A 45,978-nucleotide genomic window follows, 5' to 3' on the forward strand; every position below is an offset into this window, starting at 1 on the left:
TCGTGATTGGCGCAGTCATTGCGCTGATAGTGCTCAGCGGTGCCCGGCGCATCCTGAACCTCCGATAGCCAATCTAGCGGCATCCCACACCGATGCCTAGCCAAGGTGGGATGGCCGGCCGCTTACGCCCAACAGCCGTATCGGTGAGCTGCTGCCGCATCGCTGGAATCCCTCAACCGATTGATCGAATCTAGTGCCCCTCCATGGCTGCGATCAGCGGACAGCGCACATTCCCCTTGCCAGAGCCGCAAAGCAGAATCAGGCCAGAGAGTGCAGCCTCCATGCGTTGGAGGTCGGCCAGCTTGAGCCTGACTTCTGCCAGCTTAGACTCCGCTTGCCGCCGAGCTTGGGTACAACTCCCCCCGTCCTCCAGTTGAAGCAGTTGCGCGGTCTCGTCGAGGCTGAATCCCAGCCGCTTCGCTGACTTGATGAAGCTGAGCCGCGACTGGTCGGTTCGGCCATAGCGCCGGATGCTGCCCACAGGACGGTCCGGCTCTGGCATCAGCCCTTTGCGCTGATAGAACCTGATGGTCTCGACGTTCACACCGGCCGCTTTCGCGAGATCTCCGATCGTCATGCTGCCGTCGGACTGTGAAGGGGTATGGGTCATGGCGCTTGACTCTGTACTTTGGTACGGAAGTAAGCTTATCGCATGTCTACAACATCTACCGACCACCCGGGCCAGACCACTGGCGGCGGCAAGGCCCTGATTGCTGGTGGTATTTCGGCGCTGCTCGCCTCCGCCTGCTGCCTGGGCCCCCTGGTGCTGATCATGCTGGGCATCTCCGGGGCCTGGATCGGCTCTCTGACGCTGCTGGAGCCTTATCAACCGTGGTTCATGGGGGCGGCGGCGATTGCCTTGGTGGTTGCAGGACGCCGGATATGGCGCCCTGCGGTAGCGTGCGATGTGGGCCAGGTCTGTGAGCGCCCCATGGTCAACCGGTCCTACAAGGTGCTGTTCCTGCTGGTAGTCCTACTACTGGGAATTTCATTGGCGTTCCCCTGGATCGCCCACTGGTTCTACTGAATGAAGGGTTCTGCAATGAAACGATGGATCATCCCTGCGGCGGCAATGCTACTCATCGGGCCGAGCTGGGCGGCCCAGCAGAGTGCGGTCCTCTCGGTGCCAGGGATGAACTGCCCGACCTGCCCAATCACCGTCAAATTGGCGTTGACCCGGATCGATGGGGTCATCGACGTCAAGTCCAACCTGCCCAAGCGGGAAACCACAGTGGTGTTTGACAGTGCCAAGGTGAAGGTTGAGGCCCTGACCAGTGCGACCAAGAACGCCGGATTCCCGTCCACTGTTGTGTCTGTAAACCCATGAGCGATGTCATCCTGACCTCTGTCTTCACCTGCCCCGAGTGCGGTCATATGAAGACCGAAGAGATGCCCACCGATGCCTGCCAATGGTTCTATGAGTGCGAAGGGTGCCACGCCGTCTTGCGCCCGAAGGCCGGTGACTGCTGTGTGTTCTGCTCGTACGGATCCGTTCCCTGCCCACCAATCCAGATCGGTGGTGAAGCTGGTTGCTGTAAACCCGCGGCTTGATCTCTTGCTAAGCTATCTGTGAGCGGCCCATGTCAAGATGGGATAACCGGACGCATACGCTTTTCGGATGAAAGCGTGCCGTGAAAACTCGGTCGCAACCAGCAGCTATCGCTGCGAAGCTGAAGCCTGGGAGCTCAAGGTCGGCTCAAGACTGAATGCGGAAGTGTGTGCTTTGTGGTCCCGCCGGTCGCTTCCTGCCCACAGCGGCTTGTCACTCTTTCAGAACGACTTGCCCGAAACTGGACACTCGAAGAATAGGGAATCGGCGCACCCATTGTGATAACTCCTCGCGCACCGCAGGCTAGCGGGTGTATGACCTCTTGGCGCTACGACCTCGCGCTCATCGCGCCGTACTGGGTTGATCGGGCGCTTCCCTCAAATCCCCATATCCATTGGAGCAGTCGAATCACATGAACAAGCGGTAGTCATAGGACCGATCTGCATATCTGTCTAACAGCGCGCCAATACGCGCGACACGTCGCGAGGTTTCGATAGTAGCTGGCAGCTGTCCGTACATGTCGAAGCTGTTGAAGTTCATCTTCGAGAGCCCCAGGATTTCTTCGGCCAGCACCATGAGGTCACTCGTTCCGGCGTGGCGAGTGAGGACCAGCGGCGCGGGAATGCGCCGCTTCCCCTGGTAGTACGTGCGCGACGGGTTCAAGGCGGTAGAGGCACCGTGCACCCACAACAAAGCCGTTGAGTCATCGACCACCACCGTCGTGCCGCGATGTATTGGATAGCCATCGACCTCATCCCTGAGCTCATGGAAGCTCCAGCACCGAGGAAGACCAGCAATGGCTGGTCTCGTGACATTCCGATCGAGCGCACCATGGCGTCGATTGACAGCGTATGTATCAACTCGAGCCCCCTGCAAGCAAGTCATTGATGTGTCTTATTGGATCGGCTGCATGCCGGTCAAACAATGCAAGCCTAACCTGAACTTTTCCTCACCAACCGAACAGGCGGAGAGACACGGCGAAACCTACTCCGAACTAGCTGCATCGCCGGTAAAAAGCCATCCGTCAACGGCCGTTCTTGGCTGAGAGCGGTAGCCAAGGCCAAGGCGCTGAACGTCCGAGATCGCTGCAAAGTGGACCAACGCATCAGCGTTGCTGTCCAACCCGCAGGGCGCAGGATTCGGAGGATCTTCCTGGCACGGGACCGAGGGTCGCAACTGGACCTTGCGTGTGTTAGGCATGGCACAGCCAAGGCACAGCCAGGGCACAGGAAGACCTGCGGCATTCCTTCAGACCATTGGTCCAAAGTCCTGCTGTGCCCTAGAACGCTTGCTCAAGAAGTCGACGTCGAAGCCAATCAACTGCCCTTGTGATTGGCTACTCACCGAGGAGGTGAGGTATGGCGCGGCTGGCGGGGATCGAACCCACGACCCTCGGCTTCGGAGGCCGATACTCTATCCACTGAGCTACAGCCGCGTGGCTGGAAAAGACCAATACTCGTTCTACTGCGCGCTTCCCGAATGACGACAGCCTTCGGAGGCCGATACTCTATCCACTGAGCTACAGCCGCGCGGTGGCGCCCATTCTAGCGGCTTGCTCGGGATCGCCCGGCCCGCCAGAGGCGCTAGATATAATCGCGGGCTGTCCGCCGGTGCCCCGGCGCACATTGCCAGAAGGCCTTGAAGGCCCGCCTGCCACCCCTGAGGACCCCATGAGCGACCACGATTCCCATACCGGCCCCATCAAGACGCCCGCCCAGTTGCTGTGGACGTCCTTCTTCGCGTTCGTGGTTCCTGTGTTCGTCATCATCGGCCTGGTCTACTTCGTGACCTCGGCCAACAAGCCCGGCGCCGGCGCGGTCGACACCGACATCGCGGTCGCCCAGCGCATCGAAAAAATCGGCTCCGTGGAAATCCGCGACGCCAACCGCCCGCTGGAGTCGGGCGCCAACGTCTACAAGGCCCAGTGCGCCGCCTGCCACGCGGCTGGCCTCGCGGGCGCTCCCAAGTTCGGCGACGCTGCCGCCTGGGCTCCGCGCATCGCCACCGGTTACGAGGCGCTGCTGAACTCCGCCCTCAAGGGCAAGGGCGCCATGGGCGCCCAGGGTGGCGGCGCCTTCCGCGACCCCGAAATCGGCCGCGCCGTGGTGCACATGGCCAACGCCGCCGGCGCCAAGTTTGCCGAGCCGCAGCTGGCGGCCCCCGCCCCGGCGGCCGAAGCCGCCGCGCCGGCACCCGCACCGGCCGCACCCGCGCCTGCGGCCCCCGTGGCCGCCGCTCCTGCCACCGCCCCGGCACCGGCGGCCCCCGCCGCCGCTGTCGCCGCCAACGGCGAAGCCCTGTACAAGCAGGCCTGCACCGTGTGCCACGCCGCGGGCGTGGCCGGCGCGCCCAAGACGGGCGACAAAGCCGCCTGGGCCCCGCGCATCGCGCAGGGCGTGGACGCGCTCACCGCCAGCGCCATCAAGGGCAAGGGCGCCATGCCGCCCAAGGGTGGCGCCATGGCCGCCTCGGACGCCGAAATCAAGGCCGCCGTGCAATACCTGGTCGACCGCGCCAAGTAAGCCCACGCGGCGCCACCGAGCACAAGCCGGTCAATGACCGGCTTTTTTCATGGCCTCGGGGCTGCGCACGAAGCCATAGCGCGCGGGCAGTTCGTCCACACGCACGGCCTCGGGTTGCCAGCGGCCCGCCTCCACCGCTTCGGCCGCGAGCGCCATGTCGGCCGTGTGCACGAGGCCGATGCCACGATCGGTGTCGAGGTAGAGCCTGCCCTCCTCGTCGAGCAGGCTGGCGCGCACCGCCACGGGCTCGCCGTCGTGGGCCTGTACGCCGCCGTCGGGCTGCAACCGCCAGACCCAGGGCGTGTTCTCCAGCTCCACGTAGACGCGCTGCGGGCCGTTCTGGAAGAACCATTGGCCGAGCTCATCGGCCGCGTAATTGCGGTGGATGAAGGCAATGAGCTTGTCGTGCCTCAGCGGCGAACCCTTGCTGCGGGCGAAAGGGCCGGCGGCCTGCACGCGGTCGTCGCGCATGTACCACTGGCCGCGCGCGTCCAGCCCCAGCCAGCCGTGGCAGTGCGGCACGTTGGGCCATTTGGCGAGCGCGGCCTTGACGATGTCGTCCATGACAGTGGCCTCAGGTGTGGGCGAGCAACCAGTGTCCCACCGCCTCGGGCATGGCGCGCACATGGCCCGGCAATCCCCAGGCGCCCAGCGGGGCGGCGAAGCCCACGTGGCCGCCGTGCGCCGGCTGCCACAGCGTCACGCGCGCCCCGGCCTCGCGCGCGGTCGGCAGCGAGTGCGCGGGCACGAAGGGGTCGTTGCGCGCGTTGACGGCCAGCGCCGGCACGCGGATGCGTGCCAGGTGCGGCTTGGCGGAGGCGCGCGCCCAGTAGTCCTCGGCGTCGCGGAAACCGTGCAGCGGCGCGGTGAAGATGTCGTCGAAGGCGTGCAGGTCGGCCGCCGCGCGCAAGGCCTCGGCGTTGAACAGGCCCGGGTGCTGGGCCAGCTTGTCCAGGGCCTTGGGCTTCATGCTGCGCAGAAACATGCGCGTGTAGATCTGCCGGTTCAGGCCCCGCCCGATGGCGTGGCCGCCCGCCGCGAGGTCCAGCGGCGAGCACACCGCCGCCACCGCCTTCACCACGCCGCTGGCCGCGTCGCCGGATTCACCGGCCCAGCGCAGCAGCGCGTTGCCGCCGAGCGAGACGCCCACCGCGACCAATGGGCGCAGCGGCTCGGCCTGGGCGAAGCGGCGCAGGATCCAGTCGATCTCCTCGAAGTCCCCCGAGTGGTAGGCGCGCGGCGCGCGGTTGATCTCGCCCGAGCAGCCGCGAAAGTGCGGCACCGCGTAGGCCAGGCCGCGCTCGGCCGCGAAATCGGCGAAGGCCACGGCGTACTGGCTGGCCGAAGAGCCTTCGAGCCCGTGGAACAGCACCAGGCGCGGCGACTGCGCGTGCGCCACATGCGAGGCGTGGTCGACGTCGATGAAGTCCCCATCGGGCGTGGTCCAGCGCTCGCGCCGCCAGAGGGGCGCCGGGCCGAAACGCTGGCGCGCCAGCAGCGCGGGCCAGATGGTCTGCGCGTGCCCGCCGGGCAGCCACCAGGGCGCTCGGTAGGCGGACAGATCGACCAAGGGTTCGGGTTTCAATTCAATGCAGCAGGGGCTTCTGGGCGGACGCCTCGGCCGGCTCGGTGCGCGTGCCCGGGCTGGCGTGGTGCGCGATCAGGCGCCAGCCCTGCGCCGTTTTGATGTAGACATTGGTGGCAAGCACGAAGGCGTGGCGCGGCCCGTCGTCGCCGAGCACGGCCACACGCTCAACCACGCTGTGCACGGCGCAGTGGCCGTCGTCGTGGCGGTGCAGCTTCTCGGGCGTGGCCATCACGCTGCCGTTGGCGAACATGGCCTCGAAAGTGGCGCGGATGGCCTCGTGCCCCAACAGGCGCGGGCCGCCGGGATGCACGCAGACGATGTCGTCCTCGTCCGCCCAGCAGGCCATGAGGCGGTCGATGTCGGCGTGTTGCAGGGCGTCGTAGAACGCGGCTTCGATGTCGTCCGGCGTACCCGGTGGCAGCTTGGGTTTGCGCATGCGCGCATTGTGCCGCCGCGCCACGGGTGCGGGGTATAGTGCCCGCGAACCCGGAACCCCAAGGAGATCCCATGCGTCGCCTGCTCTCGCTGCTGCTGCTCTGCGCCACCGCCGTGCTGGGCGGCTGCGGCTACAACGATTTCCAGCGCCTGGACGAAGAAAGCCGCTCGGCCTGGGCCGAGGTGCTCAACCAGTACCAGCGCCGCGCCGACCTCATTCCCAACATCGTCGCCACCGTGCAGGGCGAGGCCAATTTCGAGCGCGGCACGCTGGAGGCGGTGATCAACGCGCGCGCCAAGGCCACCTCGATCCAGGCCACGCCCGAGCTGCTCAACGACCCGGCGGCGCTGCAAAAATTCCAGGCCGCGCAGGGCGAACTGGGCAGCGCGCTCAGCCGCCTGATGGTGGTGGTGGAGCAGTACCCCAACCTCAAGGCCAACCAGGGCTTCTCCGACCTGCGCGTGCAACTCGAGGGCACCGAGAACCGCATCGCCGTGGCGCGCAACCGCTACATCCAGGCCGTGCAGGCCTACAACGTGCTGGCGCGCAGTTTCCCCAGCAACCTCACGGCCATGGTGTTCGGCTACCAGCCCAAGGCCAACTTCACCGTGGCCGACGAGGCGCAGATCAGCCAGCCGCCCAAGGTGGACTTCGGCACGCAGAAACCGTGATGCCGCGCCTGGCCGTGCCCTGAACCCCGCGCGGCCGCGCCCTCCTCCGATGAGCACCCTCCTGTCGCGCGCGCTGATGGCCCTGGTCCTGGGCCTGGCCACCGCCTTCGCCTGGGCGCAGGGCCTGCAGCCCGTGCCCGAGCTGCGCGCGCGGGCAATGGACCTCACGGGCACGCTGGACGCCGCCGCGCTGCAGCGCATCGAGGAGCGCCTGGCCGGCTTCGAGCGCGAGCGCGGCACGCAGATCGTGGTGCTGATGGTGGCGAGCACCGCCCCCGAGGACATCGCCGACTACACCCAGCGACTGGGCGACGCCTGGAAGATCGGGCGCCGCGACGTCGGCGACGGCCTGCTGTTCGTGATCGCCAAGGACGACCGGCGCATGCGCATCGCGCCGGCCAAGACCCTCGAAGGGGCCATCCCCGACCTGCTGGCGCGCCGCATCCTCGACCAGGCGGTGGCGCCCGCCCTGCGGCAGGGCGATTTCGCGGGCGGCATCGACGCCGGGCTCACGCAGATCATGGCCGCCGTGCGCGGCGAGGCGCTGCCGCCGCCCGCCCAGGCGCCGAGCACCCGCCGCGGCGCCGGTGAATGGACCGATGCCCTGGTGTTCCTGCTGTTCGCCGTGCCCATGGTCGCCGGTTTCATGCGCCGGGCCTTCGGGCGTGGACTGGGCATCCCGCTCACCGGCGCGGCCACGGGCGTGATCGCCTGGCTGCTCACCTCGGTGCTGTGGGTTGCGGCCGGGGCCGCGGTGCTGGGCATGCTGGTGGCGGTGCTCGCTCGCTTCATGCCCGCGTCGATGCCGTCGTCGCGCGGCCGTGGCGGCCCTTGGGGCGGCAGCGGGGGCTGGGGGGGTGGCGGCTTCGGCGGCGGCCGCGGCGGCGGGGGCTTCAGTTCCGGCGGCGGTGGCAACTTCGGGGGCGGCGGCGCCTCCGGCGGCTGGTGAGGACCTGGCCATGAAACGCTGGTGGCGCTTGTTCAGACACCGCTGGATGGACCGGCACGACAGCGCGCGCGCCGTGCCCGACGACATGGCCGAGCGCCTCACGCGGCGTGTCACGGCCAGCGAGGCGCGCCACACCGGCGAGGTGCGCCTGGTGGTCGAGGCCGCCTTGCCCACCAGCTACCTGCTACGCATCGGCCCCGACGAGCCCCTGGCCGCCGTGGTGCGCGACCGCGCCCTCGCCTGGTTCGGCCGCCTGCGGCTGTGGGACACCGAACACAACAACGGCGTGCTGATCTACCTGCTGCTCGCCGAACACGCCATCGAGTTCGTGGCCGACCGCGCGCTGGCGCGCCGGGTGGCGCCCGAGACCTGGCAGGCGATCGTCGACCGGCTCGGCGCGCAGTTGCGCGCGGGTGGGTTCGAGGACGGCCTCACGCAGGCGTTGGAGGAGGTGTCGGCGCTGCTGGTGCAGCACTTCCCGTCCGACGCCACGGCGCCCGGCGAGAACGAGCTGCCCGATACGGTGCTGCGCGCCTGAGCGCCGCACAGCTCGCCGCCAGCGCTCGCGCCGCCATGCGCCGCGCGGAGGTGCCCCCGATTCGCGCCGCCGATCAGCCGCGCCCGCGCGTCAGGTTGGTGCGGTTGTTCATCACCACCTGCAACTCTTGCTGCAGGGCCTTGTTCATCTGAGCGAAGGTCTTGAGCTTGCGCGTGGTGTCGCGCAGCCGGTCGGCCAGGCGCTTGGAGATGGCCAGCAGCAGGCGCGAGCCCAGGCGCGGGTCGTCCTTGAGCAGGCGCATCAGCGCGGTGCGCGACAGCACGGCGGCGGCGATGTCGGTGTTGGCCGTGCAGGTGGCCGAGCGCGGCGCACCGTCGAGCACGCCCATCTCGCCCAGCAGGTGGCCCGGACCCATCACGTTGACCACCATGCTCTCGTGCAGGCCGGGCAGGTCGCTCTCGACGGCGATGTCGCCCTCAAGCACCAGCAGCATGTAGTCGTTGCCGCGCACCTCGCCCTCGTGAATGATCACCGTGCCGGCCTTGATGAGCTTGGGCTTCATGTAGCCCACCACCTTCATCGCGTCCGCGATCGTGAGATCGGCGAGCGCCGTCGGCGTGACTAGCAGCCGGGCGGCGACTTCTTCAGGAGCGAGTTCCGGACTGTCGAAGAGCGAGGACATGCAGCGGGTGGCGCGCGGGGGACGCGGCCATCATAGTGAAGCGCCCGAACGCTGAACAGCGGCGCGGGCAAAAAAAGACCGGCGCAGGGCCGGTCTCTCGCGAAGGGAAGACGTCCTTCACTTCTTCTGACGGTACTTGCGCAGCGCCGCGATCTGCGCGGCCATGACCGCGAGTTCGGACGTGGCCTTGGCCAGGTCGACGTCGGTCTTCGCATTCTTCACCGCTTCTTCGGCCTGCTGGCGGGCCGACGAGGCCTTGGCCTCGTCGAGGTCCTTGCCGCGGATGGCGGTGTCGGACAGCACGGTGATGGCGTTGGGCTGCACCTCGAGGATGCCGCCGGCCACGAAGACGAACTCTTCGCCGCCGTCGGCCTTTTCGATGCGCACGGCACCGGGCTTGATGCGGGTGATCAGCGGAATGTGGCCGGGCAGAATGCCGAGCTCACCCGCCTCGCCCGGCAGGGCGACGAATTTGGCCTCGCCCGAGAAGATGGACTCCTCGGCGCTGACCACGTCGACGTGGATGGTGCTCACTGAATAGCCTCCGTACTGCGTACTGCGGTGCGAGCGCCTTCGGGCGGCCGGGCGGCGCTCATGGTGTTTCCTCAGGCAAGGACCGATCAGCCCGCCGCCAGCTTCTTGGCCTTCTCGAAGGCCTCGTCGATGGTGCCGACCATGTAGAAGGCCTGCTCGGGCAGGTGGTCGCATTCACCGGCGGTGATCATCTTGAAGCCGCGGATGGTCTCGGCCAGCGGCACGTACTTGCCGGGCGAGCCGGTGAACACCTCGGCCACGTGGAAGGGCTGCGACAGGAAGCGCTGGATCTTGCGGGCGCGGGCCACGGCCAGCTTGTCTTCGGGAGACAGTTCGTCCATGCCCAGGATGGCGATGATGTCGCGCAGTTCCTTGTAGCGCTGCAGCGTGCCCTGCACGGCGCGGGCCGTGCTGTAGTGCTCTTCGCCGACGACCAGCGGGTCGAGCTGGCGGCTGGTGGAGTCCAGCGGGTCCACGGCGGGGTAGATGCCCAGCGCGGCGATGTCGCGGCTCAGCACCACGGTGGAGTCCAGGTGGGCGAAGGTGGTGGCGGGCGAGGGGTCGGTCAGGTCGTCCGCGGGCACGTACACGGCCTGGATCGAGGTGATGGAGCCCACCTTGGTGGAGGTGATGCGCTCCTGCAGGCGGCCCATCTCTTCGGCCAGCGTCGGCTGGTAGCCCACGGCGGACGGCATGCGGCCCAGCAGGGCGGACACTTCGGTGCCGGCCAGCGTGTAGCGGTAGATGTTGTCCACGAAGAACAGCACGTCGCGGCCTTCGTCACGGAAGGACTCGGCGATGGTCAGGCCGGTCAGGGCCACGCGCAGGCGGTTGCCCGGGGGCTCGTTCATCTGGCCGTAGACCATGGCCACTTTCGACTCGGCCAGGTCGTCCAGCTTCACGACGCCGGAGTCGGCCATCTCGTGATAGAAGTCGTTGCCCTCGCGGGTGCGTTCACCCACGCCGGCGAACACGGACAGGCCCGAGTGCGCCTTGGCGATGTTGTTGATGAGCTCCATCATGTTCACGGTCTTGCCCACGCCGGCGCCACCGAACAGGCCCACCTTGCCGCCCTTGGCGAAGGGGCAGACCAGGTCGATCACCTTGATGCCGGTTTCCAGCAGTTCCTGCGACGGCGACAGCTCGTCGTAGGCGGGGGCCTTGCGGTGGATGGAGGCGGTGAGGGTCTGGTCGACCGGGCCGCGCTCGTCGATGGGGTTGCCCAGCACGTCCATGATGCGGCCCAGCGTGGCCTTGCCCACGGGCACGGTGATGGGGGCGTTGGTGTTGGTCACCAGCATGCCGCGGCGCAGGCCGTCGGACGAGCCCAGGGCGATGGTGCGCACCACGCCGTCACCGAGCTGCTGCTGGACTTCCAGCGTGAGGGCCGTGCCCTCCATCTTCAGCGCGTCGTACACGCGCGGCATTTGGTCGCGCGGGAATTCCACGTCCACAACGGCGCCGATGCACTGGACGATCTTGCCTTGCACTTGAGACATGATGTTTACCTTCTGTTTTCTCTGGATTCGGAGGGGCGCGGACCTTAGACGGCGGCGGCGCCGGCGACGATCTCGGACAGCTCTTTGGTGATGGCGGCCTGGCGGGTCTTGTTGTAGACGAGCTTGAGCTCGCCGATCACGTTGCCGGCGTTGTCGGTCGCGGCCTTCATGGCCACCATGCGCGCCGCCTGCTCGGACGCCATGTTCTCGGCCACGGCCTGATAGACCTGGGCCTCGACGTAGCGCAGCAGCAGCTCGTCGATGACGGTGGCCGCGTCGGGTTCGTAGATGTAGTCCCAGTCGCGGCCGCCCGCGCCTTCCTGCAGGTCCTCGGCGGTCAGGGGCAGCAGCTGCTGCACCACGACCTCTTGCCTCATCGTGTTGATGAAGCGGGTGTAGGCCAGGTGCACGCTCTTGATGCGGCCCTCGGTGTAGGCGTCGAGCAGCACCTTGACGGGGCCGATCAGCTTGTCCAGGTGGGGCCGGTCGCCCAGGTTCGTGACGCTGGACACCACCTTGGCGCCGATGCGGTTCATGAAGCCCAGGCCCTTGTTGCCGATGGCCACGATCTCGGCCGACTCACCCGCGGCCTGCAGGGCCTTGAGCTCGTTCGTGAAGGCGCGCAACACGTTGGTGTTGAGGCCGCCACAGAGGCCCTTGTCCGTGGTCACGACGACGAAGCCCGCGGTCTTGGCCTCGTTGGTTTCCATGAACGGGTGCGTGTACTCGGGGTTCGCCTTGCTCAGGTTGCCCGCAATCTGCCGCACCTTCTCGGCGTAAGGCCGGGCCGCACGCATGCGGTCCTGCGCCTTGCGCATCTTGGACACGGAAATCATCTCCATGGCCTTGGTGATCTTCTTCGTCGATTCGAAGTTTTTGATCTTGCCGCGGATTTCCTTGCCTGTAGCCATCGCTGCTCCTGGTTGGCCCTGGGGCGCTCAGTACGTGCCGGTTTTCTTGAACTCGGCGATGGCCGCCGACAGCTGGGCTTCGGCGTCCTTGTCCATGGCCTTGTCGTTCTGCAGCTTGCTCAGCAGCGCGGCGTGCTTGTCCTTCAGGAAGGCGTGCAAGCCCGACTCGAAGGCCAGCACCTTCTTCACGTCGACGTCGTCCAGGAAGCCCTTGTTCACCGCGAACAGCGACGCGGCCATCAGGCTGATGGACTGCGGGCTGTACTGGGCCTGCTTGAGCAGTTCGGTCACGCGGGCACCGCGGTCGAGCTGTTTGCGGGTGGCTTCGTCGAGGTCGGAGGCGAACTGCGCGAAGGCCGCGAGTTCACGGTACTGCGCGAGGTCGGTACGGATACCGCCGGACAGGCCCTTGATCAGCTTGGTCTGGGCGGCACCACCCACGCGCGACACCGAGATACCCGCGTTGATGGCGGGACGGATGCCGGCGTTGAAGAGGTTGGTCTCCAGGAAGATCTGGCCGTCGGTGATCGAGATCACGTTGGTCGGCACGAAGGCGGACACGTCGCCGGCCTGCGTCTCGATGATGGGCAGCGCGGTCAGCGAGCCGGTCTTGCCCTTGACTTCACCCTTGGTGAAGGCTTCGACGTAGTCGGCGTTGACGCGGGCGGCGCGCTCGAGCAGGCGGCTGTGCAGGTAGAACACGTCGCCGGGGTAGGCTTCGCGGCCCGGCGGGCGGCGCAGCAGCAGCGAGACCTGGCGGTAGGCCACGGCCTGCTTGGACAGGTCGTCGTACACGATGAGGGCGTCCTGGCCACGGTCGCGGAAGTACTCGCCCATGGTGCAGCCCGAGTAGGCCGACAGGTACTGCATGGCGGCCGATTCGGAGGCCGAGGCGGCGACGACGATGGTGTAGTCCATCGCACCGGCCTGCTCCAGGGCGCGCACCACGTTCTTGATCGACGACGCCTTCTGGCCGATGGCGACGTAGATGCAGGTCATGTTCTGACCCTTCTGGTTGATGATCGCGTCGATCGCCACGGCGGTCTTGCCGGTCTGGCGGTCGCCGATGATCAGCTCGCGCTGGCCACGGCCGACAGGCACCATGGAGTCGATGGACTTCAGGCCGGTCTGCACCGGCTGGTCGACCGACTGGCGCGCGATCACGCCCGGGGCGACCTTCTCGATCACGTCGGTCAGCTTGGCGTTGATCGGGCCCTTGCCGTCGATGGGCTGACCCAGGGCGTTCACCACGCGGCCCACGAGCTCGGGGCCCACGGGCACTTCCAGAATGCGGCCCGTGCACTTGACGGTGTCGCCTTCGGAGATGTGCTCGTACTCGCCCAGCACCACGGCGCCGACGGAGTCGCGCTCGAGGTTGAGCGCCAGGCCGAAGGAAGGCACGCCGTCCTTGTTGGCCGGGAATTCGAGCATCTCGCCCTGCATCACGTCGGACAGGCCGTGCACGCGCACGATGCCGTCGGTGACGGACACCACGGTGCCCTGGTTGCGCACGTCGCTGCTGGCCGCCAGGCCCTCGATGCGGGACTTGATCAGTTCGGAAATTTCGGCGGGATTGAGTTGCATGACTCTTTCCTTCTTTCGTTGATTGGTATGCGGCGCGCCCGACGTCCGGCCATCAGGCCGTGAGGGCAACTTTCATCTGTTCCAGGCGGGCCTTGACGGAGGTGTCCAGCACCTCGTCACCGACCACCACGCGAATGCCGCCGATGAGCTCGGGCTGCACTTGCACCTGCAGGTTGAGCGGGCGGGCGAAGCGCTTCTCGAGCACGGCCGACAGGTCGGCCAGGGCCGAGGGCTCGATCGGGAAGGCGCTGTACACCGTGGCGTCGGCCGATCCCTGCTGGGCGTTCTTGAGCGCGCGGAACTGGGCGGCGATCTCGGGCAGCGCGGCCAGGCGGTCATTGTCGATCACCGTGCGCAGGAAGTTCTGGCCGGCGGTCGGCAGCGGGCTCTTGAGCACGCCACCGATGAGATCGAACACCTGCTGGGGCGAGACCTTGGGGTTGTCGGCGAACTGGCGCAGCCCCGCATCGGCGGCCACGGTGGCCAGGGCGTCAAGCCAGGCCGCCGTGCCGGCGGCATCCTGGCCGCAGGCCTTGAACAGCGCTTCCGCGTACGGGCGGGCAATGGTGGCGATTTCGGCCATGGTCGTCTCGTGTTGGACCGATCAGAGCTCGGTCTTCAGGCGGTTGAGCAGGTCGGCGTGCACGCCGGCGTTGACTTCCTTGCGCAGGATCTGCTCGGCGCCCTTGACGGCCAGCGCGGCCACCTGCTCGCGCAGCGTCTCGCGGGCCTTGACGACCTGCTGCTCGGCTTCCTGGCGCGCGGCGGCCACGATCTTGGCGGCCTCGTCGTTGGCGCGGGCCTTGGCCTCTTCGATGATGGTCTGCGCGCGGCGCTCAGCGTCGGCCAGGCGGGTGGCGGACTCGTTGCGCGACTTGCCCAGCTCCTCTTCGACGCGCTTGTTGGTCGCGGCGAGTTCGGTCTTGGCCTTCTCGGCGGCGGCCAGGCCTTCGGAAATCTTCAGCGCGCGCTCATCGAGAGCCTTTGCGATCGGTGGCCAGATGAACTTCATCGTGAACCAGATCAGGATCGCGAAGACGATGGCCTGCGCAAAGAGGGTTGCATTGATGTTCATCGCAACGCCTTTCTGTGTGGACTAAGGGAAAAACACACCGGCGACCCGGCGGACGGACCGAGGCGGCGGCGGGCGCTGCGCCCGCTCACCGCGATGGCCACGCCCGCGCGGGGCCGACCAACCGATTTACAGCGTGAAGGGGTTGGCGAAGGCGAACAGCAGGGCGATGGCCACGCCGATCAGGAAAGCTGCGTCGATCAGGCCGGCCAGGATGAACATCTTGGTCTGCAGGTCGTTCATGAGTTCGGGCTGACGGGCCGACGACTCGAGGAACTTGCCGCCCATCAGCGCGATGCCGATGGAAGCGCCGATGGCGCCCAGACCGACGATGAGGCCGCAAGCCAGAGCGACGAGACCCAGAACGTTTTCCATGATGACTCCTATTGAGATGGAAGTTTGCTGATTGAGAAAAGGAACGAAATTACCCGAGCGCGTCCTGGACGGTCGCGTCAGTGAGCGTCATGCGCCTGCCCCAGGTAGATAAGGGCCAGCATCATGAAGATGAACGCCTGCAAGGTGATGACCAGGATGTGGAACAAGGTCCACACCGTGCCGGCGATCAGGTGTCCGACGAAGAAGAGTCCACCGCCGAGCGAGAGGGTGGCATAGGCCCCCAGCAGCGCGATCAGCATGAACACCAGCTCACCCGCGAACATGTTGCCAAACAACCGCATGCCGTGCGAAACCGTCTTCGCCACGAACTCGATCATTTGCATCAGGAAGTTGACCACGCCCAACAGCACCGCCCAGAGCGGGTTCTTGCTGGTGCCGAAGGGAGCGGACACCAATTCATGCGCCCAGCCACCCAGGCCCTTGATCTTGATGTTGTAGAACAGGCAGAGCAGCAGGACGGAGACGGACAGACCCAGGGTCGTGGACAGGTCGGCCGTGGGCACGACGCGCAGGTAGTCCTTGAAGCCCATGGCGGGGCCGGCGCTGTGCCAGATCTGGGGAATCAGGTCGACCGGGATCATGTCCATGAAGTTCATCAGGAAGATCCAGACGAACACGGCCAGGGCGAGAGGGGCGATGAGCTTGCGGCTGGTGGCGTTGTGGATGACGGCCTTGGCCTGGTTGTCCACCATTTCGACCAGGATCTCGACGGCGGCCTGGAAGCGGCCCGGCACGCCGGCGGTGGCCTTGCGCGCGGCCAGCCACAGCACGACGCACATGAGCAGGCCCAGCAGGCTGCTGACGACCACCGAGTCCACGTTGATCACGGAGAAGTCGACGATGCTCGACTGCTTGTGGTTCGTCAGGTGAACGAGGTGGTGGCGAATGTATTCGCCCGGGGTCAGAGTGCCTTCAGCAGCCATTTGTGTGCACCAAAACGCGGAGTCAACCGTTTGCGACCGGCCTACGGGTCTGGAGCAGCACCCCGAACCAGTAGACCTTGAGAACCAACACCAGCCCGATCAGCAGCCCGATCCAGTTCGGCTCGGGCAGGATCCAGACCGCCGCGGCCAGCAGAGCCACCGACAGCAGGACTTTCACGCCCTCCCAGAACAGGAAACCGACCAGCGCGGCCTGCGCAAAGCCCGACGCGAGCCGGGACAAGGCGCTGGAGGTCAATCCGTAGGCCATGAGGGCCGAAGGGATCGCCACCGTTGCCGCGCCGTACAGGACCGACACCGCGACAGAGGCCCGTTGCGTGAGCAACGCGGCAACCGCGGCGGCGAGCAGCCCCACCAGCCACTGCACCCCCACCAGCCGCCAGAGCGATAGCCCCGGCTGGCTGGCGCGCCATTGCCGCGCTTCCTCGCGCGTCAACGGCTTGAATTCGGGTTCTTGCGCCCCATCTCCGGGGTCATCGGTCAGGGGCGGCGTCGGCTTGGCAGTCAGCATGGGTCGACAACGCGGTTGACGGAAAGATGACGGACCGGTCAGGTTCGCAAAGCCATTGATTATACGTAGAAACCCGATGGGCCAGTCAAGGCTCGGGAGCGGTCACGCGCGGGCGAAAACACCCGGCCGGATAATCCCCTCATGAACCCTCCCCTGCCCGATTCGCTCTGCTTTCTCAACGGCGACTACACCGCCCTGCGCGACGCGCGCATCAGCGTGCTCGATCGCGGCTTCATCTTCGGTGATGGCGTCTACGAGGTGCTGCCGGCCTATGGCGGACGGATCTTCCGCTTCACCGAGCACATGGACCGGCTGGACCGCTCGCTGCGCGAGCTGCGCATCGCCAACCCCCACACGCGCGACGAATGGCTGGCGATCGCGCGCCGGCTGATCGCCGACCGCCAGGCCGCGGGCGTGGCCAACCAATTGATCTACCTGCAGGTCACGCGCGGCGTGGCGCCGCGCGACCACGTGATGGTGCCGGGCCTGACGCCCACGGTGTTCGTGATGGCCGGCGAGATGAAGCTGCCCAGCGCCGAGCAGCGCGCCAACGGCGTGGCCTGCGTGACAGCCGACGACTTCCGCTGGCAGAAGGCCCATATCAAAAGCACCAGCCTGCTGGGCGCGGTGTTCGCGCGCCAGATCAGCGCCGACGCCGGCGCGCTGGAGACCGTGATGTTCCGCGACGGCTTCCTCAGCGAGGCCGCGGCCAGCAACGTCTGGGTGGTGAAGAACGGCACCGTGATGGGGCCGCCCAAGGACCACCTGGTGCTGGAAGGCATCCGCTATGGCCTGATCGAGTCGATCTGCCGCGACAACGGCATCCCCTTCGAGCTGCGCCGCGTGTCGCGCGACGAGGTGCTCGCCGCCGACGAGCTGCTGCTGTCCTCGGCCACCAAGGAGGTGCTGCCCATCACCACGCTCGACGGCCGCCCGGTGGGCAATGGCCAGCCCGGCCCGGTGGGCGCGCGCCTGCTGGCCGCCTACCAGCGCGCCGTGGCCGAGCAATCCCTCTGAGGCCACGCCATGGACACGCCACCCGACATCCCGCCCGAGCAGTCGCTCATCACCTACCCCACCCATTTCCCGATCAAGGTGATGGGCGACAACGTCGAGGGCTTCGCCGAGGCCATCGTCGAGGTGGTGCGTAACTTCGACCCGTCCTTCGACGCCGCCACGCTGGAGCGCCGGCCCAGCAAGGCAGGCAACTACATGGGCCTGACGGTGGCCGTGTTCGTCACCAGCCGCGACCAGCTCGACGAGGTCTACCGCACCCTGACCACGCACCCCATGGTCAAGGTCGTGCTCTGATTCCATGGACGTGCGCTGGCTCGGCCGGGCCGCCTACCGGCCCACCTACGAAGCCATGCAGGCCTTCACCGCCGCGCGCACGCCCGACACGCCCGATCAGCTCTGGGTCTGCGAGCACCCGCCGGTGTTCACGCAGGGCCTGGCCGGCCACGAAGACCACCTGCTCGCGCCCGGCGACATCGAGGTGGTGGCCACCAACCGCGGCGGCCAGGTCACGTACCACGGCCCGGGCCAGGTGGTGGCCTACCCGCTGATCGACCTGCAGCGCGCGGGCTACTTCGTCAAGGAATACGTCTACCGCATCGAAGAAGCGGTGATCCGCACGCTGGACCATTTCGGCGTTACCGGCCACCGCGTGGCCGGCGCGCCTGGCATCTATGTGCGGCTGGACGATCCGCGCGGCCACGCGCGGCTGCCGCAGGCGCCCGCGCGGCGCGAGCCCGGCAGCCCGCCGCCCGCGCCCGACTTCGCCGGCCTGGGCAAGATCGCGGCACTGGGCATCAAGGTGAGCCGGCACTGCACCTACCACGGCGTGGCCCTGAACGTGGCCATGGACCTGCAACCCTTCCACCGTATCAACCCGTGCGGCTACGCCGGGCTGCAAACGGTGGACCTTTCTACAATCGGCGTCCCCGTCACCTGGGACGACGCGGCCATTGTCCTGAGCCAGAAGCTCGGCGCACTGCTGGCCCCTTGAGCCCATCGCCACCCCCTTCGCCATGAGCACGACCTACGATCCCACCGCCAAGCAGAAAAGCCAGGCCAAGACCGCGCGCATCCCCATCAAGATCGTGCCGGCCGAGACGCTCAAGAAGCCGGAGTGGATCCGCGTCAAGGCGGGCAGCCCGAGCACCCGCTTCTACGAGATCAAGGACATCCTGCGCAGCAACAAGCTGGTGACAGTGTGCGAGGAGGCCAGCTGCCCCAACATCGGCGAGTGCTTCGGCAAGGGCACGGCCACCTTCATGATCATGGGCGACAAGTGCACGCGCCGCTGCCCGTTCTGCGACGTCGGCCACGGCCGCCCCGATCCGCTGGACGCGGACGAGCCGGTCAACCTGGCCAAGACCATCGCCCAGCTCCAGCTGAAATACGTGGTGATCACCAGCGTGGACCGCGACGATCTGCGCGACGGCGGAGCGGGCCATTTCGTCGAGTGCATCCGCAAGACGCGCGAGCTCTCCCCCCAGACCACCATCGAGGTGCTGGTGCCCGACTTCCGCGGTCGCGACGACCGAGCGCTGGACATCCTGAAGGCCGCGCCGCCCGACGTGATGAACCACAACCTGGAGACCGTGCCGCGCCTGTACAAGGAAGCGCGCCCGGGTTCGGACTACGCCTTCAGCCTGAACCTGCTCAAGAAGTTCAAGGCCCTGTTCCCGAACGTGCCGACCAAGAGCGGCATCATGGTCGGCCTGGGCGAGACCGACGAGGAGATCCTGCAGGTGATGCAGGACATGCGCGCGCACGGCATCGACATGCTCACCATCGGGCAGTACCTGTCGCCCAGCGGCCACCACCTGCCGGTGCGCCGCTACGTGCACCCCGACACCTTCAAGATGTTCGAGGCCAAGGCCTACGAGATGGGCTTCACCCACGCCGCCGTGGGCGCCATGGTGCGCAGCAGCTACCACGCCGACCAGCAGGCCCACGGCGTGCTGGAAGCGCTGGCGGCGCCGGCTTCCGCCGGCCCGCGCTGAGCGCCCGGCCCGCTCAGCGGGCCCCGGCCAGCAGCGCCTCGATGCGCGCGCCGGCCTGCAAGACCGCCGCGTCCTGGAAGCGCGGCCCCACCACCTGCACGCCGAAGGGCGCGCCCTCGGCGTCGGCGCCCAGCGGCAGGCTCAGCGCCGGCTGCTGCGTGAGGTTGAACGGGTAGGTGAAACCGCCCACGGCCTCGAACCAGGGCCCGGCGCCCACCTCGCCCAGCGGCGGCGCCGCGCCCGGCGTGGCCGGCGTGATCAGCAGGTCGACGTCGGCGAAGCGCTGCGCCAGCGCACCGGTCCAGGCGCGCAGGCGGGCGCGGGCGCGCGCCAGCTCGGCCGGCGCCTGCGCGGCGCCCTGCCCGTACGCGTCGCGCAGGCCGGGCGAGAGCCGCTCGCGCTGCGCCTCGGTCCAGTCCACGAAGGACTCATGGATGCGCGACAGCCAGACGCGCCACATGTCCTCGGCCCGGTCGCTCGCGGCCTCGGGCCAGTGGATCAGCGTGTGGCCCGCGCCGGCCAGGCGCTCCACCAGTGCCGCCACGGCCTCGGCCATGGCCGGCTGCACGGCCCGCGACGAGCCCAGCGACAGCGTCCAGGCCACGCGCAGGGCGCGGGCGGGCGGCGCCTCGGTCCGCGCGAACAGCGAAGAAGGGTCGCGCGCGTCGGCTTGCGACAGCACGCGCATGGCCAGGGCGCAGTCGGCCACCGAGCGCGTGAACGTGCCCAGGTGCGCGAACTCGGCGAAAGCGCTGGCCGGCGCGAGCGGGATGGCGCCGAAGCTGGGCTTGAAGCCCACCGTGCCGCTCCACGACGCGGGCAGGCGCACCGAGCCGCCGGCGTCGCTGCCCAGGGCCAGCGGCCCCCAGCCAGCGGCCACCTGCGCGGCCGCCCCGCTGCTGGAGCCGCCGATCTCGCGGCCCGGCGCCGCGGGGTTGCGGGTGGTGCCGGCCTGCGGGTTCGACGAACCCACGGTCCAGCCGAACTCGGTGGTGGTGGTCTTGCCGAACAGCACCGCGCCGCCCGCGCGCAGCGGCGCCACGCCGGGCGCGTCCTGCGGCACGGGGTCGTCGCTGCCGCTCAGCGAGCCGCGCCGCGTGGGCCAGCCGGCCACGTTCACCAGGTCCTTGATGGAGACCGGCACGCCGTCCAGCACCGACAGGGGCCGGCCCTCATGCCAGCGCCGGCCCGAGGCCTCGGCCTCGCGCGCGGCCGCCGCGCGGTCGAGCAGGCAGAAGGCGTTGATGCCGCGCGCGTCGGCCTCGATGGCGTCGAACAGCTGGTCCAGCGCCTGCAGCGGGTGCAGGCGGCCATCGCGGTAGGCCGCGGTCAGCCCGGCGACGTCCAGGGACAGGGCGTCGACGGCCATCAGGGCGCCGCCTTGAAGGTTTCGAACTCGACGTTGTAGTAGGCGCCGTCCTGCTTCTCGAAGCGGCGGATGTACTGGTCGTGCACCACGTCGCGGCTGTTCTTGTCGATGGTCAGGCTGCCGCGCGGGCTGTCGATCTTCAGCCCGGCGAGCGCGGCGATCAGCGTCGGCCCGTCGGCCTTGCCGCCGGTCTTGGCCAGCGCCGCGTACAGCGCGGCCATGCCGTCGTAGGCGGCCACGCCCATGATGGTGGGGCGCGACTTCGCATCGCGCTGGGCCTTGAACTCGCGCACGAAGCGCTCGTTCAGCGCCGACTTGTGGTGCATGGAATAGGGGTACACGGTGGTGATGCCCACGCCGCGCTCGCCGATCGCCTCGACCAGGGCCTCGTCGACGATGTCGCCGGTGCCGATGAGCTGGATGCCGGCCTCGGGCAGGCCCTTGTCGCGGTACTCCTTGATGAAGGCCGGCGCCACGTCGCCGCCGTTGACGAAGGAGAACAGCACATCGGGCCGGGCGTCCTTCACGCGCTGCATGTAGGGCGCGAAGTCCAGCGTCATGAGCGGCGTGCGCACGCTGCCCACGATCTCGCCGCCGGCCTTCTTGAAGGCCGCGATGAAGGCCGCCTCGGCGTCGTGGCCCGGCGAGTAGTCGGCCACGATCACATAGGCCTTCTTCGCGCCCTGCTGGATGGCCCACTGCGCGATCGGCGGCACGGTCTCCGGGTAGTGGAAGGAGGTGCGCACCATGTAGGGCGACTTGGCGGTGAGCCCGCCGGCGGCCGCGTTCATGACGATCATGGGCACCTTGGCCTGGGTGGCGATGGGCGCCACCGCCAGCGCGTTCGGCGTGAAGCCGAAGCCCGCGAGCACGTTCACCTTCTCGCGCACCACCAGTTCGGTGGCGATGCGCTTGGCCGCGTCGGGGTTGGGCCCGCCCACGTCCTTGATCACCACCTCCACGCGCTTGCCGGCCACGCTGTCGCCGTGCATCTTCTGGTAGGCCCGTATGCCGGCCTGCATCTGCTTGCCGAATTCGGCGAAGGGGCCGGACATCTCGGCGATGACGCCGACACGCACGATGTCCTGGGCGAAGGCGGCGGGTGCGGCCGCCAGACCCAAGGCGACGAGCGCGCCACCAAGGGCTTTCTGGAAAGGGAATGGCATGACAGGTGTCCTCATGGGGGGTTGAACCGGGCGCCCCGGCGCCCGCGATGGAATCGGGGGGGTCAGGCGGGTTCGGCGATGCCCACGCCCAGCAGGCCTTCGAGCAGGGCCGCGTCCTGGGCCAGCGCCGCGCTCGGCCCCGCGTGCACCACGGTGCCGCGCTCCAGCACGATGGCCTGGTGCGTCATCTCCAGCGCCAGCACGGGGTGCTGCTCCACGACGATGGACGCCAGACCTTCCTGCTCGCAGAGCCGGCGGATCGAGACCGCCAACTCCTCCACGACGATGGGCGCCAGGCCTTCCATGGGCTCGTCCAGCAGCAGCAGGCGCGGGTTGGTCATCAGCGCGCGGCCGATGGCCAGCATCTGCTGCTCGCCGCCCGAGAGCTGGTTGCCGTAGTTGCCGCGCCGCTCGCGCAGGCGCGGGAACAGCCCGTACACGCGCCGCAGGTTCCACGGCCCCTTGGTGGCGATCACCGTGAGGTTCTCCTCCACCGTGAGCGAGGGAAAGACCTCGCGCTCCTGCGGCACCCAGCCCAGGCCGGCGCCGGCGCGGCGGTGCGAGGGCCAGCGCGTGATGTCCTGCCCGGCCCAGCGCACGGCGCCGCGCATCACGCGGGTGTTGCCCATCAGGGTTTCGAGCAGCGAGGTCTTGCCCACGCCGTTGCGGCCCAGCACGGCGAGGCTCTGTCCCTCGTCGAGCGAAAAGTCCAGTTCGTGCAGCACGACGGCGTTGCCGTAGCCGGCCACCACCCGGTCGAAAGCCAGCAGCTCAGCCATGCGCCACCTCCACGGGGATGGCGCGCGTGGCCTGCGTGTGGGACTGGCCCAGGTAAACCTCGCGCACGCGCGGGTCGCGACCGATCTCGGTCGGCGTGCCCTCGGTGAGCACCTGCCCCGTGACCAGCACCGAGATGCGGCGCGCGAAGCGAAAGACCAGTTTCATGTCGTGTTCGATGAAGAGGACGCTGATGTCCGCCGGCAGCGCGGCGATGACCTCGAAGAGCTCGCCACTCTCGTCCTCCGGCACGCCGGCGGCCGGCTCGTCGAGCAGCAGGATGCGCGGCTTGGCCGCCATGGCCAGCGCGATCTCCAGCAGGCGCTGCTTGCCGTAGGGCAGCTCGGCCACCGGTACCTCGGCCAGCGCATCGAGCTTCAGGCGCCCGAGCAGCTCGTGCGCCTCCGCGTAGACGGCGGCGTGGCGCTTGAGCGGGCGCCACCACACGGCGCCCAGGCCCTCGCGTTCGCTGATCGCCAGCACCACCGAGCTCAGCGGCGTGAGGCTGGGGAACAGGGTGTTGATCTGGAAGGTGCGGGCCAGGCCGCGGCGCGCGCGGCGGTCGGCCGACAGCGCGGTCACGTCCTCGCCGTTCATGAGCACGCGGCCGGCCGAGGGCTTGTAGACGCCGGTGAGCAGGTTGATCAGCGTGGTCTTGCCGGCGCCGTTGGGGCCGATCAGGGCCTGGCGCGCGCCGGGCTCCAGCGACAGGCTCACCTCGCTCACCGCGCGGAAGGCGCCGAAGGAGATGCCCAGGCCATGGGTCTGCAGGGCGGGCGTGTTCATCGGGCGTCCTCCCGGGTCTGGAACAGGCGCGAGAGCGCGCCCATGAGGCCACCGCGGCCCATCAGCACCGCGGCGATGAGGAAGAGGCCCAGCCAGAACTGCCAGTACTGCGGGTTCATGTCGGCGAACCAGTCGTGCACCAGCATGTAGACGATGGCGCCGATCAGGCCGCCGTACAGGCGCCCCGTGCCGCCCAACACCAGGATGATCAGGATCTCGGCCGAGCGGTTGAAGCCGATCGATTCGATGCCGACGAACTGCGTGGTCTGCGCCAGCAGCGCGCCCGCGACGCCGGCCACGCCGGCCGACAGCGCGTAGGCCAGGCGCAGGCGCGCGTCCACCGGCGAGCCGATGGCCAGCATGCGCTTGCGGCTGTCGTGGATGCCGCGCAGCGCCAGGCCGAAGGGCGAGCGCAGGATCAGCCGCACGCCCAGAAAGACCAGCAGCACGATGAAGAAGGCGTAGACGAAGGCGGTCTGGCCGAACAGGTCGAACTCGAAGCGGCCGAACAGCGGCTGCACCACCATGCCCTGCAGGCCGTCGGTGCCGCCGGTGATGCCCGAAAGCCGGTTCGCCAGCTCGGCCAGCAGCATGCACACGCCGATGGTGATCATCAGCCGCGCCAGGTCGGTGCCGCGCACCACCAGGGCGCTGAGCAGGTAGCCGAGCGCCACGCAGACCAGCAGCGCCACCAGCAGGCCCGAGAAGGGTTCGCCCCAGCCATGCTTGGCCAGCAGGCCGGCCGCGTAGGCGCCCGCGCCGAAGAAGGCCGCGTGGCCCACGGTGAGGATGCCGGCGTAGCCCAGGGCCATGTCCAGCGACACGGCGAACAGGCCGAAGATGAGGATCTGGCTCATCAGGCTCAGGTGCTCGGGCAGCAGGAAGTAGCACGAGCCCAGGGCCAGCCAGAAGAACACCTCGGCCGTGCGCAGCTGCGCGGGCTTCAAAACAATGGGTTTCATATCAGCGGCGCCCCAGATGCGGCGTTTGAAGCGAGGCCAGGCAGAGGCACCGCGGGACCGGCTTGGCCGGACCGCAGGTGCCGCCCCCTTGAGGGGGTCGCGCGAAGCGCGGCGGGGGTGTTCGGATCACGCCAAGCCCTTTCGCGGGACGATCCCGTTGGGCCGCACGAGCAGCATGACGATCATGACCACGTAGATGAGGAAGGCGCCCGCCTCGGGCAGGTAGTACTTGCCGGCCACGTCCACGATGCCCACCAGCAGCGCGGCCACGAAGGGGCCGGTGATGGTGCCGGCGCCGCCGACGCAGACCACGATGAGGAAGTACACGAGGTACTTCAGCGGAAAGCTGGGCTCCAGCCCCAGCATTCCCAGGCTGAGCGCGCCGCCCAGGCCCGCCAGGCCGCAGCCCAGCGAGAAGGTGAGGAAGAACAGGCGCTGCACCGGAATGCCGGTGCCGGCGGCCACGCGCTGGTTGTCCACCGCCGCGCGCACCATGGCGCCGTAACGCGTGCGCCCCAGGCCCAGCAGCAGCGCCGCGAGCACCAGCAGGCCGCAGACGATGAGGAACAGGCGGTAGCGGCTCACCTCCAGGCCCAGCAGGGACAGGCGGCCGTCGAGGGACTCGGGCAGCTTGAACGGCTGCATCGTGGGCCCGAAGAACCAGGTGAAGGCCGCCACCGACACGAACACGATGCCGATGGACAGCAGCACCTGGTCGAGCGGGTGCGCCTTGTAGAGCCGCCGGTAGAGCAGCGCCTCGAACAGCGCGCCCACCAGCGCCGCGGCGACGAAGGCCGCCGCGAGCGCGGGGTAGAAGCCCAGGCCGTAGCGGTTCATCAGCAGCGCCGCCGCGTAGCCGCCCACCATGGCGAAGCTGCCATGGGCCAGGTTCACGAAGTTCATCAGGCCCATCGTGATGGACAGGCCCACTGCTATGAGGAACAGGAGCATGCCGTAGGCCACTCCGTCGAAGATCACGATCGCCATGGGGATCCGTTCACAAGTCCGCCGGGCGCGCGCTCAAGGGGCGGCCTTGGCCGGGTCCTTCACGCGCTCGAACTGGTCGAACTCCACGTTGACGAGCTTGCCGTTCACGCGTTCGGTCTTGCGGATGTAGACGGTCTGCACGATGTCGCGCGTGGCGGCGTCGATCTCCACCGGGCCGCGCGGGCTCTCGAACTGCAGGCCCTTGAGGGCGTCCATGACCTTCTCGCCGCGGGTGTCGCCCTGGGTCTTGGCCAGCGCGGCCTCGATGGCCGAGAGCGCGTCGTAGGCCGAGACGGCGAAGTAGCTCGGGCGCATGGCCTTGCCGAACTGGGCCTCGAAGTCCTTCACGAACTTCTGGTTCTTGGCCGAGGGGTGCGCATAGGAGTAGTGGTGGCTGGTGACCAGGCCCAGGGCCACGTCGCCGGTGGCGTCGAGGTAGCTGTCGTCGGTGGCTTCGCCGGTGGCGAAGAGCTGGATGCCGGCGGCCTCCATGCCGCGCTCCTTCCACACCTTCAGGAAGGCCGGCGGCATCACGCCCGAGGGGAAGAAGAAGAACACCGCCTGCGGCTTGGCGTCCTTGATGCGCTGCACGTAGGCCGAGAAGTCGGGGTTGTTCATGGGCGTGCGCAGCTCGCCGGCGATCTGGCCGCCGCCGGCCGTGAAGGCCTTCTTGAACGCGGTCTCGGCATCGACGCCCGAGGCGTAGTCGGCGACCACGGTGTAGACGTTGTTCACGCCCTTGCGCAGCAGCCAGCGCGCCATCGGGTCCGACACCTGCTGCACCGTGAACGAAACGCGTGCGATGTAGGGCGAGCTGGTGGTGATGGCCGAGGACGAGGCGTTGGCCACGATGGTGGGCACCTTGGCCTGGGTGGCGATGGGCGCGACGGCATAGGCGTTGGGGCTGAAGTCCAGGCCGGTGATGAAGCTCACCTTGTCGCGCACCACCAGTTCCTGGGCGAAGCGCTTGGCCGCGTCGGGCGCGGGGCCGGCGGTGTCCTTCTTGACGATCTGCACCGGCCGGCCGGCGATCTGGCCGTTGCGCTCCTTGAGGAAGAGCGCGATGCCGGCGTCGAACTGGCGGCCGTAGTCGGCGTAGGGACCGGAGTAGGTGGCGATCAGGCCGATGCGCAGCGGCTCGGCGGCCTGCGCGGCCCCGAGCGCGCCCAGGGCGCCGAGGCCGGCCAGGCCGAGTGCGGCGATGGCTTGTCGTTTGGTGAGGGTCATGGTGGGGCTCCGTGGGGAAGAGGAAAAGAGGCGAAAGGGGGTTCAGGCCGCAGCGCCCAGCGCGGCCATCGCGGCCTTGAGGTCGCTGTCCGGGTCGGCCAGGACCTGGGGCGACAGGCGCGCGCCCGCCGCGATGAGCTGGCGGCTCAACAGGTGTTCGCCCGGGCGGTTGACGCTGTGCGCGGCCGCGACCGCGCCGTCTCGCAGGTAGAAAACGCTGAAGCGCCCGCTGGCGGGCTCGCCGCGCACCACGGCCTCGTCGTCGGCCCGGGCCACGCCGGCCATCTGGAACTTGAGGTCAAACTGGTCGCTCCAGAACCAGGGCACGGCGGTGTTGGGGCGGGGCTGGCCGACCAGCAGGCTGGCGGCGGCGCGCGCACCGTCGGTGGCGGCCTGGATGGATTCGTGCCGCACGCGCGGCGCGCCGGGCGCGGGCGCCACGGCGGCCACGTCGCCGGCCGCCAGCACGCCCTCGGCCGAGGTGCGGCCCAGCGGGTCGGTGACGATGCCGTTGTCCACCGTCAAGCCGGCGTCGCGCGCGAGCTCGCTGTTGGGCCAGACGCCAATGCCCAGCACCACCAGATCGCAGTCGATGCGCTGGCCATCGGCCAGCTCGACGGCGGCCACGCGGCCGTTGGCGCCCAACAGGCCGCGCACGCCGCGCCCGGTCAGCACCCGCACGCCGCGCTGGCGGTGCGCGTCTTCCACGAAGGCCGCCATGCGCTCGGGCAGGCTGCGCGCCAGCAGGCGCGGCTGGGTCTCGACCACGCAGACCTCGGCGCCGCGCGCGCGCAGCGCGGCCGCCACCTCCAGGCCGATGAAGCCGCCGCCGATCACGCAGACCGAGCGCGCGGACGCGGCGGCCTCGGCCACGCGCAGCGCGTCGTCCAGGGTGCGCAAGGGCAGCACGCCGTCCAGTTCGGCGCCGGGCAGCGACAGGGCGCGGGCGCGCGCGCCGGTGGTGAGCGCGAGCCAGCCGTGCTCGAGCACGCTGCCGTCGTCCAGCGTGAGGCGGCGCGCCGCCAGGTCCAGCGCGGCGACGCGGCGGCCCAGGCAGAGCCCGATGCGCTTCTGGGCGTAGAACTCGGGCGCGCGCAGCCAGAGCTGGTCCACCGTGGCCTTGCCGGTGAGCAGGCCTTTGGACAGTGGCGGGCGCTGGTAGGGCGGGTGGGGCTCATCGCCGACGATGAGGATGTCCTCCTCGAAACCCAGCTCGCGCGCGCTGCTGGCGAGCTGCAGTCCGGCGTAGGAGGCGCCGACGATGACCAGGGGCCGGGTCGTTGTGCTGCGGGTCATGGGCTCACTCCGGTTCGGGGGTATCGGGGCGCCGCATTGTATGCAAGTGAATTCATCAAACCAACACAGTCGGACAAACAGGCGACAAGCGAACGATGTAGATGGAGAAATAAAGGGTTAACCCGTATTTGATTGGCACCAATTTGGAGCAATCAACTGGCTTTCAAAATCAATCTCAACTCATTGCATGCAGCTTGCATGCCAACTCATCGCCGCGGCGTGCATTCGCGGCCGGCTCTCCTAGAATTCCCCGCCCGCATCCCCCTGTTCAACCGCATGGACTCCCAACAATCCCGCGTGCTGGTGCAGCTGCGCGACCTGATCCTCAAAGGCGAGTTCGTGCCGGGCGAGCGCCTGGCCGAGATCCCGCTGGCCGAGAAGCTCGGCGCCTCGCGCACGCCGGTGCGCCTGGCGCTGGCCAGCCTGGAGCACGAAGGCCTGATCGAGCCTTCGCCCACGGGGGGCTACCAAATGCGCCGCTTCACCTCGCAGCAGATCGCCGACGCGATCCGCGTGCGCGGCCTCATCGAGGGTTTCGCCGCCCGCCTGCTGGCCGAGGAAGGCGCACCGCGCCAGCTGCTGCGCGAGCTGCACGAATGCCTGGAGCGCGGCGACCAGACGGTCAACAAGCCGACCATGGAGCTGGACGACTACACGGCCTACGTCGAGGCCAACGACCGCTTCCACCAACTCATCATGGACGGCTGCGGCAACTCGGTGCTGCGCCGGATCATGGACATGCTGGACGCCATGCCCTTCGCCTCGCCCAGCTCCATGCTGCCCATGCAGTCGTCCATGGAAGAGGGCCAGCAATGGATGCGTCTGGCCCAGCGCACGCACCACGCCATGGTGCAGGCCATCGAGCGCGGCCAGGGCTCGCGCGCCCAGGCCCTCGGTGAAGAGCACGTGGAGATCGCGCGCATGAACCTCGACTACGCGCTGGAGCGACCCGAACTCGCCACGCGGCTGATGCCCGGCATGCGGCTGGTGGCCACCAAGAACAAGGCCTGAGGGCACCCCCATGGGCCGCACCGCCTCCGCCCGCGACCACCTGAGCGTGCGCGCCTACGGCGCCTCGCATGGCTGCCACGACCACGGGCATTTCCAGATCCTGGTCGGCCTGGAGGGCGCGCTCGAACTGGAGATCGCGGGCCGCGGGCAGCGCATCGCCGCGGGCGACGGCTGCATCGTGCCGCCGGGCGAGCGCCACGACTTCGAGGCGCGCCAGGGCGCGCGCTGCCTGGTGCTGGACAGCCACGCCAGCGACTGGGCCCTGGCCACGGCCAGGCCCACGGCCGCCACGCAGGCGCTCGCGCGCTACCTCGCCGAGGCCTGCGCGCGTGGCCTGCCCCGCGCCCAGGCCCTGGGCCCCGCCCTGCTGCTGGAGAGCTGGCTGCCCGACGGCGCCGCGCCCCGGCGCGCGCGCCGCGCGATCGACTGGTCCGCGCTGGCCGACTGGGCGCGCACGCGCTGGGCGCACGAGGCCATCGAGGTGGCCGATCTGGCCGCGCGCGCGCACCTGAGCCCGGCGCAGTTCGCCGCCCGCTGCCGCGAGGAGCTGGGCCTGAGCACGCAGCGCTGGCTGCGCGGGCTGCAGCTCGAGCAGGCGCGCCGGCTGCGCGCCCAGGGCCTGCCCGTGGCCGAGGCCGCGCGGCGCAGCGGCTACCGCTCGCCCTCGGCGCTCACGGCGGCGCTGCGCCGCCGCGCCTGAGCCGCGCCTGAGCCGCGCCGCGCGACGATGGACCCGCGCCGCGCGACGGCGTGCCGCGCGATGATCGCGGGATGCGTTCCGCCAACCTGCTCGCCCTGGGCGCGATCGTGCTGTGGGCCTCGCTCGCCGCGCTCGGCGTGGCCCTCTCCCACGTGCCGCCCTTTCTGCTGACCGGCCTCGGCCTGCTCGTCGGCAGCCTGATCGCCTTGCCGCTGTCGCGCTTCGACCTGCGCCGCTGGCGCGTGCCACCGAGCACGCTGGCGCTGGGCATCTACGGCCTGTTCGGCTTTCACTTCCTGCTGTTCATCGCCCTGCGCCACGCACCACCGGTGCAGGCCAACCTCATCAACTACCTCTGGCCATTGGGCATCGTGGTGATGGCGCCGCTGATCCTGCCGGGCGTGCGCCTGGGCGCGCGCCACCTGATCGCCGCGCTGATCGGTTTCGCGGGCGCCGCCTTGGCCATCCTCGGCCGCGCCGAGGGAGGCGCTGGCACCGCCTGGGCCTGGGGCTACCTGCCGGCGCTGGGCTCGGCGTTCATCTGGGCCACCTACTCGCTGCTCACCCAGCGCGTGACGCCCTTCCCCACGGCCGCCATCGGTGGCTTCGCCGCGGCGTCAGGCGCGTTGTCGCTGCTGTGCCACGCGGCGCTGGAGCCCCCGGTGGCGCTGTCGGCTCGGGATGGGGCGCTGATCGCGCTGCTGGGCCTGGGCCCACTGGGTGGCGCCTTCTTCCTGTGGGACGCGGCACTCAAGCGCGGCGACGCACGCCAGATCGGCGTGCTGAGCTTTCTCACGCCACTGCTGTCGACCTGCACTTTGCTGGCGGTGCGCGGCGAATGGCCCGGTGCCTCGGTGCTGGTGGCGGCCGCCATGATCGTGGGCGCGGCGGTATTGGCCACGCGCGCGCGCTGAGACCGCCTCAGTCGACCAGCAGCGCGGCCGGGTCGTCGGACTGCAGCACGGTCTGCGCCCAGGCGACCAGCTTGCCCGTGTCGCTGCGCAGGATCTGCTGCTTGACCGCGAGGATGCGCGAGGGGTGCATGGAGAAGCTGCGCAGCCCCAGGCCCAGCAGCAAGCGCGTGAGCGTCACGTCACCCGCCATCTCGCCGCACACGCTCACGCCCTTGCCCTGGGCGCGCGCCTGCGCGATGGTGCTGGCCACCAGCTGCAGCACCGCCGGGTGCAGCGGGTCGTACAGGTGCGACACGGCCTCGTCGGCGCGGTCGATGGCCAGGGTGTACTGGATCAGGTCGTTGGTGCCGATCGACAGGAAGTCGAAGTGGCGCAGGAACAGCGGGATGGTCAGCGCCGCCGCGGGCACCTCGATCATGGCGCCGAGCCGCACCTCGCCGAAGGGCACGTCGGCCACGGTGAGCTGGTCGCGCGCGCGGTTCACCAAAGCCAGGGTCTGGCGGATCTCGCTCGCGTGCGCGAGCATGGGAATGAGCAGGTTGACCGGTCCGTGCGCGGCCGCGCGCAGGATGGCGCGCAGCTGCTCGAGGAACATGGCGGGATCGGCCAGGCTCCAGCGGATGGCGCGCAGGCCCAGGGACGGGTTGAGGTGGTCGTCGCCGCGCGCGGCGCTGCGGTCCAGCGGCTTGTCGGCGCCCACGTCCACGGTGCGGATGGTGACCGGCAGGCCCTGCATGCCCTCGACGGCGCGGCGGTAGGCGCGGTACTGCTCCTCCTCGTCGGGCAGGCGGCCGTTGCGGCCCATGAAGAGGAATTCGCTGCGGAACAGGCCAACGCCAGCGGCACCGGCCTTGAGCGCGCCCACCACGTCGTCGGGCTGCTCGATGTTGGCCAGCAGCTCGATCTTCTGGCCGTCCAGCGTGACGGCCGGCGTGTTCTTCAACCGCGAGAGCTTCTCGCGCTCGACCTCGCCCTGGCGCTGCTTGTAGCCGTACTCGGCCAGCACGATGGGCGAGGGATCGACCACCACCACGCCGGCGTCGCCGTCGATCACCACCCAGTCGTCCTGGCGGATCAGGTGGCTGGCCGAGCGCGCGCCCACCACGGCCGGGATGTCCAGGCTGCGCGCCACGATGGCGGTGTGGCTGGTCTTGCCACCGACGTCGGTGACGAAGCCGGCGAACACGCTCTGCTTGAATTGCAGCATGTCGGCCGGCGAAAGGTCGTGCGCAATGAGCACCAGCGGCTCGTCCTCGCTCGCGCGCGCGGCCGCGACGGCGGGTGCGGCGATCGGCGTGGCCTGGCCGCGCATCACGCGCAGCATGCGGTCCACCAGTTGCTCCAGGTCGGCCTTGCGCTCGCGCAGGTAGGGGTCTTCCATCTCGTCGAACTGGCGCGAGATGACCTCCAGCTGCGTGGTCAGGGCCCATTCGGCGTTGTAGTGCCGGTCCTGCACCCAGTGCTTCACGCCGTCGGTGAGCTGCTCGTCCTGCAGCAGCATGAGGTGCACGTCGAGCAGTGCCGCGAGCTCGGGGTGGGCATCGACCTGGCCCAGGCCAACCAGGCCCTGCTGCACGCGCAGGATCTCCTCGGCCACCGCCTTGCGCGCCTGGCGCAGGCGCTCGATCTCGCCCTCCACCTCGTGCGCCGCGATGAGGCGGTGCGCCACGTCCACGCGGCTGGCGGCGACGATCACGGCCCGCCCGATGGCCACGCCTCGGGACACGGCGAGACCATGAACGGAGAACGTCATGTGTCGCCGCCGGAGCGCCTCAAGGCGAAGCCGCGCCCTCGGGGACCCCTGGCCCGCGAAGCGGCAGCGCGTGGGGGCCTCTTCATTCGCCCTCGCCGAACTTGTCGTTGATGAGGGCCAGCAGCGCGTCCATCGCGGCGCGCTCGTCGCTGCCGTCGGTCTCGATGTCCACCGTGCTGCCCAGTCCCGCGGCCAGCATCATCACGCCCATGATGCTCTTGGCGTTGACGCGGCGTTCGCCGCGCGACATCCAGACATCGCTGATGAAGGTGCCCGCCAGCTTGGTGAGCTTGGCCGAGGCGCGGGCGTGCAGGCCCAGCTTATTGCTGATGGTCGCGGTGGTCTTGATCATGCGGGGATCGTCGGGCCTGGTTTTGCGGAGCGGTCACGGCCACCTGCATCACGCCCTGCGTGGCACCGATGATGGCGCGCGAGATCAGCGCGTCGAGCGACTCGTGGCGGTAGCTCACGGTGCGCAGCAGCATGGGCAGGTTCACGCCGCAGACGAGCTTGCTGCGCACGCCGTCGATGAGGCGCTGGGCCACGTTGCAGGGCGTGGCGCCGAACATGTCGGTGACCACCAGGGTCTGCGGACGGGCCATCTGGGCCAGCAACGCGCGCGCCTGGGCCAGGGTTTCTTCGGGCGGCACGTTGGGCTGCACGTCCAGCGCCACCACCGCGTCCTGCGCGTCGGGAAAGACATGCAGTACGCACTGCCGCAGGGCCGAGGCCAGCGGGGCGTGCGCGATCAGCAGAATGCCGTTCATGGGCGCAGTGTAGCGGCGCGGTCCCGCTCGATGCGGCGCCAGCCGCGCCAGAACAGCCCGTAGGCCGCCACGCAGCACAGCGCGAACAGGGCCACCGCGCCGCGGTAGCGGTGGGGCTCGCTCCAGCCGAAAACGTCCAACGCGTCGATCGCCAGGCCGATGCCCCACTGCAGCACGAATACGCCGGCGAAGATGACCAGGTTGTAGGCCGACAGCGCGCGGCCCGCGGCCTGCGGCGGCAGGGCCAGGGCCACGGCGGGCTGCGACAGCGCCACGAAGGTGGAGCTGACGCAGAACAGCGCCCAGAGCAGCCAGCCCGCGCGCGGGCCGAGCCAGGCGATGGCCACGATCACCACCAGGCTGATGGGCAGGCCCCAGCCGATCAGCGACTCGGGCCGGATGCCGCGGCGCGCCAGGTGCGGGTTGACCACGCCCCAGGTCCAGAAGGACGCGAGCATGCTGAGGTTGATGGCGAACAGGCCCATGGCGGCCTCGTCCGGCGTGTAGCCGGCGACCTTGACCATCCAGGGCCCGGCCCACAGCGCCTGCACGGCCACCATGCCGCCGTAGTTCATGAAGCCCACGGGCACCATGGTGCGGAAGTAGTGGTCGCGCCAGATGAGTCCGTAGCCGCCATCGGGCGAACCGGCGGCCGGCGCGGGCGCGTTCGCGTGCCGCGTCCACGCCGGCACCGACCAGGCCAGCGCCGCCATGGACAGCACGAACAGCAGGGCCAGCGCCCAGAACAGGCCGCGCCAGCCGATCACCGGCAGCAGCCATTGCACCGGCAGCGTGGACGCCACCATGCCCATGGAGCCGGTCATCAGCATCCAGGAGTTGGTGCGCAGCTGTACGGCGGGGCTGAACCAGCGGCGAAAGCCCGTGAGCGGCGCCATGAGGCAGGCGCTGAGCCCCATGCCGGTGAGCACGCGCGCGGCCAGCAGGCTGTAGAAGCTGTCCGCCAGCGCGAAGGCCACGCTGCCCGCGACGGCCATGGCCAGGAAGGCCAGCACCACGCGCTTGGGGCCGTGGTGGTCGAGCCAGCGGCCCATGGGCAGCTGCGTGAGCGCGAAACCGAAGAAATAGCCGCCCGCGAGCAGGCCCAGGTGGCCCGGCGTGAGCGAGAGCTCCGCGCTCAGCGTGGGCGAGAGCGTGGCCGTGATCGCGCGCACCAGGGCCGACAGGAAATACGTGCCGGCAAAGACGAGGAACACCGTCACCGCCACGCGGGGGGTGAGCAGTTCGTCGTGGGCGCTGGAAACGCTCATGGCAGGCGGACTCCCTCGAAGAAGGTGGCGGCGAGCTCGGGCTCGATGGCGCGGCCGTAGATGGCCGCGTGCAGCAGCTGGCCGCCCCGCATGGCGTGCAGGGCGCGCACCTGGACGGGCTCACCGCCCGGGCTGCGCCCACTGGCCTGCAGGCCGAGCGCGCGGTCGCTGCCCGGCACGCCAGCCGGCCAGGACGCGGCGGGGTCGTCGGCCAGGGCCGGGTCGGCCTGCACCGCCAGCAGCGTGGCGCGGCGCCAGGCCTCGAGCGCCAGCGCCGCGCGCGCGGCATCGCCCGCGTCGACCCAGGCCACGGCGAAGGTCAGGCCGCCGGTGTCGCAGCTGAGCATGTGCAGCGTGGCGTTCAGGCCGCCCAGCGGCACCTCGCGCTCGGCGCGCTCGGGCTTGCAGGGCAGCAGGGCCTCCACGGGTGCGCCGTCCGCGCGCACGGTGCGCCAGTTGAAGGTGGGGGTGCAGGCGGCGATGAGCAGCAGCCCGGTCAGGGCGCCGGCGAGTCGTCGGGAACGGGTCATGGAACTGGACGGGGCCGGTCCGCGGGGCGCGGCACCGGAGGCGCGAGGGTCTCGCGCACAATGCACGGATGAATGCTCTGGATGGTATCCGCATCCTCGATTGCTCGCGGGTCCTCGCCGGCCCGTGGTGCACCCAGACCCTGGCCGACCTGGGCGCCGACGTAGTGAAGGTGGAGCGCCCGCGCGGGCCCAGCCACCCCGGCGGCGACGACACGCGCGGCTGGGGCCCGCCCTTCCTGCGCGGACGCGACGGCCAGGACACCGCCGAGGCCGCCTACTACCTGGGCGCCAACCGCAACAAGCGCTCCATCACCTGCGACCTCTCGGTGCCCGCCGGACAGGCACTGATCCGCGAGCTGGCCGCCCGGGCCGACGTGTTCGTGGAGAACTACAAGGTGGGCGACATGGCGCGCTACGGGCTGGACTTCGCCGCGCTGCGCGCGCTCAACCCGCGCCTGGTCTATTGCTCCATCACCGGCTTCGGCCAGACCGGCCCTTACAAGGACCGCGCGGGCTACGACTACGCGGTGCAGGGCATGGGCGGCCTCATGAGCATCACCGGCGAGCGCGACGACCTGCCCGGCGGCGGCCCGCAGAAGGTGGGCGTGGCCGTGGCCGACCTGTTCACCGGGCTGTACGCGACCGTCGCCATCCAGGCCGCGCTGCGCCACGCCGAGCGCACCGGCGAAGGCCAGCACATCGACATGGCCCTGCTCGACACGCAGGTGGCCATGCTGGCCAACCTGGGCGCCAACTACCTGGTGCGCGGCCGCGCCGACGGGAAGGTGCCGGGCCGCGCGGGCAACGCGCACGCCAACATCGTGCCCTACCAGGTGTTCGAGGTCGCGCCCGACGGCAGCGGCCAGGCGCAGCACATCATCCTGGCCGTGGGCAACGACGGCCAGTTCGCCAAGTTCTGCGACGTCGCCGGCCGCCCCGAACTGGCCCGCGACGAGCGCTTCGCGCGCAACCAGAACCGCGTGCGCCACCGCGCCGTGCTGGTGCCCCTGCTGGAGGCCGTGATGAAGACGCGCGGCAAGGCCGACTGGCTGGCCGCCCTGGAAGCCGCCAAGGTGCCCTGCGGCCCCATCAACGACCTGGCCGAGGTGTTCGCCGACCCGCAGGTGCGCGAGCGCGGCATGGTCCACACTTGGGAACACCCGCTGGCCGGCGCCATGGATCTGGTCGCCAGCCCCATCAAGATGAGCGCCACCCCCGTGCGCAATCACCGCCCGCCGCCGCTGCTGGGCCAACACACCGAAGAGGTGCTCGCCGAGTGGCTGGGCGCCGACGCCGCGCGCCTCGCGCAACTCCGCGGCAGCGGAGCGATCTGAACCGCCATGGCCTACCAACCCCTGCCCACCCCAAAATCGCTGCGCGCCGCGGCCGACGCCACGGCCGCGCGCGGCGAACCCCTGGTGGTGATGATCACGCTGCGCGGCTGCGTCTATTGCGAGCTGGTGCGCAACAGCTACCTGCACCCGCTCATGCGCGAGGGTCGGCTGATCGCCGTGCAGCTCGACTTGCAGGACAAGGCCACCGCCATCCAGGACTTCGGCGGCCGCACCACCACGCCGGCCGCCCTGGCCGAGGAATGGCGGGTGCGCCTGACGCCCACGGTCTTTTTCTTCGGCCCCGAGGGCCGCGAACTGGCCGAGCGGCTGGAGGGCGTGACCTCCACCGACTTCTACGGCAGCTACCTGGACGAGCGACTGGAGTCGGCGCGAAAAGCCCTCAAACGATAGCGCACACTCACTTCAAGGAGCCGAACACCTTCTTGAGAATGTCGCTGCCCGTGCCCACCGGGTCCTGGCGGATCTTGCGCTCCTCCTCGCCGATGATGGTGTAGAGGCCGTCGAGCGACTTGCCGGTGACGTAGCGCTCGATGTTCGCGTCCTCCTTTTTCACCAGCCCGAAGCCGGAGGCTTTCTCGGCCACGCGGTTGTAGCTGCGCGCCAGGCCCACCTTCTGGGTGGTTTTCGTGACCACGGGCAAGAATTTTTCGCCCAGCGGGGCGCGCGTCTTGTCGGCGAAGAAACGGGTGACGGAGTCGTCGCCGCCCGTCAGGATGTTCTTGGCGTCGGTCACGCTCATGGACTTTACCGCGCCGACCAGCAGGTCCTTGCCCAGGGGCACCGCCTGCTCGGCGGCACGGTTCATGCCGGTGATGAGCTCGTCCACCCGCTTGCCCTGGCCAGCGAAGCTGAGCAGCTTGGCCGCGTCTTCCAGATAACCGGGCAGGGGAATCCGAACTTTCGGGTTGCCGAGGAATCCATCCGCCTTGCCCAGCAAAGCCACGGCGGCCAGCGCGCCTTTTTCGAGCGCGGTGCGAATGCCGGCCGCGGCGTCCTTGTCCGTCAGGTCCGACAGGGACAATGCCCAGGCCTGGCGCTGGGCGGCGACAATCAGCAATCCCACGCTGCCCAGGGACAGGTGATGAAACTGGCGGCGTTGCATGTGGGTGCTCCCTCGCGTTGATCCGAGGCGGGCACTGTAGATGGTGAAGCAGGAAATGACAAACCCGATGACCAAGAGGCCCGAACCGAACCGCCGCCAGGTGTTGGGCGCGGGCCTGGCGCTGGGCGCCACCGGCGTGTTCGGCCTGAGCGGCTGCGCGGGCCGCGAGGCCGCGCCGGATTCCACCTTCGTGCTGCTCGACGGCAGCCAGGCCCGCACGGCCGACCTGCAGGGCAAGGTCACCCTGGTGAACTTCTGGGCCACCACCTGCGTGACCTGCGTGAAGGAAATGCCCGCGCTCGTGGCCACCCACCAGAAATACGCGCCGCGCGGCTACGAGACCATGGCCGTGGCCATGAGCTACGACCCGCCGGCCTGGGTGGTGAACTTCGTGCAGTCGCGCCAGCTGCCGTTCAAGGTCGCGCTGGACAACACCGGCGAAATCGCCAAGGCCTGGGGCGACGTGAAGCTCACGCCCACCACCTACCTGCTCGACAAGCAGGGCCGCATCGTCAAGCGCTACGTGGGCGAACCCGAGATGGACGCGCTTCACAAGCTGATCGAGGAACTGCTGGCGGCCTGAGCGCGGCGCGCGGGTCCTCAAAAAGAAAGGCCGGGATCCCCCGGCCTTTTTTGCTGGGCGCGGGGCGCCGCGCTCAGTTCTTGCGGAAGTCGTCGTGGCAGGCCTTGCAGCTCGCACCGGCTGCGCCGAAAGCGGCCTTGATCTGGTCCAGGTTGCCGGTCTTGGCGGCCGCGTTCAGCTTGGCGACTTCGCCCATCATCTTCTCGCTCGCCGCCTTGAACTTGGCCTGCTCGGTCCAGACGGCGGGCTCGGCCCGTGTGTCGCCCCTGTCGGTGCCGGGGCCGAAGGCCTCCCAGGGCAGCTTGCTCATGGTCTCCGCGATGGCCGCGCTCTCGGCCGCCACCTTGGCGTCGAAAGGCACACGGCCGTTGGCCATGGCGCCGACCCGGCCGAAGTGCGCGGCCAGCACCGTGAACGAGGCCTTGCGGTACTTCACGGCGTCCTCGGGTTTCTGGAACTGGGCCATGGCCGGGGCGGCCAGGGCGCTGGCGGCCAGCGCCAGGACGAGCGGAGCGACTGTCTTCATTGAATCTCCTGTGGGGATGTTGAACGCCGGCTCTGCAGGCCGGCGCTCGCTGAGGTTGCCACGACGGGTAAAGTTCCGTTGAACCGATCCGGCATTTCCCGATCCACCGCTCGGTCGTCACCCACGCTTCGCCAACATGCACACCATCCGCATCTGGGACCTGCCCACCCGACTGTTCCACTGGCTGCTCGCGCTCTGCGTGATCGGGCTCATCACCACCGGCACCCTCGGTGGCGCCTGGATGGAGTGGCATCTGCGGCTGGGCTACGCCGTGCTGGCGCTGCTGCTGTTCCGGCTGGTGTGGGGCTTCCTGGGCGGGCGCTGGTCGCGCTTCGCCAGCTTCGTCTACTCGCCGCGCTCGCTGCTGCGCTACCTGCGTGGTCGCGCGCCCCTGGAGCACACCGCCGGCCACACGCCCCTGGGCGCGCTGTCGGTGTTCGCCCTGCTGCTGGCCCTGGCGGCCCAGGTGGGCAGCGGCCTCATGAGCGACGACGAGATCGCCACCTTCGGGCCGCTGGCGCGCTTCGTCTCGGGCGAGACGGTCTCGGCCGCCACCGGCTTCCACAAGGACGTGGGCCAGTACCTGGTGATCGGCCTGCTGGTGCTGCATCTGCTGGCCATCGCCTGGTACCTGTTCGTGAAGCGCCAGCCACTGGTCCAACCCATGCTGAAGGGAGACAAGCAGTTGCCCGCGCCCCTGCCGCCCTCGCGCGACGGCCGTTGGGACCGGGCGCTCGCCGGTGCCTTGCTGGGGGTGTGTTCGGCCTTCGTGGCCTGGCTGGTCAGCGTGGGCTACGCGCCCTGACGACCTGGCCCGCCGCGGCGCTGGCTGGCCCCGCTCGGGCGGATTGACTTATATTGCCGGTTCGCCCTCCCCCTGCGGCCCCGCCGGCCGCCCCCCGAACCCATGCCCGAGACGCCTTCAGCCGCCATTGAACTGCGGCTGGCCGAATCCCCCGACGACATCCTGGCGGTGCGCGCCTTGTTCCTGGACTACCAGGCATCGCTGGACGTGGACCTGTGCTTCCAGGGCTTCCAGGACGAACTGGCGAAGCTGCCCGGCGACTACGCCCCACCCGGCGGCGCGCTGCTGTTGGCCCTGGTGGACGGTGCGCCCGCCGGCTGCTGCGCCCTGCGCCCGCTGCCCAGCGCCGACCACCCCGACGCCTGCGAGATGAAGCGCCTGTTCGTGCGCCCCGCCTTTCGCGGCTTCGGTCTGGGGCGGCTGCTGGTCGACCGCATCCTGATGCTCGGACAGATGGGTGGCTACGCCACCATGCTGCTCGACACCCTGTCGGACATGGAGGCGGCGCGCGCGCTCTACCAGGACAGCGGCTTCGTCGAGATCGCGCCGTACTACCACAACCCCTTGCAGGGCGCGCACTACCTCAAGGTCGATCTCTGAATCAGGCCGCCTTGGCCTGGGCCAGCAGCGTGCCGGCGTCGCTCACCTCGAACTTGCCCGGCGCCTCGATGTTGAGCGTCTTGACCACGCCGTCCTTCACGAGCATGGAATAGCGGTTGCTGCGCAGGCCCATGCCGCGCGCGGTCAGGTCCAGCGTCAGGCCCGTGGCCTTGGTGTAGTCGGCGCTGCCGTCGCCCAGCATGCGCACCACGCCGGTGGTTTTCTGGTCGCGCGCCCAGGCGCCCATCACGAAGGCATCGTTCACGCTGATGCACCAGATCTCGTCCACGCCGGCGGCCTTGAGGTCGGCCGCCTGCTGCACGAAGCCCGGCACGTGCTTGGCCGAGCAGGTGGGCGTGAAGGCGCCCGGCAGCGCGAAGATGGCAATGGTCTTGCCCGCGGCGGCCTTCTGCACGTCGACCGGGTTCGGGCCGATGCTGCAGCCATTGCCTTCGACCTCGCTGTACTCCATCAGCGTGCCGGCGGGCAGCTTGTCTCCGACCTTGATCATGGTTTCTCCTGTTCGGTTGGGGGCTGAAAACAAAAAAGCGACCGGATTGTCGGTCGCTTTTTTGATGCGCGCTGCGCAGGTCCGGGAAACGGACTCAGACGATGGCGGCTTTCTGCACCAGACGGCTGGCCACCCAGTTCTTGGTCTTGGAAATCGGGCGGCTCTCGGTGATCTCGATCAGGTCACCCAGCTTGTACTCGCCCTTTTCGTCGTGGGCGTGGTACTTGCTGGACTTGATCACGATCTTGTCGTAGATCGGGTGCTTGACGCGGCGCTCGACCAGGACCGTCACGGTCTTGGCGCGCTTGTCGCTCACCACCTTGCCGACCAGGGTGCGCTTGAGGGCGGTTTTGGCTTCGGTCATGGTTGGCTCCTTACTTGGCGGCTGCGCGCTGCTTCTCGGCCAGGATGGTCTTGGCGCGAGCGATCGCACGGCGGGTGTCGCCCAGCGTGGCGGTGTTGTTGAGTTGTTGCGTGGCCTTCTGCATGCGCAGATTGAAGTGGGCCTTCTGCAGCGACTTGATCTCGGCCTCGAGGCCGGCCGCGTCCTTCTGGCGCAGTTCTTCAGTATTCATAACGTGTTCTCCTGAATCACTGGCCCAGCAGGCGCGTCACGAACGTGGTGCGCAGCGGAAGTTTGGCGGCGGCCAGAGCGAAGGCCTCGCGGGCGAGCGCTTCGGGCACACCCACGATTTCGTACAGCACCTTGCCGGGCTGGATCTCGGCCACGTAGTACTCGACCGAACCCTTGCCGTTGCCCATACGGACTTCGGCGGGTTTCTGCGAGATCGGCTTGTCCGGGAACACACGGATCCAGATGCGGCCACCACGCTTGACGTGACGGGAGATCGCGCGGCGCGCGGCCTCGATCTGGCGGGCCGTGATGCGGCCACGGTCGGTGGCTTTCAGGCCGAAGTCGCCGAAGGCAACGGTGGCGCCGCTGGTGGCGACGCCGGTGTTACGGCCCTTCTGCTCCTTGCGGTACTTGCGACGAGCGGGTTGCAACATGTTTATTCTCCTTTGCCGTCCGCAGCTGCAGGTGCGGGTGCGTCTTTGCGTACGCGCTTAACGGCGGGTTTGGAATCACCACCCGTGGCTTCGGCGGGCTTGTCGCTGCCATCGGCCGGGGCGGTGTTGGTGCCACGGCGCACGGCGGCGCGGGCGGTCGGGCCGGCCGGGCGCTCGCTGCGCTCACGGCGCGGACCACGCGGGCGGCGCTCTTCTTCGGCGCGCGGCTCGGCCACCACGGGGGCGTCGTTGCGGCCCAGGGTGTCGCCCTTGTAGACCCACACCTTCACGCCGATGACGCCATAGGTCGTCTTGGCTTCGGAGGTGCCGTAGTCGATGTCGGCGCGCAGGGTGTGCAGGGGCACACGGCCTTCGCGGTACCACTCGGTGCGGGCGATCTCGATGCCGTTCAGGCGACCGGCGCTCATGATCTTGATGCCCTGGGCACCGAGGCGCATGGCGTTCTGCATCGCGCGCTTCATGGCGCGGCGGAACATGATGCGCTTCTCGAGCTGCTGGGTGATCGAGTCGGCGATCAGCTTGGCATCGATTTCGGGCTTGCGCACTTCTTCGATGTTCACAGCCACAGGCACGCCGAGCTTGGCGGCCAGTTCCTTCTTCAGCTTCTCGATGTCCTCGCCCTTCTTGCCGATCACCACGCCCGGACGCGCCGAGTAGATGGTGATGCGGGCGTTCTTGGCGGGGCGCTCGATGACCACGCGCGACACAGCGGCGTTCTTGAGCTTGGCCTTCAGGTACTCACGCACCTTGATGTCTTCGGCCAGCATGCCCGCGAAGTCGCGGTTGCTGGCGTACCAGCGGCTGGCCCAGTTGCGCGAGACGGCCAGGCGGAAGCCGGTCGGGTTGATTTTCTGTCCCATGTTCCTGTGCCTCTCAGTTGCCGACCGTCACGTAGATGTGACACGTGGGTTTGCTGATGCGGTTGCCACGGCCTTTGGCGCGAGCCTCGAACCGTTTGAGCGTCGTGCCTTGTTCGACGTAGATCGTCTTGACGCGCAGCTCGTCGATGTCGGCACCGTCGTTGTGCTCGGCATTGGCGATGGCGGACTCCAGGGCTTTCTTGACGATGCCGGCGGCCTTCTTCTGGGTGAAGGTCAGGATGTTCAGGGCCTGGTCGACCTTCTTGCCGCGAATCAGGTCGGCCACGAGGCGGCCTTTGTCCACCGACAGGCGCACGCCACGGACGACAGAGCGGGTTTCCGTACTCATGGTGGTTCCTTACTTCTTGGCTTTCTTGTCGCCCGGATGCCCCTTGAAGGTGCGCGTCAGGGAGAACTCGCCGAGCTTGTGACCGACCATCTGGTCGGTGATGTACACGGGCACGTGCTGCTTGCCGTTGTGCACGGCGATGGTCAGGCCGATGAACTCGGGCAGGACCATCGAGCGGCGCGACCAGGTCTTGACCGGCTTCTTGTCCTTGGTGGCCTGGGCCTTCTCGACCTTGGCCATCAGGTGGTGGTCCACGAAAGGACCCTTTTTGAGCGAACGAGTCATGTGGTCAACCCCTTACTTCTTGCGACGCGAGACGATCATCGACTGCGTGCGGCGGTTGTTGCGGGTACGGTAACCCTTGGTGAGGTTGCCCCACGGATCCACCGGAGCGCGGCCTTCGCCGGTCTTGCCCTCACCACCACCGTGCGGGTGGTCGATCGGGTTCATCGCGGTGCCGCGAACGGTCGGGCGGATGCCCATGTGGCGCACGGCACCGGCCTTGCCGATCTGGCGCAGGCTGTGCTCGGTGTTGGAGACCTCGCCGATGGTGGCGCGGCAGTCCACGTGGATCTTGCGCACTTCGCCCGAGCGCATGCGCACCTGGGCGTAGATGCCTTCGCGGGCCAGCAGCACGGCCGAGGCACCGGCCGAACGCGCCATCTGCGCGCCCTTGCCGACCTGCAGCTCGATGCAGTGGATCGTCGAACCCACGGGGATGTTGCGGATCGGCAGGGTGTTGCCCACGCGGATCGGCGACTCCGAGCCCGACAGCAGCGTGGCGCCCACCTCGACGCCGCGCGGCGCGATGATGTAGCGGCGCTCGCCGTCGGCGTAGCACAGCAGCGCGATGTGCGCGGTGCGGTTCGGGTCGTACTCGATGCGCTCGACCTTCGCCGGGATGTTGTCCTTGTTGCGGCGGAAGTCGACCACGCGGTAGTGGTGCTTGGCACCACCGCCCTTGTGGCGCGTCGTGATGTGGCCGTTGTTGTTGCGGCCGGCCTTCTGGAACTGGGGCTCCAGCAGCGGCGCGTAACCGGCACCCTTGTGCAGGTTTTCGCGCGTGACCTTCACCATGCCGCGACGGCCTGGCGAGGTCGGTTTCATCTTGATGACAGCCATGATTACGCGGCCTCCCCACCGAAGTTGAGTTCCTGACCGGGCATCAGCGTGACATAGGCCTTGCGCACATGGTCGCGGCGGCCGATGGTCTTGCCAAAGCGCTTGGTCTTGCCCTTCTGGTTCACGACCGACACACCCTTGACCTGCACCTTGAACATCAGCTCAACGGCGGCTTTGATCTCGGGCTTGGTGGCGTCGCGCAGCACCTTGAAGAGCACGGCATTGGATTGTTCGGCGGCCTGGGTGGCCTTCTCGGACACGATCGGTGCCACGAGGACCTGCATCAGGCGACCTTCGTCGAATTGGGCGGTGCTCATGCGAACATCTCCTTGAGCTGGTCGATCGCCGCCTTGGTGACGATCACTTGCTTGTAGTGCACCAGCGACAGCGGGTCGGCGTAACGGGGCTCGACCACCAGCACGTTGACCAGGTTGCGCGAAGCCAGGTACAGGTTCTCGTCGACTTCGTCAGCGATCACGAGCACCGACGACTTCAGGTTCATCGCCTTGAACTTGTCGGCCAGCTGCTTGGTCTTGGGCGAATCGACCTTGATCGACTCGACCACGGACAGACGGCCTTCACGGACCAGCTGCGAGAAGATGGACGCCATGCCGGCGCGGTACATCTTCTTGTTGAGCTTCTGGGTGAAGTTCTCGTCGGGGCTGTTCGGGAAGATGCGACCGCCCCCACGCCACAGCGGCGAGGAGGTCATGCCGGCGCGAGCGCGGCCGGTGCCCTTCTGCTTGAACGGCTTCTTGGTCGAGTGCTTGACCATCTGGCGGTCTTTTTGAGCACGCGTGCCTTGACGGGCGTTCGCTTGGTACGCCACCACGAGCTGGTGGATCAGGGCTTCGTTGTAGTCACGACCAAACACGGTCTCGGGCACGTCCAGCTTGGACGCGGCCTGGCCCTGGTCGTTGAGGAGTTCGACTTGCATCAGTTCGCTCCTTTGGCGGCGCTGGCCTTGACGGCGGGACGCACGGTGACGAAACCGCCCTTGGCACCGGGCACGGCACCACGGATCAGCAGCAGCTGACGGGCTTCGTCGATGCGCACGATGTCGAGGTTCTGGATGGTCTTGGTGACGTCGCCGAGGTGGCCCGTCATCTTCTTGCCCGGGAACACGCGGCCCGGGTCTTGCGCCATGGAGATCGAGCCCGGCACGTTGTGCGAACGGCTGTTGCCGTGCGACGCGCGCTGCGAGGCGAAGTTGTGGCGCTTGATGGTGCCCGCGAAGCCCTTGCCGATCGAGGTGCCTTGCACGTCGACCTTCTGGCCTTGCGAGAACAGCTTGTTGACATCGACCACGTCGCCCGGCTTGTACTGGGCGGCAACCTCGGCGGTCACGCGGAATTCGATGATGAGTTCACCGGCTTCGACGCCGGCCTTGGCCAGGTGGCCGGCCACCGGCTTGGTGACGCGGGAGGCGCGGCGCTTGCCGAAGGTGACTTGCAGCGCGTCGTAGCCGTCGTTGGCCTGGGTTTTGACCTGGGTGACGCGGTTGTTCGACACGTCGACCACCGTGACAGGCACTGCGTCCCCGTCATCGGTGAACAGGCGCATCATGCCCACCTTGCGGCCCAACAACCCGAGGGAGTTGCTCAGACTCATTGTTTTCTCCGTTCCCGACTTCAATTGGCCGGGGCTGATGGTGCGCGACCCGAAGGCCGCGCCTGAATGGCGAGCACCAGGGTGCCGACGCCACGAAATATCCGGCCCAAAAGCCGGAAAGCCCGCCAGTATAGCCAGCGGGCTTTCCTTGTGCAAGTCCGCCGGGCGAAAACCCGGCAAACCAGGGCCCCTGGCCTTACTGCAGCTTGATCTCGACGTCCACGCCGGCCGGCAGGTCGAGCTTCATGAGCGCGTCCACCGTCTTGTCGGTCGGGTCCACGATGTCCATCAGGCGCTGATGGGTGCGGATCTCGAGCTGGTCGCGGCTGGTCTTGTTGACGTGCGGCGAACGCAGGATGTCGAAGCGGCGCATGCGCGTCGGCAGGGGCACGGGACCCCGGACGATGGCGCCGGTGCGCTTGGCGGTTTCGACGATCTCGGCGGCCGATGCGTCGATCAGCTGGTAGTCGAAGGCCTTGAGGCGGATGCGGATCTTCTGTTTGGTGGCAGCCATGGACACCGCTCCTTATTCGATGATCTTGGCCACGACGCCGGCGCCGACGGTGCGGCCGCCTTCGCGGATGGCAAAGCGCAGGCCTTCTTCCATGGCGATGGGCGCGATCAGCTTGACGGTGATCGACACGTTGTCGCCGGGCA

61 protein-coding genes, 1 tRNA gene and 1 pseudogene are annotated in these 45,978 nt (G+C 68.7%); 19 read left to right on the top strand and 44 right to left on the bottom strand.

Annotation, left to right across the window (positions count from 1 at the left end):
* Positions 1-190: 190 nt before the first annotated feature.
* Positions 191-610 (bottom strand): MerR family DNA-binding protein, encoded by a 420-nt coding sequence (locus tag BHU06_RS21120; RefSeq protein ID WP_070401207.1) that lies wholly within the window; start codon positions 608-610, stop codon positions 191-193.
* Between the two features lie 42 nt (positions 611-652).
* Between BHU06_RS21120 and merT the strand changes: the two genes are divergently transcribed.
* Genes merT through BHU06_RS23075 form a run of 3 tightly spaced genes read left to right on the top strand, consistent with a single transcriptional unit; the run spans position 653 to position 1,551 of the window.
* Positions 653-1,027, top strand: coding sequence for a mercuric ion transporter MerT (merT, locus tag BHU06_RS21125; protein ID WP_070401208.1), 375 nt, complete (start codon positions 653-655; stop codon positions 1,025-1,027).
* 15 nt (positions 1,028-1,042) lie between these two features.
* On the top strand, positions 1,043-1,327 hold the full coding sequence (merP, locus tag BHU06_RS22220) for a mercury resistance system periplasmic binding protein MerP (RefSeq protein WP_079364967.1): 285 nt from the start codon (positions 1,043-1,045) through the stop codon (positions 1,325-1,327).
* Positions 1,324-1,551 carry a GDCCVxC domain-containing (seleno)protein gene (locus BHU06_RS23075; RefSeq protein ID WP_079364968.1) on the top strand — a complete coding sequence of 76 codons (228 nt, stop codon included), beginning with the start codon at positions 1,324-1,326 and terminating at the stop codon, positions 1,549-1,551. Before merP ends, BHU06_RS23075 begins: the two co-directional genes overlap by 4 nt.
* Before the next feature lie 406 nt (positions 1,552-1,957).
* Here the strand turns inward: BHU06_RS23075 and BHU06_RS21135 are convergent, their stop codons facing one another.
* Together BHU06_RS21135 and BHU06_RS21140 are read right to left on the bottom strand one after the other, a co-directional pair.
* Positions 1,958-2,212 (bottom strand): hypothetical protein, encoded by a 255-nt coding sequence (locus BHU06_RS21135; protein WP_254668215.1) that lies wholly within the window; start codon positions 2,210-2,212, stop codon positions 1,958-1,960.
* A gap of 696 nt (positions 2,213-2,908) precedes the next feature.
* A tRNA-Arg gene (locus tag BHU06_RS21140) sits at positions 2,909-2,984 on the bottom strand.
* Positions 2,985-3,219: 235 nt separating this feature from the next.
* Between BHU06_RS21140 and BHU06_RS21145 the strand changes: the two genes are divergently transcribed.
* Positions 3,220-4,071, top strand: a complete 852-nt coding sequence (locus BHU06_RS21145; RefSeq protein WP_070401211.1) for a cytochrome c5 family protein — start codon at positions 3,220-3,222, stop codon at positions 4,069-4,071.
* A gap of 30 nt (positions 4,072-4,101) precedes the next feature.
* Here BHU06_RS21145 and BHU06_RS21150 read toward each other — a convergent pair whose 3' ends face one another.
* Genes BHU06_RS21150 through BHU06_RS21160 form a run of 3 tightly spaced genes read right to left on the bottom strand, consistent with a single transcriptional unit; the run spans position 4,102 to position 6,095 of the window.
* Positions 4,102-4,635, bottom strand: a complete 534-nt coding sequence (locus BHU06_RS21150) for a DUF2946 family protein (protein WP_070401212.1) — start codon at positions 4,633-4,635, stop codon at positions 4,102-4,104.
* 10 nt (positions 4,636-4,645) lie between these two features.
* Positions 4,646-5,656, bottom strand: a complete 1,011-nt coding sequence (locus BHU06_RS21155; RefSeq protein ID WP_083293371.1) for a YheT family hydrolase — start codon at positions 5,654-5,656, stop codon at positions 4,646-4,648.
* A 1-nt stretch (position 5,657) separates the two neighbouring features.
* Positions 5,658-6,095 carry a nuclear transport factor 2 family protein gene (locus BHU06_RS21160; protein ID WP_070401213.1) on the bottom strand — a complete coding sequence of 146 codons (438 nt, stop codon included), beginning with the start codon at positions 6,093-6,095 and terminating at the stop codon, positions 5,658-5,660.
* 71 nt (positions 6,096-6,166) lie between these two features.
* Between BHU06_RS21160 and BHU06_RS21165 the strand changes: the two genes are divergently transcribed.
* The 3 genes from BHU06_RS21165 to BHU06_RS21175 are packed head-to-tail and all read left to right on the top strand — an operon-like array spanning position 6,167 to position 8,253.
* The gene (locus BHU06_RS21165; RefSeq protein ID WP_070401214.1) at positions 6,167-6,766 is read left to right on the top strand and encodes a LemA family protein; all 600 of its coding nucleotides are present in this window, start codon (positions 6,167-6,169) and stop codon (positions 6,764-6,766) included.
* A gap of 49 nt (positions 6,767-6,815) precedes the next feature.
* Positions 6,816-7,715, top strand: a complete 900-nt coding sequence (locus BHU06_RS21170) for a YgcG family protein (RefSeq protein ID WP_070401215.1) — start codon at positions 6,816-6,818, stop codon at positions 7,713-7,715.
* Between the two features lie 10 nt (positions 7,716-7,725).
* A complete protein-coding gene (locus tag BHU06_RS21175) occupies positions 7,726-8,253 on the top strand; it encodes a TPM domain-containing protein (protein WP_070401216.1) in 528 nt (175 codons plus the stop codon).
* A gap of 73 nt (positions 8,254-8,326) precedes the next feature.
* Here BHU06_RS21175 and BHU06_RS21180 read toward each other — a convergent pair whose 3' ends face one another.
* The 10 genes from BHU06_RS21180 to BHU06_RS21225 form a co-directional block, all read right to left on the bottom strand.
* Positions 8,327-8,896, bottom strand: coding sequence for a cyclic nucleotide-binding domain-containing protein (locus BHU06_RS21180; RefSeq protein ID WP_070401217.1), 570 nt, complete (start codon positions 8,894-8,896; stop codon positions 8,327-8,329).
* Positions 8,897-9,013: 117 nt separating this feature from the next.
* On the bottom strand, positions 9,014-9,430 hold the full coding sequence (locus BHU06_RS21185) for a F0F1 ATP synthase subunit epsilon (RefSeq protein ID WP_070401218.1): 417 nt from the start codon (positions 9,428-9,430) through the stop codon (positions 9,014-9,016).
* A gap of 86 nt (positions 9,431-9,516) precedes the next feature.
* The gene (atpD, locus tag BHU06_RS21190) at positions 9,517-10,929 is read right to left on the bottom strand and encodes a F0F1 ATP synthase subunit beta (protein ID WP_070401219.1); all 1,413 of its coding nucleotides are present in this window, start codon (positions 10,927-10,929) and stop codon (positions 9,517-9,519) included.
* A 44-nt stretch (positions 10,930-10,973) separates the two neighbouring features.
* Positions 10,974-11,840, bottom strand: a complete 867-nt coding sequence (gene atpG, locus BHU06_RS21195) for a F0F1 ATP synthase subunit gamma (RefSeq protein ID WP_070401220.1) — start codon at positions 11,838-11,840, stop codon at positions 10,974-10,976.
* 27 nt (positions 11,841-11,867) lie between these two features.
* Positions 11,868-13,424, bottom strand: a complete 1,557-nt coding sequence (atpA, locus tag BHU06_RS21200; RefSeq protein WP_070401221.1) for a F0F1 ATP synthase subunit alpha — start codon at positions 13,422-13,424, stop codon at positions 11,868-11,870.
* Between the two features lie 52 nt (positions 13,425-13,476).
* Positions 13,477-14,007 (bottom strand): F0F1 ATP synthase subunit delta, encoded by a 531-nt coding sequence (locus tag BHU06_RS21205; RefSeq protein ID WP_070401222.1) that lies wholly within the window; start codon positions 14,005-14,007, stop codon positions 13,477-13,479.
* Between the two features lie 21 nt (positions 14,008-14,028).
* The gene (locus BHU06_RS21210; protein WP_070401223.1) at positions 14,029-14,499 is read right to left on the bottom strand and encodes a F0F1 ATP synthase subunit B; all 471 of its coding nucleotides are present in this window, start codon (positions 14,497-14,499) and stop codon (positions 14,029-14,031) included.
* A gap of 126 nt (positions 14,500-14,625) precedes the next feature.
* Complete coding sequence (gene atpE, locus BHU06_RS21215; protein WP_009519254.1) at positions 14,626-14,871, bottom strand: F0F1 ATP synthase subunit C; 246 nt, start codon at positions 14,869-14,871, stop codon at positions 14,626-14,628.
* 77 nt (positions 14,872-14,948) lie between these two features.
* Positions 14,949-15,815: a F0F1 ATP synthase subunit A gene (gene atpB, locus BHU06_RS21220; protein ID WP_070401224.1), complete on the bottom strand. Its 867-nt coding sequence runs from the start codon at positions 15,813-15,815 to the stop codon at positions 14,949-14,951.
* Between the two features lie 22 nt (positions 15,816-15,837).
* Positions 15,838-16,344 carry an ATP synthase subunit I gene (locus BHU06_RS21225; RefSeq protein ID WP_070401225.1) on the bottom strand — a complete coding sequence of 169 codons (507 nt, stop codon included), beginning with the start codon at positions 16,342-16,344 and terminating at the stop codon, positions 15,838-15,840.
* 141 nt (positions 16,345-16,485) lie between these two features.
* Between BHU06_RS21225 and BHU06_RS21230 the strand changes: the two genes are divergently transcribed.
* The 4 genes from BHU06_RS21230 to lipA are packed head-to-tail and all read left to right on the top strand — an operon-like array spanning position 16,486 to position 19,355.
* Positions 16,486-17,361: a D-amino acid aminotransferase gene (locus tag BHU06_RS21230; protein ID WP_070401226.1), complete on the top strand. Its 876-nt coding sequence runs from the start codon at positions 16,486-16,488 to the stop codon at positions 17,359-17,361.
* Positions 17,362-17,370: 9 nt separating this feature from the next.
* Entirely contained in the window at positions 17,371-17,655 is a 285-nt protein-coding gene (locus tag BHU06_RS21235) for a DUF493 family protein (RefSeq protein ID WP_070401227.1), read from the top strand.
* A gap of 4 nt (positions 17,656-17,659) precedes the next feature.
* Complete coding sequence (gene lipB / locus BHU06_RS21240) at positions 17,660-18,352, top strand: lipoyl(octanoyl) transferase LipB (RefSeq protein WP_070401228.1); 693 nt, start codon at positions 17,660-17,662, stop codon at positions 18,350-18,352.
* A gap of 22 nt (positions 18,353-18,374) precedes the next feature.
* Complete coding sequence (lipA, locus tag BHU06_RS21245; RefSeq protein WP_070401229.1) at positions 18,375-19,355, top strand: lipoyl synthase; 981 nt, start codon at positions 18,375-18,377, stop codon at positions 19,353-19,355.
* 13 nt (positions 19,356-19,368) lie between these two features.
* Here lipA and BHU06_RS21250 read toward each other — a convergent pair whose 3' ends face one another.
* The 8 genes from BHU06_RS21250 to BHU06_RS21285 form a co-directional block, all read right to left on the bottom strand.
* On the bottom strand, positions 19,369-20,724 hold the full coding sequence (locus BHU06_RS21250; protein WP_070401230.1) for an amidase: 1,356 nt from the start codon (positions 20,722-20,724) through the stop codon (positions 19,369-19,371).
* Positions 20,724-21,890: an ABC transporter substrate-binding protein gene (locus tag BHU06_RS21255; protein WP_070401231.1), complete on the bottom strand. Its 1,167-nt coding sequence runs from the start codon at positions 21,888-21,890 to the stop codon at positions 20,724-20,726. The genes BHU06_RS21250 and BHU06_RS21255 overlap by 1 nt, the downstream gene beginning before the upstream one ends.
* Positions 21,891-21,952: 62 nt before the next feature.
* Positions 21,953-22,669, bottom strand: a complete 717-nt coding sequence (locus tag BHU06_RS21260; protein ID WP_070401232.1) for an ABC transporter ATP-binding protein — start codon at positions 22,667-22,669, stop codon at positions 21,953-21,955.
* The gene (locus BHU06_RS21265; protein WP_070401233.1) at positions 22,662-23,453 is read right to left on the bottom strand and encodes an ABC transporter ATP-binding protein; all 792 of its coding nucleotides are present in this window, start codon (positions 23,451-23,453) and stop codon (positions 22,662-22,664) included. The genes BHU06_RS21260 and BHU06_RS21265 overlap by 8 nt, the downstream gene beginning before the upstream one ends.
* Positions 23,450-24,415: a branched-chain amino acid ABC transporter permease gene (locus tag BHU06_RS21270; RefSeq protein ID WP_070401234.1), complete on the bottom strand. Its 966-nt coding sequence runs from the start codon at positions 24,413-24,415 to the stop codon at positions 23,450-23,452. The genes BHU06_RS21265 and BHU06_RS21270 overlap by 4 nt, the downstream gene beginning before the upstream one ends.
* 126 nt (positions 24,416-24,541) lie before the next feature.
* A complete protein-coding gene (locus tag BHU06_RS21275; protein ID WP_070401235.1) occupies positions 24,542-25,402 on the bottom strand; it encodes a branched-chain amino acid ABC transporter permease in 861 nt (286 codons plus the stop codon).
* A gap of 33 nt (positions 25,403-25,435) precedes the next feature.
* Complete coding sequence (locus tag BHU06_RS21280; protein WP_083293372.1) at positions 25,436-26,629, bottom strand: ABC transporter substrate-binding protein; 1,194 nt, start codon at positions 26,627-26,629, stop codon at positions 25,436-25,438.
* A 42-nt stretch (positions 26,630-26,671) separates the two neighbouring features.
* Positions 26,672-27,925 (bottom strand): NAD(P)/FAD-dependent oxidoreductase, encoded by a 1,254-nt coding sequence (locus tag BHU06_RS21285; protein ID WP_070401236.1) that lies wholly within the window; start codon positions 27,923-27,925, stop codon positions 26,672-26,674.
* Between the two features lie 276 nt (positions 27,926-28,201).
* Here BHU06_RS21285 and BHU06_RS21290 point away from each other — a divergent pair, with 276 nt between their 5' ends.
* From BHU06_RS21290 to BHU06_RS21300, 3 genes are all read left to right on the top strand, one after another.
* Positions 28,202-28,936, top strand: coding sequence for a GntR family transcriptional regulator (locus BHU06_RS21290; RefSeq protein WP_070401237.1), 735 nt, complete (start codon positions 28,202-28,204; stop codon positions 28,934-28,936).
* Positions 28,937-28,946: 10 nt separating this feature from the next.
* The gene (locus BHU06_RS21295) at positions 28,947-29,636 is read left to right on the top strand and encodes an AraC family transcriptional regulator (protein WP_070401238.1); all 690 of its coding nucleotides are present in this window, start codon (positions 28,947-28,949) and stop codon (positions 29,634-29,636) included.
* 71 nt (positions 29,637-29,707) lie between these two features.
* Positions 29,708-30,550 carry a DMT family transporter gene (locus BHU06_RS21300; RefSeq protein WP_070401239.1) on the top strand — a complete coding sequence of 281 codons (843 nt, stop codon included), beginning with the start codon at positions 29,708-29,710 and terminating at the stop codon, positions 30,548-30,550.
* Positions 30,551-30,557: 7 nt separating this feature from the next.
* Here the strand turns inward: BHU06_RS21300 and ptsP are convergent, their stop codons facing one another.
* The 5 genes from ptsP to BHU06_RS21325 form a co-directional block, all read right to left on the bottom strand.
* Entirely contained in the window at positions 30,558-32,303 is a 1,746-nt protein-coding gene (gene ptsP, locus BHU06_RS21305) for a phosphoenolpyruvate--protein phosphotransferase (RefSeq protein WP_070401240.1), read from the bottom strand.
* A gap of 82 nt (positions 32,304-32,385) precedes the next feature.
* A complete protein-coding gene (locus BHU06_RS21310) occupies positions 32,386-32,655 on the bottom strand; it encodes an HPr family phosphocarrier protein (protein WP_070401241.1) in 270 nt (89 codons plus the stop codon).
* On the bottom strand, positions 32,624-33,070 hold the full coding sequence (locus BHU06_RS21315) for a PTS sugar transporter subunit IIA (protein WP_070401242.1): 447 nt from the start codon (positions 33,068-33,070) through the stop codon (positions 32,624-32,626). Before BHU06_RS21315 ends, BHU06_RS21310 begins: the two co-directional genes overlap by 32 nt.
* The gene (locus BHU06_RS21320; RefSeq protein ID WP_070401243.1) at positions 33,067-34,338 is read right to left on the bottom strand and encodes an MFS transporter; all 1,272 of its coding nucleotides are present in this window, start codon (positions 34,336-34,338) and stop codon (positions 33,067-33,069) included. Before BHU06_RS21320 ends, BHU06_RS21315 begins: the two co-directional genes overlap by 4 nt.
* Complete coding sequence (locus tag BHU06_RS21325; protein ID WP_070401244.1) at positions 34,335-34,868, bottom strand: hypothetical protein; 534 nt, start codon at positions 34,866-34,868, stop codon at positions 34,335-34,337. Before BHU06_RS21325 ends, BHU06_RS21320 begins: the two co-directional genes overlap by 4 nt.
* Positions 34,869-34,936: 68 nt before the next feature.
* Between BHU06_RS21325 and BHU06_RS21330 the strand changes: the two genes are divergently transcribed.
* Positions 34,937-36,202 (top strand): CaiB/BaiF CoA-transferase family protein, encoded by a 1,266-nt coding sequence (locus BHU06_RS21330; protein WP_070401245.1) that lies wholly within the window; start codon positions 34,937-34,939, stop codon positions 36,200-36,202.
* Between the two features lie 6 nt (positions 36,203-36,208).
* Positions 36,209-36,613, top strand: a complete 405-nt coding sequence (locus BHU06_RS21335) for a thioredoxin fold domain-containing protein (protein ID WP_070401246.1) — start codon at positions 36,209-36,211, stop codon at positions 36,611-36,613.
* Positions 36,614-36,620: 7 nt separating this feature from the next.
* Here BHU06_RS21335 and BHU06_RS21340 read toward each other — a convergent pair whose 3' ends face one another.
* Positions 36,621-37,325: a DUF4197 domain-containing protein gene (locus BHU06_RS21340; protein WP_070401247.1), complete on the bottom strand. Its 705-nt coding sequence runs from the start codon at positions 37,323-37,325 to the stop codon at positions 36,621-36,623.
* Positions 37,326-37,392: 67 nt separating this feature from the next.
* On the opposite strand from BHU06_RS21340, the gene BHU06_RS21345 reads away from it, so the two are divergent.
* Entirely contained in the window at positions 37,393-37,908 is a 516-nt protein-coding gene (locus BHU06_RS21345) for a TlpA disulfide reductase family protein (protein WP_070401248.1), read from the top strand.
* 73 nt (positions 37,909-37,981) lie between these two features.
* Here the strand turns inward: BHU06_RS21345 and BHU06_RS21350 are convergent, their stop codons facing one another.
* Positions 37,982-38,434 carry a cytochrome c gene (locus BHU06_RS21350; protein WP_070401249.1) on the bottom strand — a complete coding sequence of 151 codons (453 nt, stop codon included), beginning with the start codon at positions 38,432-38,434 and terminating at the stop codon, positions 37,982-37,984.
* A gap of 136 nt (positions 38,435-38,570) precedes the next feature.
* On the opposite strand from BHU06_RS21350, the gene BHU06_RS21355 reads away from it, so the two are divergent.
* On the top strand, positions 38,571-39,239 hold the full coding sequence (locus BHU06_RS21355) for a cytochrome b/b6 domain-containing protein (RefSeq protein ID WP_070401250.1): 669 nt from the start codon (positions 38,571-38,573) through the stop codon (positions 39,237-39,239).
* A 102-nt stretch (positions 39,240-39,341) separates the two neighbouring features.
* Positions 39,342-39,839 (top strand): GNAT family N-acetyltransferase, encoded by a 498-nt coding sequence (locus tag BHU06_RS21360; protein ID WP_070401251.1) that lies wholly within the window; start codon positions 39,342-39,344, stop codon positions 39,837-39,839.
* Position 39,840: 1 nt separating this feature from the next.
* Here BHU06_RS21360 and BHU06_RS21365 read toward each other — a convergent pair whose 3' ends face one another.
* From BHU06_RS21365 to BHU06_RS22230, 13 genes and pseudogenes are all read right to left on the bottom strand, one after another.
* On the bottom strand, positions 39,841-40,350 hold the full coding sequence (locus BHU06_RS21365; protein WP_070401252.1) for a peroxiredoxin: 510 nt from the start codon (positions 40,348-40,350) through the stop codon (positions 39,841-39,843).
* A gap of 94 nt (positions 40,351-40,444) precedes the next feature.
* Positions 40,445-40,714: a 30S ribosomal protein S17 gene (gene rpsQ, locus BHU06_RS21370; RefSeq protein ID WP_070401253.1), complete on the bottom strand. Its 270-nt coding sequence runs from the start codon at positions 40,712-40,714 to the stop codon at positions 40,445-40,447.
* 10 nt (positions 40,715-40,724) lie between these two features.
* Positions 40,725-40,925: a 50S ribosomal protein L29 gene (gene rpmC / locus BHU06_RS21375; RefSeq protein ID WP_070401254.1), complete on the bottom strand. Its 201-nt coding sequence runs from the start codon at positions 40,923-40,925 to the stop codon at positions 40,725-40,727.
* A gap of 16 nt (positions 40,926-40,941) precedes the next feature.
* Positions 40,942-41,358, bottom strand: coding sequence for a 50S ribosomal protein L16 (gene rplP / locus BHU06_RS21380; RefSeq protein WP_070401255.1), 417 nt, complete (start codon positions 41,356-41,358; stop codon positions 40,942-40,944).
* A gap of 2 nt (positions 41,359-41,360) precedes the next feature.
* Positions 41,361-42,239, bottom strand: coding sequence for a 30S ribosomal protein S3 (gene rpsC / locus BHU06_RS21385; RefSeq protein WP_070401256.1), 879 nt, complete (start codon positions 42,237-42,239; stop codon positions 41,361-41,363).
* A 13-nt stretch (positions 42,240-42,252) separates the two neighbouring features.
* Complete coding sequence (gene rplV / locus BHU06_RS21390) at positions 42,253-42,588, bottom strand: 50S ribosomal protein L22 (protein ID WP_009519300.1); 336 nt, start codon at positions 42,586-42,588, stop codon at positions 42,253-42,255.
* A gap of 9 nt (positions 42,589-42,597) precedes the next feature.
* A complete protein-coding gene (rpsS, locus tag BHU06_RS21395; RefSeq protein ID WP_070401257.1) occupies positions 42,598-42,873 on the bottom strand; it encodes a 30S ribosomal protein S19 in 276 nt (91 codons plus the stop codon).
* 12 nt (positions 42,874-42,885) lie between these two features.
* The gene (gene rplB, locus BHU06_RS21400; protein WP_070401258.1) at positions 42,886-43,710 is read right to left on the bottom strand and encodes a 50S ribosomal protein L2; all 825 of its coding nucleotides are present in this window, start codon (positions 43,708-43,710) and stop codon (positions 42,886-42,888) included.
* 2 nt (positions 43,711-43,712) lie between these two features.
* Positions 43,713-44,027: a 50S ribosomal protein L23 gene (rplW, locus tag BHU06_RS21405; protein ID WP_070401259.1), complete on the bottom strand. Its 315-nt coding sequence runs from the start codon at positions 44,025-44,027 to the stop codon at positions 43,713-43,715.
* The gene (rplD, locus tag BHU06_RS21410; protein ID WP_070401260.1) at positions 44,024-44,647 is read right to left on the bottom strand and encodes a 50S ribosomal protein L4; all 624 of its coding nucleotides are present in this window, start codon (positions 44,645-44,647) and stop codon (positions 44,024-44,026) included. The genes rplW and rplD overlap by 4 nt, the downstream gene beginning before the upstream one ends.
* Positions 44,647-45,321, bottom strand: coding sequence for a 50S ribosomal protein L3 (rplC, locus tag BHU06_RS21415; protein ID WP_070401261.1), 675 nt, complete (start codon positions 45,319-45,321; stop codon positions 44,647-44,649). Before rplC ends, rplD begins: the two co-directional genes overlap by 1 nt.
* A gap of 196 nt (positions 45,322-45,517) precedes the next feature.
* Entirely contained in the window at positions 45,518-45,835 is a 318-nt protein-coding gene (gene rpsJ / locus BHU06_RS21420; protein ID WP_070401262.1) for a 30S ribosomal protein S10, read from the bottom strand.
* A 12-nt stretch (positions 45,836-45,847) separates the two neighbouring features.
* Positions 45,848-45,978 (bottom strand): annotated as a pseudogene (locus BHU06_RS22230) (elongation factor Tu); the annotation flags it as partial.

Source organism: Hydrogenophaga sp. PML113 (assembly GCF_001777155.1).
GTDB classification, from domain to species: domain Bacteria; phylum Pseudomonadota; class Gammaproteobacteria; order Burkholderiales; family Burkholderiaceae_C; genus Hydrogenophaga; species Hydrogenophaga borbori.

Coding starts and splice junctions, on each gene's coding strand:
- BHU06_RS21120 (WP_070401207.1), bottom strand. CDS start 610: ATGACCCATACCCCTTCACAGTCCGACGGCAGCATGACGATCGGAGAT.
- merT (WP_070401208.1), top strand. CDS start 653: ATGTCTACAACATCTACCGACCACCCGGGCCAGACCACTGGCGGCGGC.
- merP (WP_079364967.1), top strand. CDS start 1,043: ATGAAACGATGGATCATCCCTGCGGCGGCAATGCTACTCATCGGGCCG.
- BHU06_RS23075 (WP_079364968.1), top strand. CDS start 1,324: ATGAGCGATGTCATCCTGACCTCTGTCTTCACCTGCCCCGAGTGCGGT.
- BHU06_RS21145 (WP_070401211.1), top strand. CDS start 3,220: ATGAGCGACCACGATTCCCATACCGGCCCCATCAAGACGCCCGCCCAG.
- BHU06_RS21150 (WP_070401212.1), bottom strand. CDS start 4,635: ATGGACGACATCGTCAAGGCCGCGCTCGCCAAATGGCCCAACGTGCCG.
- BHU06_RS21160 (WP_070401213.1), bottom strand. CDS start 6,095: ATGCGCAAACCCAAGCTGCCACCGGGTACGCCGGACGACATCGAAGCC.
- BHU06_RS21165 (WP_070401214.1), top strand. CDS start 6,167: ATGCGTCGCCTGCTCTCGCTGCTGCTGCTCTGCGCCACCGCCGTGCTG.
- BHU06_RS21170 (WP_070401215.1), top strand. CDS start 6,816: ATGAGCACCCTCCTGTCGCGCGCGCTGATGGCCCTGGTCCTGGGCCTG.
- BHU06_RS21175 (WP_070401216.1), top strand. CDS start 7,726: ATGAAACGCTGGTGGCGCTTGTTCAGACACCGCTGGATGGACCGGCAC.
- BHU06_RS21180 (WP_070401217.1), bottom strand. CDS start 8,896: ATGTCCTCGCTCTTCGACAGTCCGGAACTCGCTCCTGAAGAAGTCGCC.
- atpD (WP_070401219.1), bottom strand. CDS start 10,929: ATGTCTCAAGTGCAAGGCAAGATCGTCCAGTGCATCGGCGCCGTTGTG.
- atpG (WP_070401220.1), bottom strand. CDS start 11,840: ATGGCTACAGGCAAGGAAATCCGCGGCAAGATCAAAAACTTCGAATCG.
- atpA (WP_070401221.1), bottom strand. CDS start 13,424: ATGCAACTCAATCCCGCCGAAATTTCCGAACTGATCAAGTCCCGCATC.
- BHU06_RS21205 (WP_070401222.1), bottom strand. CDS start 14,007: ATGGCCGAAATCGCCACCATTGCCCGCCCGTACGCGGAAGCGCTGTTC.
- BHU06_RS21210 (WP_070401223.1), bottom strand. CDS start 14,499: ATGAACATCAATGCAACCCTCTTTGCGCAGGCCATCGTCTTCGCGATC.
- atpE (WP_009519254.1), bottom strand. CDS start 14,871: ATGGAAAACGTTCTGGGTCTCGTCGCTCTGGCTTGCGGCCTCATCGTC.
- atpB (WP_070401224.1), bottom strand. CDS start 15,815: ATGGCTGCTGAAGGCACTCTGACCCCGGGCGAATACATTCGCCACCAC.
- BHU06_RS21225 (WP_070401225.1), bottom strand. CDS start 16,344: ATGCTGACTGCCAAGCCGACGCCGCCCCTGACCGATGACCCCGGAGAT.
- BHU06_RS21230 (WP_070401226.1), top strand. CDS start 16,486: ATGAACCCTCCCCTGCCCGATTCGCTCTGCTTTCTCAACGGCGACTAC.
- BHU06_RS21235 (WP_070401227.1), top strand. CDS start 17,371: ATGGACACGCCACCCGACATCCCGCCCGAGCAGTCGCTCATCACCTAC.
- lipB (WP_070401228.1), top strand. CDS start 17,660: ATGGACGTGCGCTGGCTCGGCCGGGCCGCCTACCGGCCCACCTACGAA.
- lipA (WP_070401229.1), top strand. CDS start 18,375: ATGAGCACGACCTACGATCCCACCGCCAAGCAGAAAAGCCAGGCCAAG.
- BHU06_RS21250 (WP_070401230.1), bottom strand. CDS start 20,724: ATGGCCGTCGACGCCCTGTCCCTGGACGTCGCCGGGCTGACCGCGGCC.
- BHU06_RS21255 (WP_070401231.1), bottom strand. CDS start 21,890: ATGCCATTCCCTTTCCAGAAAGCCCTTGGTGGCGCGCTCGTCGCCTTG.
- BHU06_RS21260 (WP_070401232.1), bottom strand. CDS start 22,669: ATGGCTGAGCTGCTGGCTTTCGACCGGGTGGTGGCCGGCTACGGCAAC.
- BHU06_RS21265 (WP_070401233.1), bottom strand. CDS start 23,453: ATGAACACGCCCGCCCTGCAGACCCATGGCCTGGGCATCTCCTTCGGC.
- BHU06_RS21270 (WP_070401234.1), bottom strand. CDS start 24,415: ATGAAACCCATTGTTTTGAAGCCCGCGCAGCTGCGCACGGCCGAGGTG.
- BHU06_RS21275 (WP_070401235.1), bottom strand. CDS start 25,402: ATGGCGATCGTGATCTTCGACGGAGTGGCCTACGGCATGCTCCTGTTC.
- BHU06_RS21280 (WP_083293372.1), bottom strand. CDS start 26,629: ATGACCCTCACCAAACGACAAGCCATCGCCGCACTCGGCCTGGCCGGC.
- BHU06_RS21285 (WP_070401236.1), bottom strand. CDS start 27,925: ATGACCCGCAGCACAACGACCCGGCCCCTGGTCATCGTCGGCGCCTCC.
- BHU06_RS21290 (WP_070401237.1), top strand. CDS start 28,202: ATGGACTCCCAACAATCCCGCGTGCTGGTGCAGCTGCGCGACCTGATC.
- BHU06_RS21295 (WP_070401238.1), top strand. CDS start 28,947: ATGGGCCGCACCGCCTCCGCCCGCGACCACCTGAGCGTGCGCGCCTAC.
- BHU06_RS21300 (WP_070401239.1), top strand. CDS start 29,708: ATGCGTTCCGCCAACCTGCTCGCCCTGGGCGCGATCGTGCTGTGGGCC.
- ptsP (WP_070401240.1), bottom strand. CDS start 32,303: ATGACGTTCTCCGTTCATGGTCTCGCCGTGTCCCGAGGCGTGGCCATC.
- BHU06_RS21310 (WP_070401241.1), bottom strand. CDS start 32,655: ATGATCAAGACCACCGCGACCATCAGCAATAAGCTGGGCCTGCACGCC.
- BHU06_RS21315 (WP_070401242.1), bottom strand. CDS start 33,070: ATGAACGGCATTCTGCTGATCGCGCACGCCCCGCTGGCCTCGGCCCTG.
- BHU06_RS21320 (WP_070401243.1), bottom strand. CDS start 34,338: ATGAGCGTTTCCAGCGCCCACGACGAACTGCTCACCCCCCGCGTGGCG.
- BHU06_RS21325 (WP_070401244.1), bottom strand. CDS start 34,868: ATGACCCGTTCCCGACGACTCGCCGGCGCCCTGACCGGGCTGCTGCTC.
- BHU06_RS21330 (WP_070401245.1), top strand. CDS start 34,937: ATGAATGCTCTGGATGGTATCCGCATCCTCGATTGCTCGCGGGTCCTC.
- BHU06_RS21335 (WP_070401246.1), top strand. CDS start 36,209: ATGGCCTACCAACCCCTGCCCACCCCAAAATCGCTGCGCGCCGCGGCC.
- BHU06_RS21340 (WP_070401247.1), bottom strand. CDS start 37,325: ATGCAACGCCGCCAGTTTCATCACCTGTCCCTGGGCAGCGTGGGATTG.
- BHU06_RS21345 (WP_070401248.1), top strand. CDS start 37,393: ATGACCAAGAGGCCCGAACCGAACCGCCGCCAGGTGTTGGGCGCGGGC.
- BHU06_RS21350 (WP_070401249.1), bottom strand. CDS start 38,434: ATGAAGACAGTCGCTCCGCTCGTCCTGGCGCTGGCCGCCAGCGCCCTG.
- BHU06_RS21355 (WP_070401250.1), top strand. CDS start 38,571: ATGCACACCATCCGCATCTGGGACCTGCCCACCCGACTGTTCCACTGG.
- BHU06_RS21360 (WP_070401251.1), top strand. CDS start 39,342: ATGCCCGAGACGCCTTCAGCCGCCATTGAACTGCGGCTGGCCGAATCC.
- BHU06_RS21365 (WP_070401252.1), bottom strand. CDS start 40,350: ATGATCAAGGTCGGAGACAAGCTGCCCGCCGGCACGCTGATGGAGTAC.
- rpsQ (WP_070401253.1), bottom strand. CDS start 40,714: ATGACCGAAGCCAAAACCGCCCTCAAGCGCACCCTGGTCGGCAAGGTG.
- rpmC (WP_070401254.1), bottom strand. CDS start 40,925: ATGAATACTGAAGAACTGCGCCAGAAGGACGCGGCCGGCCTCGAGGCC.
- rplP (WP_070401255.1), bottom strand. CDS start 41,358: ATGTTGCAACCCGCTCGTCGCAAGTACCGCAAGGAGCAGAAGGGCCGT.
- rpsC (WP_070401256.1), bottom strand. CDS start 42,239: ATGGGACAGAAAATCAACCCGACCGGCTTCCGCCTGGCCGTCTCGCGC.
- rplV (WP_009519300.1), bottom strand. CDS start 42,588: ATGAGTACGGAAACCCGCTCTGTCGTCCGTGGCGTGCGCCTGTCGGTG.
- rpsS (WP_070401257.1), bottom strand. CDS start 42,873: ATGACTCGTTCGCTCAAAAAGGGTCCTTTCGTGGACCACCACCTGATG.
- rplB (WP_070401258.1), bottom strand. CDS start 43,710: ATGGCTGTCATCAAGATGAAACCGACCTCGCCAGGCCGTCGCGGCATG.
- rplW (WP_070401259.1), bottom strand. CDS start 44,027: ATGAGCACCGCCCAATTCGACGAAGGTCGCCTGATGCAGGTCCTCGTG.
- rplD (WP_070401260.1), bottom strand. CDS start 44,647: ATGCAAGTCGAACTCCTCAACGACCAGGGCCAGGCCGCGTCCAAGCTG.
- rplC (WP_070401261.1), bottom strand. CDS start 45,321: ATGAGTCTGAGCAACTCCCTCGGGTTGTTGGGCCGCAAGGTGGGCATG.
- rpsJ (WP_070401262.1), bottom strand. CDS start 45,835: ATGGCTGCCACCAAACAGAAGATCCGCATCCGCCTCAAGGCCTTCGAC.